The 56387-nt window shown below is 44.9% G+C and carries 60 protein-coding genes and 1 tRNA gene (2 of these 61 running past the window's edge); 17 read left to right on the top strand and 44 right to left on the bottom strand.

Annotated elements, in window-relative coordinates; all coding sequences use genetic code 11:
* The 3 genes in view from ICW03_RS04775 to ICW03_RS04765 are tightly spaced (at most 27 nt apart) and all read left to right on the top strand, a layout consistent with a single transcriptional unit that may run on beyond the window.
* Positions 1-2214: the 3' portion of a 3-hydroxyacyl-CoA dehydrogenase/enoyl-CoA hydratase family protein gene (locus ICW03_RS04775; protein WP_215349632.1), read on the top strand. 228 nt of this gene lie to the left of the window's left edge; only the last 2214 of its 2442 coding nucleotides appear in the window; the start codon falls outside the window, past its left edge; its stop codon occupies positions 2212-2214.
* 17 nt (positions 2215-2231) lie between these two features.
* Complete coding sequence (locus ICW03_RS04770; protein WP_215349629.1) at positions 2232-3428, top strand: acetyl-CoA C-acyltransferase; 1197 nt, start codon at positions 2232-2234, stop codon at positions 3426-3428.
* Between the two features lie 27 nt (positions 3429-3455).
* On the top strand, positions 3456-3908 hold the full coding sequence (locus ICW03_RS04765; RefSeq protein ID WP_215349627.1) for a DUF2147 domain-containing protein: 453 nt from the start codon (positions 3456-3458) through the stop codon (positions 3906-3908).
* Positions 3909-3915: 7 nt separating this feature from the next.
* On the opposite strand, the gene ICW03_RS04760 is transcribed toward ICW03_RS04765, so the two are convergent.
* Positions 3916-4470 (bottom strand): 5'-methylthioadenosine nucleosidase, encoded by a 555-nt coding sequence (locus ICW03_RS04760; protein WP_215349624.1) that lies wholly within the window; start codon positions 4468-4470, stop codon positions 3916-3918.
* A gap of 11 nt (positions 4471-4481) precedes the next feature.
* On the opposite strand from ICW03_RS04760, the gene ICW03_RS04755 reads away from it, so the two are divergent.
* On the top strand, positions 4482-5000 hold the full coding sequence (locus ICW03_RS04755) for an adenine phosphoribosyltransferase (protein WP_215349621.1): 519 nt from the start codon (positions 4482-4484) through the stop codon (positions 4998-5000).
* Here the strand turns inward: ICW03_RS04755 and ICW03_RS04750 are convergent.
* Genes ICW03_RS04750 through ICW03_RS04730 form a run of 5 tightly spaced genes read right to left on the bottom strand, consistent with a single transcriptional unit; the run spans position 4997 to position 6825 of the window.
* On the bottom strand, positions 4997-5278 hold the full coding sequence (locus ICW03_RS04750; protein WP_215349618.1) for a YqjK-like family protein: 282 nt from the start codon (positions 5276-5278) through the stop codon (positions 4997-4999). The genes ICW03_RS04755 and ICW03_RS04750 overlap by 4 nt on opposite strands.
* A complete protein-coding gene (locus ICW03_RS04745; RefSeq protein WP_215349615.1) occupies positions 5275-5643 on the bottom strand; it encodes a phage holin family protein in 369 nt (122 codons plus the stop codon). Before ICW03_RS04745 ends, ICW03_RS04750 begins: the two co-directional genes overlap by 4 nt.
* Before the next feature lie 6 nt (positions 5644-5649).
* On the bottom strand, positions 5650-5991 hold the full coding sequence (locus tag ICW03_RS04740; protein WP_215349612.1) for a YqjD family protein: 342 nt from the start codon (positions 5989-5991) through the stop codon (positions 5650-5652).
* Between the two features lie 60 nt (positions 5992-6051).
* A complete protein-coding gene (locus tag ICW03_RS04735) occupies positions 6052-6465 on the bottom strand; it encodes a Smr/MutS family protein (RefSeq protein ID WP_251374468.1) in 414 nt (137 codons plus the stop codon).
* Positions 6466-6525: 60 nt separating this feature from the next.
* Entirely contained in the window at positions 6526-6825 is a 300-nt protein-coding gene (locus ICW03_RS04730; protein ID WP_068320730.1) for a hypothetical protein, read from the bottom strand.
* A 377-nt stretch (positions 6826-7202) separates the two neighbouring features.
* Between ICW03_RS04730 and ICW03_RS04725 the strand changes: the two genes are divergently transcribed.
* The gene (locus ICW03_RS04725) at positions 7203-7751 is read left to right on the top strand and encodes a hypothetical protein (protein WP_215349607.1); all 549 of its coding nucleotides are present in this window, start codon (positions 7203-7205) and stop codon (positions 7749-7751) included.
* Positions 7752-7830: 79 nt separating this feature from the next.
* Here the strand turns inward: ICW03_RS04725 and ICW03_RS04720 are convergent, their stop codons facing one another.
* Positions 7831-8808, bottom strand: a complete 978-nt coding sequence (locus tag ICW03_RS04720) for a tripartite tricarboxylate transporter substrate binding protein (RefSeq protein WP_215349604.1) — start codon at positions 8806-8808, stop codon at positions 7831-7833.
* Between the two features lie 265 nt (positions 8809-9073).
* Between ICW03_RS04720 and ICW03_RS04715 the strand changes: the two genes are divergently transcribed.
* Positions 9074-10363: a site-specific integrase gene (locus tag ICW03_RS04715; RefSeq protein WP_215349602.1), complete on the top strand. Its 1290-nt coding sequence runs from the start codon at positions 9074-9076 to the stop codon at positions 10361-10363.
* A 15-nt stretch (positions 10364-10378) separates the two neighbouring features.
* Here ICW03_RS04715 and ICW03_RS04710 read toward each other — a convergent pair whose 3' ends face one another.
* The 12 genes from ICW03_RS04710 to ICW03_RS04655 form a co-directional block, all read right to left on the bottom strand.
* Complete coding sequence (locus ICW03_RS04710) at positions 10379-11008, bottom strand: hypothetical protein (RefSeq protein ID WP_215349600.1); 630 nt, start codon at positions 11006-11008, stop codon at positions 10379-10381.
* A 52-nt stretch (positions 11009-11060) separates the two neighbouring features.
* The gene (locus tag ICW03_RS04705) at positions 11061-11408 is read right to left on the bottom strand and encodes a M15 family metallopeptidase (RefSeq protein WP_215349598.1); all 348 of its coding nucleotides are present in this window, start codon (positions 11406-11408) and stop codon (positions 11061-11063) included.
* Positions 11405-11941 carry a hypothetical protein gene (locus ICW03_RS04700; protein WP_215349596.1) on the bottom strand — a complete coding sequence of 179 codons (537 nt, stop codon included), beginning with the start codon at positions 11939-11941 and terminating at the stop codon, positions 11405-11407. Before ICW03_RS04700 ends, ICW03_RS04705 begins: the two co-directional genes overlap by 4 nt.
* Before the next feature lie 148 nt (positions 11942-12089).
* Entirely contained in the window at positions 12090-12422 is a 333-nt protein-coding gene (locus ICW03_RS04695; protein ID WP_215349594.1) for a hypothetical protein, read from the bottom strand.
* A gap of 56 nt (positions 12423-12478) precedes the next feature.
* Complete coding sequence (locus ICW03_RS04690) at positions 12479-13525, bottom strand: phage major capsid protein (protein ID WP_215349593.1); 1047 nt, start codon at positions 13523-13525, stop codon at positions 12479-12481.
* A 321-nt stretch (positions 13526-13846) separates the two neighbouring features.
* Complete coding sequence (locus ICW03_RS04685) at positions 13847-15139, bottom strand: type II toxin-antitoxin system HipA family toxin (RefSeq protein WP_215349591.1); 1293 nt, start codon at positions 15137-15139, stop codon at positions 13847-13849.
* On the bottom strand, positions 15139-15390 hold the full coding sequence (locus tag ICW03_RS04680) for a type II toxin-antitoxin system Y4mF family antitoxin (protein ID WP_215349589.1): 252 nt from the start codon (positions 15388-15390) through the stop codon (positions 15139-15141). Before ICW03_RS04680 ends, ICW03_RS04685 begins: the two co-directional genes overlap by 1 nt.
* Positions 15391-15695: 305 nt before the next feature.
* Positions 15696-16919 carry a hypothetical protein gene (locus tag ICW03_RS04675; protein ID WP_215349586.1) on the bottom strand — a complete coding sequence of 408 codons (1224 nt, stop codon included), beginning with the start codon at positions 16917-16919 and terminating at the stop codon, positions 15696-15698.
* On the bottom strand, positions 16900-18840 hold the full coding sequence (locus ICW03_RS04670; RefSeq protein ID WP_215349583.1) for a hypothetical protein: 1941 nt from the start codon (positions 18838-18840) through the stop codon (positions 16900-16902). The genes ICW03_RS04675 and ICW03_RS04670 overlap by 20 nt, the downstream gene beginning before the upstream one ends.
* A gap of 89 nt (positions 18841-18929) precedes the next feature.
* Positions 18930-19892, bottom strand: coding sequence for a tripartite tricarboxylate transporter substrate binding protein (locus ICW03_RS04665; RefSeq protein WP_215349580.1), 963 nt, complete (start codon positions 19890-19892; stop codon positions 18930-18932).
* Entirely contained in the window at positions 19893-20567 is a 675-nt protein-coding gene (locus tag ICW03_RS04660; RefSeq protein ID WP_215349578.1) for a GntR family transcriptional regulator, read from the bottom strand.
* Between the two features lie 5 nt (positions 20568-20572).
* Positions 20573-21913 (bottom strand): FAD-dependent oxidoreductase, encoded by a 1341-nt coding sequence (locus ICW03_RS04655; RefSeq protein WP_215349576.1) that lies wholly within the window; start codon positions 21911-21913, stop codon positions 20573-20575.
* Between the two features lie 164 nt (positions 21914-22077).
* On the opposite strand from ICW03_RS04655, the gene ICW03_RS04650 reads away from it, so the two are divergent.
* The 3 genes from ICW03_RS04650 (at position 22078) to ICW03_RS04640 (ending at position 24815) form a co-directional block, all read left to right on the top strand.
* A complete protein-coding gene (locus ICW03_RS04650; protein ID WP_215349574.1) occupies positions 22078-23208 on the top strand; it encodes an alpha/beta hydrolase in 1131 nt (376 codons plus the stop codon).
* Positions 23209-23409: 201 nt separating this feature from the next.
* Positions 23410-24402: a tripartite tricarboxylate transporter substrate binding protein gene (locus ICW03_RS04645; protein WP_215349571.1), complete on the top strand. Its 993-nt coding sequence runs from the start codon at positions 23410-23412 to the stop codon at positions 24400-24402.
* Positions 24403-24404: 2 nt separating this feature from the next.
* Positions 24405-24815 carry a hypothetical protein gene (locus tag ICW03_RS04640; protein WP_215349568.1) on the top strand — a complete coding sequence of 137 codons (411 nt, stop codon included), beginning with the start codon at positions 24405-24407 and terminating at the stop codon, positions 24813-24815.
* Between the two features lie 21 nt (positions 24816-24836).
* On the opposite strand, the gene ICW03_RS04635 is transcribed toward ICW03_RS04640, so the two are convergent.
* Genes ICW03_RS04635 through ICW03_RS04620 form a run of 4 tightly spaced genes read right to left on the bottom strand, consistent with a single transcriptional unit; the run spans position 24837 to position 27749 of the window.
* Positions 24837-26144, bottom strand: coding sequence for a terminase family protein (locus ICW03_RS04635; protein ID WP_215349565.1), 1308 nt, complete (start codon positions 26142-26144; stop codon positions 24837-24839).
* A gap of 3 nt (positions 26145-26147) precedes the next feature.
* Positions 26148-26609, bottom strand: a complete 462-nt coding sequence (locus tag ICW03_RS04630) for a hypothetical protein (protein WP_215349563.1) — start codon at positions 26607-26609, stop codon at positions 26148-26150.
* The gene (locus ICW03_RS04625; protein WP_215349560.1) at positions 26606-26836 is read right to left on the bottom strand and encodes a hypothetical protein; all 231 of its coding nucleotides are present in this window, start codon (positions 26834-26836) and stop codon (positions 26606-26608) included. The genes ICW03_RS04630 and ICW03_RS04625 overlap by 4 nt, the downstream gene beginning before the upstream one ends.
* Positions 26826-27749, bottom strand: a complete 924-nt coding sequence (locus ICW03_RS04620) for a YdaU family protein (protein ID WP_215349557.1) — start codon at positions 27747-27749, stop codon at positions 26826-26828. Before ICW03_RS04620 ends, ICW03_RS04625 begins: the two co-directional genes overlap by 11 nt.
* A gap of 551 nt (positions 27750-28300) precedes the next feature.
* Here ICW03_RS04620 and ICW03_RS04615 point away from each other — a divergent pair.
* Positions 28301-28510, top strand: a complete 210-nt coding sequence (locus ICW03_RS04615) for an AlpA family transcriptional regulator (RefSeq protein WP_215349554.1) — start codon at positions 28301-28303, stop codon at positions 28508-28510.
* 376 nt (positions 28511-28886) lie between these two features.
* Here ICW03_RS04615 and ICW03_RS04610 read toward each other — a convergent pair whose 3' ends face one another.
* The 11 genes from ICW03_RS04610 to cysS form a co-directional block, all read right to left on the bottom strand.
* A complete protein-coding gene (locus ICW03_RS04610) occupies positions 28887-29333 on the bottom strand; it encodes a hypothetical protein (RefSeq protein WP_215349551.1) in 447 nt (148 codons plus the stop codon).
* Positions 29334-29362: 29 nt separating this feature from the next.
* The gene (locus ICW03_RS04605) at positions 29363-32230 is read right to left on the bottom strand and encodes a type I restriction endonuclease subunit R (RefSeq protein WP_215349549.1); all 2868 of its coding nucleotides are present in this window, start codon (positions 32228-32230) and stop codon (positions 29363-29365) included.
* Entirely contained in the window at positions 32214-32861 is a 648-nt protein-coding gene (locus ICW03_RS04600; RefSeq protein ID WP_215349547.1) for a hypothetical protein, read from the bottom strand. The genes ICW03_RS04605 and ICW03_RS04600 overlap by 17 nt, the downstream gene beginning before the upstream one ends.
* Complete coding sequence (locus tag ICW03_RS04595; RefSeq protein ID WP_215349544.1) at positions 32861-33940, bottom strand: restriction endonuclease subunit S; 1080 nt, start codon at positions 33938-33940, stop codon at positions 32861-32863. Before ICW03_RS04595 ends, ICW03_RS04600 begins: the two co-directional genes overlap by 1 nt.
* Complete coding sequence (locus ICW03_RS04590) at positions 33940-35523, bottom strand: type I restriction-modification system subunit M (RefSeq protein WP_215349541.1); 1584 nt, start codon at positions 35521-35523, stop codon at positions 33940-33942. The genes ICW03_RS04595 and ICW03_RS04590 overlap by 1 nt, the downstream gene beginning before the upstream one ends.
* Positions 35524-35883: 360 nt before the next feature.
* Positions 35884-35978: transfer RNA gene (locus ICW03_RS04585), tRNA-Ser, on the bottom strand.
* A gap of 73 nt (positions 35979-36051) precedes the next feature.
* The gene (locus tag ICW03_RS04580; protein ID WP_215349538.1) at positions 36052-37302 is read right to left on the bottom strand and encodes an aspartate kinase; all 1251 of its coding nucleotides are present in this window, start codon (positions 37300-37302) and stop codon (positions 36052-36054) included.
* 60 nt (positions 37303-37362) lie between these two features.
* A complete protein-coding gene (gene tilS / locus ICW03_RS04575) occupies positions 37363-38667 on the bottom strand; it encodes a tRNA lysidine(34) synthetase TilS (protein ID WP_215349535.1) in 1305 nt (434 codons plus the stop codon).
* Positions 38633-39604: an acetyl-CoA carboxylase carboxyltransferase subunit alpha gene (locus ICW03_RS04570; RefSeq protein ID WP_215349532.1), complete on the bottom strand. Its 972-nt coding sequence runs from the start codon at positions 39602-39604 to the stop codon at positions 38633-38635. Before ICW03_RS04570 ends, tilS begins: the two co-directional genes overlap by 35 nt.
* 9 nt (positions 39605-39613) lie before the next feature.
* A complete protein-coding gene (locus tag ICW03_RS04565) occupies positions 39614-40294 on the bottom strand; it encodes a DNA-3-methyladenine glycosylase (RefSeq protein ID WP_215349529.1) in 681 nt (226 codons plus the stop codon).
* Positions 40294-41715: a cysteine--tRNA ligase gene (cysS, locus tag ICW03_RS04560; protein ID WP_215349527.1), complete on the bottom strand. Its 1422-nt coding sequence runs from the start codon at positions 41713-41715 to the stop codon at positions 40294-40296. Before cysS ends, ICW03_RS04565 begins: the two co-directional genes overlap by 1 nt.
* Before the next feature lie 87 nt (positions 41716-41802).
* On the opposite strand from cysS, the gene ICW03_RS04555 reads away from it, so the two are divergent.
* The 3 genes from ICW03_RS04555 to ICW03_RS04545 are packed head-to-tail and all read left to right on the top strand — an operon-like array spanning position 41803 to position 43956.
* Positions 41803-42702, top strand: coding sequence for a M48 family metallopeptidase (locus ICW03_RS04555; protein ID WP_251374466.1), 900 nt, complete (start codon positions 41803-41805; stop codon positions 42700-42702).
* The gene (locus ICW03_RS04550) at positions 42674-43177 is read left to right on the top strand and encodes a peptidylprolyl isomerase (RefSeq protein WP_215349521.1); all 504 of its coding nucleotides are present in this window, start codon (positions 42674-42676) and stop codon (positions 43175-43177) included. Before ICW03_RS04555 ends, ICW03_RS04550 begins: the two co-directional genes overlap by 29 nt.
* Positions 43174-43956 (top strand): UDP-2,3-diacylglucosamine diphosphatase, encoded by a 783-nt coding sequence (locus ICW03_RS04545; RefSeq protein ID WP_215349518.1) that lies wholly within the window; start codon positions 43174-43176, stop codon positions 43954-43956. Before ICW03_RS04550 ends, ICW03_RS04545 begins: the two co-directional genes overlap by 4 nt.
* 30 nt (positions 43957-43986) lie before the next feature.
* Here ICW03_RS04545 and ICW03_RS04540 read toward each other — a convergent pair whose 3' ends face one another.
* Positions 43987-44775: an inositol monophosphatase family protein gene (locus tag ICW03_RS04540; protein WP_215349515.1), complete on the bottom strand. Its 789-nt coding sequence runs from the start codon at positions 44773-44775 to the stop codon at positions 43987-43989.
* Between the two features lie 142 nt (positions 44776-44917).
* Here ICW03_RS04540 and ICW03_RS04535 point away from each other — a divergent pair, with 142 nt between their 5' ends.
* Positions 44918-45670, top strand: a complete 753-nt coding sequence (locus ICW03_RS04535; RefSeq protein WP_215349513.1) for an RNA methyltransferase — start codon at positions 44918-44920, stop codon at positions 45668-45670.
* Positions 45671-45693: 23 nt separating this feature from the next.
* Complete coding sequence (gene cysE, locus ICW03_RS04530) at positions 45694-46455, top strand: serine O-acetyltransferase (RefSeq protein ID WP_215349510.1); 762 nt, start codon at positions 45694-45696, stop codon at positions 46453-46455.
* A 74-nt stretch (positions 46456-46529) separates the two neighbouring features.
* Here cysE and ICW03_RS04525 read toward each other — a convergent pair whose 3' ends face one another.
* Positions 46530-47126, bottom strand: coding sequence for a peptidylprolyl isomerase (locus tag ICW03_RS04525; RefSeq protein ID WP_215350184.1), 597 nt, complete (start codon positions 47124-47126; stop codon positions 46530-46532).
* Between the two features lie 55 nt (positions 47127-47181).
* On the opposite strand from ICW03_RS04525, the gene ICW03_RS04520 reads away from it, so the two are divergent.
* Both ICW03_RS04520 and ICW03_RS04515 read left to right on the top strand, forming a co-directional pair.
* A complete protein-coding gene (locus tag ICW03_RS04520) occupies positions 47182-48414 on the top strand; it encodes a cupin domain-containing protein (protein ID WP_215349507.1) in 1233 nt (410 codons plus the stop codon).
* A gap of 110 nt (positions 48415-48524) precedes the next feature.
* The gene (locus ICW03_RS04515) at positions 48525-48713 is read left to right on the top strand and encodes a hypothetical protein (protein ID WP_215349504.1); all 189 of its coding nucleotides are present in this window, start codon (positions 48525-48527) and stop codon (positions 48711-48713) included.
* Between the two features lie 63 nt (positions 48714-48776).
* On the opposite strand, the gene bamC is transcribed toward ICW03_RS04515, so the two are convergent.
* From bamC to odhB, 8 genes are all read right to left on the bottom strand, one after another.
* Positions 48777-49922: an outer membrane protein assembly factor BamC gene (gene bamC / locus ICW03_RS04510; RefSeq protein WP_215349501.1), complete on the bottom strand. Its 1146-nt coding sequence runs from the start codon at positions 49920-49922 to the stop codon at positions 48777-48779.
* On the bottom strand, positions 49922-50794 hold the full coding sequence (dapA, locus tag ICW03_RS04505; protein ID WP_215350182.1) for a 4-hydroxy-tetrahydrodipicolinate synthase: 873 nt from the start codon (positions 50792-50794) through the stop codon (positions 49922-49924). The genes bamC and dapA overlap by 1 nt, the downstream gene beginning before the upstream one ends.
* 77 nt (positions 50795-50871) lie before the next feature.
* Positions 50872-51435 (bottom strand): bifunctional 2-polyprenyl-6-hydroxyphenol methylase/3-demethylubiquinol 3-O-methyltransferase UbiG, encoded by a 564-nt coding sequence (locus ICW03_RS04500; protein WP_251374465.1) that lies wholly within the window; start codon positions 51433-51435, stop codon positions 50872-50874.
* A gap of 9 nt (positions 51436-51444) precedes the next feature.
* Positions 51445-52647 (bottom strand): tryptophan--tRNA ligase, encoded by a 1203-nt coding sequence (locus ICW03_RS04495; RefSeq protein ID WP_215349498.1) that lies wholly within the window; start codon positions 52645-52647, stop codon positions 51445-51447.
* 60 nt (positions 52648-52707) lie between these two features.
* Entirely contained in the window at positions 52708-53559 is an 852-nt protein-coding gene (locus ICW03_RS04490; protein WP_215349496.1) for a 3',5'-nucleoside bisphosphate phosphatase, read from the bottom strand.
* Positions 53560-53568: 9 nt separating this feature from the next.
* On the bottom strand, positions 53569-54672 hold the full coding sequence (gene zapE, locus ICW03_RS04485; RefSeq protein ID WP_215349493.1) for a cell division protein ZapE: 1104 nt from the start codon (positions 54670-54672) through the stop codon (positions 53569-53571).
* The gene (gene lpdA / locus ICW03_RS04480; RefSeq protein WP_215349491.1) at positions 54673-56109 is read right to left on the bottom strand and encodes a dihydrolipoyl dehydrogenase; all 1437 of its coding nucleotides are present in this window, start codon (positions 56107-56109) and stop codon (positions 54673-54675) included. It abuts the gene before it with no gap.
* A gap of 12 nt (positions 56110-56121) precedes the next feature.
* Positions 56122-56387 carry the end of a 2-oxoglutarate dehydrogenase complex dihydrolipoyllysine-residue succinyltransferase gene (odhB, locus tag ICW03_RS04475; RefSeq protein ID WP_215349488.1) on the bottom strand. Its footprint extends 949 nt past the window's final position, so the window shows 266 of its 1215 coding nt (coding positions 950-1215); its start codon lies off the right edge, out of view; its stop codon occupies positions 56122-56124.

Raw genomic sequence — 56387 nt, 5'->3', positions numbered from 1 at the left:
TTAATTCAGGCAGCTAACTATGAAGATGACTTGGGGTTGTTAGCTGACTGTGATCTCATTATTGAAGCGATTGCAGAACGATTGGATTGGAAGCATGCTCTTTATGAAAAAGTTGCCCCCCATATTCCAGCTCATGCCTTATTTGCTACCAATACCTCCGGCCTGCCGATTGGCGAGCTTGCCAAAGGATTCTCTGGCGACTTGAAAAGACGCTTCTGTGGCGTGCACTTCTTCAACCCACCACGCTACATGCATTTACTGGAACTCATTCCTGCCGCCGATACTGATGCAGTAGCATTAGATGCACTAGAGACATTTATGACCTCTACCATGGGTAAAGGTGTTGTTAGGGCAAAAGATACCCCAAACTTTATTGGCAATCGTGTGGGAGTTTTCTCAATCTTGGCAGTGTTTGCTGAAGCGCAAAAGTTTGGCCTTGGTTTTGATGCGGTGGATGCAATCACTGGTAGCAAACTCGGTCGCGCCAAATCAGCCACCTTCAGAACCAGCGATGTTGTTGGCCTAGACACCATGGCTCACGTTATCAAAACTATGGAAAGCTCCTTACAAGGAGACCCCTTTTCCACACTATTTAAAATTCCCGAGGTGGTAACCCAACTTATTGCTAAAGGAGCACTGGGTCAAAAAACAAAAGCAGGTTTTTATCGCAAGGATGGTAAGAATGTTCTCGTTCTTGATGCCGCTTCTGGTGAATACAAACCCTCTACGGCAACCATTGAGCCCCTGATTGAACGTATTCTGAAAAAGCCGATTGCAGAGCGCCTTGAGTTACTTCGCGATACCGATGAACCTCAAGCCCAATTTCTGTGGGCTATTTATCGCGATATCTTTCACTACTGCGCGATTCACTTGGGTGACATTGCTCAATCTGCCCGTGAAATTGATTTTGCGATGCGCTGGGGTTATGGATGGGACAAAGGGCCTTTTGAAGACTGGCAGGCAGCTGGAGTAACGCAAGTTGCTAACTGGATCAAAGAAGATATAGAGGCAGGCAAAACACTCAGTAAAGAGCCTTTACCCACATGGCTATTTAGCGGTCCCGTGGCAGAGAAACAGGCCTTTCATACGCCACAAGGATCTTGGTCCGCTTCTGAGAATACATACGTACCCCGCTCAAGCTTACCTGTATATCAAAAGCAAGTATTTAGAGCGCCACTGTTAGGTGATGGATCCCCTGACCCCAAAACTGCTGGCACCACCATCTATGAAAACCCCGATCTGCGAGCCTGGGTAGATCAAGCTCAACCTGATGTATTGATCGCTTCATTTAGATCAAAGATGAATACCATTAGCCCTGATGTACTCAATGGCATTCAGAAGGCAGTTGAAATTGCAGAAGCTAGCTACGAAGGTCTGGTGATATGGCAACCCAGCTCACTAAAGCTTGGTACCCCTGGCGGTCCATTCTCTGCTGGTGCCAATTTAGAGGCAGCACTACCAATGGTTATGAAAGGCGGCCCTGCTGGAGTTGAGCCATTTGTAAAGCTATTCCAAGATACGATGATGCGAGTGAAGTACGCGCAGGTGCCAGTCATAAGCGCGGTATCAGGCATCGCACTGGGTGGCGGTTGTGAGTTAGTGATGCAATCTGCACGAAGGGTTGCCGCAATTGAAAGTTACATTGGCTTAGTTGAAGTCGGTGTTGGCTTATTACCTGCTGGCGGTGGCCTTAAAGAAGCAGCTATTCGCGCGGCTCAAGGTGTTGCACTTGCTGGCAATACGAATTATTTAGATTTCACAAAAGCTTCTTTTGAAAATGCAGCGATGGCTAAAGTTTCATCATCCGCTCAAGATGCTATGAAGATGGCCTATCTTCAAAAAGGCGACATCATTGTTCCCAATGTGTATGAGTTGTTGTCGCTTGCGCAAAATCAAGTCAAAGCCATGCGCTATGCCGGCTACAGACCCCCTATTCCATCACTGATCCCCGTAGGTGGACGTTCAGTAGCTTCAACAGTAATGGGTCAAGTAATCAATATGCGTGATGGCGGCTTTATATCAGAGCATGATGCATTTATTGCCAAGAAGATTATTGACATCATTACAGGTGGCGATGTTGATGCCGGCACATTAGTTACTGAGGACTGGTTACTCAAACTAGAACGTCAAGCGTTTGTAGAGCTGATCGGTCACCCAAAGACCATGGAACGCATTATGGGCATTTTGCAAAACGGCAAGCCGGTTCGTAACTAATTTACTGAGATATCACTATGAAAAATATCCAAGACGCATATATCGTTGCTGCTACTCGCAGCGCTGTTGGTAGATCAGGACGAGGAGCATTAAAAAATACTCGACCAGATGATTTGCTTGGCAATGCTCTGCAACACATCTTGACGCAGGTCCCTACCTTGGACCCCAAAGCTATTGAAGATGCCATTATTGGGTGCGCAATGCCAGAAGCCCAACAGGGATTAAATGTGGCTCGTATTGGACTACTCCTAGGCGGGCTACCCAATACCGTTGGCGGCATTACCGTCAATCGCTTCTGCTCTTCAGGGCTAAATGCTATTGCCATGGCTGCAGATCGCATTCGAGTTGGTGAGGCAGATGTCATGATTGCTGGCGGCGTGGAGTCTATGAGCATGGTCCCTATGGGCGGCAACACACCGTCAATGTCGCCCGAGATCTTTATGGGTGATGAGAATATTGGCATAGCGTATGGCATGGGTTTAACTGCTGAAAAAGTGGCGCAGCAATGGAAAATCAGCCGAGAAGATCAAGACGCATTTGCATTTCAATCGCATCAAAAAGCGATGGCCGCTCAAGCTGCTGGTGAATTTAATTCTGAAATCTTCCCAGTCAAAGTCGCTCAACGCTCAATGAATCTAGAGCAAGGTAATGTTGATGTTCAGTGGCGTGAGTTTTCCAAGGATGAGGGCCCTCGTGTTGATACTTCTCTCGAAGGCTTAGCAAAACTCAAGTCACCATTTGCCGCAAGGGGTAGCGTTACAGCAGGAAATAGTTCTCAAACCTCTGATGGCGTAGGAGCGCTGATTCTGGCGAGCGAGAAAGCCATCAAAACTTTTGGCCTCACACCTCTTGCACGTTTTGTGAGTTTTGCTGTGAAAGGTGTTGCGCCAGAAATTATGGGTATTGGCCCTAAAGAGGCAATTCCTGCCGCATTAAAGCTTGCAGGTTTAAATCTACAAGATATGGACTGGATCGAATTGAATGAGGCTTTTGCAGCTCAGTCTTTAGCAGTCATTCGCGATCTTGGTTTAGATCAAAGCAAAGTCAATCCGCTAGGAAGCGCTATTGCCCTTGGCCATCCTTTAGGCGCAACTGGCGCAATTCGTGCTGCAACCGCAATCCATGCCTTGCAGCGACGCAACCTAAAGCATGCCATGGTCACAATGTGCGTAGGTACTGGTATGGGCGCTGCTGGAATATTTGAGCGTTGCTGATGACATGATTACTAATTAGGAGACATCATGAATACGAAACAATTATTGACTTTATCTGCCTGCCTCATTGCATTTTCCAGCACTGCTTATGCGCAAACAGATCCTGCTATTGGGATATGGAAAACAATTGATGACAAAACCAATCAGCCAGCCTCATTAATCAAACTTGAGCAAGTCAATGGCATTCTAGAAGGCACCATCATCAAAACGTTTCCCAAACCGAATGAAACACCTCTGGTCAACTGCAATCTCTGTAAGGACGATAGAAAAGATAAGCCAATTGTTGGCATGAAAATCATGACTGACTTGAAGCAAGATCAACCCGGAGTATGGTCTGGTGGAAAAATCTTAGACCCCAAAGAAGGCGAAGTGTATAAGGTTAAAATTGCGACTGAAGATGGTAAGAAAATGGATGTACGAGGATATATCGGCGTTCCATTACTAGGGCGCACTCAAGTTTGGTACAAGGCCGAACAATAAGCTGGTCTCATAGAATTTGAGTGAGCCTTTCCAAGAAAAGATCTTGTCCATGGTGAACTTTAGCTTGCCAATCCTCACCAGAATTCTCATTAGCATCGTCAGTAATATATTTAAATGATTGCCAAGGAATTTGATGATCATGGGCTACAGCCGCAATAGCAAACAACTCCATATCTACAACATCAACTCCTAGACTATGGAGCCAAGGGTCATGAGCAGTGACAAAGCTATCACCAGAGCCACACAAAAACTTTCCAGTAGAAAGATATTCTTGAGGTCTTGGGCAGTACGGAGTAGTTCCGCGAGGTGCTAATGGCTCAGTCTGCATATCACGCTGAATAACCTTGCCAATCTCAAGCAGGCCATGCAATTGGGGATTGATTTTTCCGGCAGTCCCAAAATTAATGATTCTTTTAGGAGAGTATTGATTAATTGCCCTGATGCTGGTTATCACCGCATTGATTTTGCCAACCCCTGAATACACAATCTCCACCCCGCTTGGCAATGCATCACGCTTGAGTTCAGACTCCAATGCGGTAATAATAAGTAGTTCTGTTTTCATAATGATTGGCAATGAATTTATTAGATTATCTACCCGGAGTGCCTGACTTTCCAAAACCTGGGGTGCTCTTTAGGGATATTTCTCCACTACTAGCCAATCCAGATGCCTTCAAAGAAGCTATTCGTCAGCTAAATGAGATTGCCCAACAGTTTGATTACACCCATATCCTGGGCATTGAGTCTCGGGGCTTTATCTTTGGTTCAGCTCTAGCCCATCACACTCATAAGGGCTTGGCTTTAGCCAGAAAACCCAACAAACTTCCCTTGGCCAGCCACCGCGAAGCTTACGGCCTGGAATACGGCAATGATTCTTTAGAAATTCAGCAATCAACCCTACCAAAAGATGCCAGAGTACTATTACTTGATGACGTACTTGCTACAGGCGGGACATTGGTTGCGGCGGATAAGTTAATTCGATCGGCTGGTTTTGAAGTCTGTGGAGCGATTACCCTTCTGGAGATTACTTTCTTAAATGGCAATCAACTGCTAGAACAGAATCGCATTCGTCATCAATCTGTTTTGAAAAGCTAGATTAACTTTTTAGCACTCTTTACTAATTTCATAGCACCCCAACCCATTGCCAAAACTTTGCTAGCAATCTTGGGTTTGTAATGTGCAAGCGCTGCAAAAGCGCTTGTCCAGAGGAAGGGATTGCTCTTTATAAAGTGAACGGCGTCCATACCCTTATCGACCCAAGATAGCGGTTTTTCCAAAGACTCAAAGTGCTCTGCAAAAGCAATGCGTTCTTTGCTAGCCTGAAGCGTTAGCTCGCGTTGACGACCCTCCAAAGCCTTTAGCTTGTCATTCATCTTGAAAGTGCTTCGCGATCTTTGGCTAATTCAGTGATAGAGGCTTCAAATAGTTTGGGCATCTTACGTAGTGATTGCGTAATGAGGAATGTCAAAATCAACCCGACTGATAGGAATGCTCCAGTCAATAAACCAAGAGCCATCATTCGGTCACTTTCCCAGCTATAAATCACAATCAGCAATGCCAGCATGACCAGACCAAAGAATAAAAAGAATAAGGCACTAATAATCATCACTAACAAGCTAATGAATTTACTTCTAGCTATTTGAACATCAAGCGATAAAAGCTCTAAACGCGTTTGAGCAATGGATGCTCCAGTAGAGGCTAAGCCCTTGATGGAGGAAAGTAAGTTTTCTTGGGACATAAAGTATTAACGACGGCCAATAAATACACCAATAAGCAAACCCAATCCCGCTGCAACACCAACCGCCTCCCATGGATTGCGATGGACAAAGTCATCCGTACTGTCAGCGGCAATTTTTGCCTTATCCAGCAACTTGCCCTCAACATCCGAAAGTGTTTCTTTGGCGCCAGCCAAAGTATCCAAGGCCTTATTACGAATGGAGCTGATAGCTGCACCTGGATGATCTTCGGTAGCTTTGATCAATGCCTCCGCATCAGCCATAAGAGATTTGAATTCACCAATCAGGCTTTCTGCGCCAATCTGTTTATCCTCATGCATAACAGCACGATCAAGTTTTTTAGCTGTCATAAAAGTTTTCCTAATAAAAAAGGCGGTAGTTAAAGATATATACCTATTCTAAGCACTTCCTTACTGAGAACCTAGCAATAAGACCGTCATTCCGGCATTACCCTCTTTGAAGCGCTTGAGATAACGCTTTAGTCCAGGGCGACGTTTAAGCAAGGCATGATAAGACTCGCTACCATATGCCACATCCTCGCCAAAGTAATACTCATCCACCCTATCGGAATATCGATTGTTATCCAGTGCGTTATGAATGGCCCATTTAATGCGTCCACCCTCTCCACTAGCTCCATAACCATGAATCAGCACAATCGCCTTGATTCCAACCTCAAGAGATTTGCGTAGATATTCCGTAAGCCTCTCTAGGGCTTCATCCACATAGGGGCCGTCTTGCTTAATATTGAGCTCGATCGTATCGGAGCTCAGGATAGGCAATGCAATAGAGCTGCAATGCGGACATTGATCAAACAATGCCCGCATATTCCCACAATCAGGACATTCTGCGTTGTGCGCCAATTTAGATCGCTTGAACTGAACCCCTTAAGAGCAGTACTTACCTTCCAAACTTCTAACATCGGATGATTTGTCGTCAACCATGAGGTTGAGTGTCTTTTGCGCAAGATCACGATTTTCAGGCGTCTTTAAGCTTGCATTAATCAATGTTGAGACATCTTTACGAATTGATGTATTGCCATAGCGCAATCCCTTCAATGTAGACACCGCTTCAGCAGATATCTTGCACTGCTGATTTACTAACTCAGAAGAATCCGACGGCTTTGTATTTGCATATGCAAACGCAGCAACGGAGATTGATACGGCTGCTAATAGAGTCTTTTTCATCTTAGTTCCTTATTTTGTGACCACATGTTGGACAACAACCCACTTCTTTAGCTCTTGTTTTTTTAAGAGCGGCATACACACTGGATTCTGAAATCTCCATCTTTCTAGCTGCTTGAGCAGCAGTTAACCCCTTCCCCACCCACTCCAAGGCTTGATGTGTTTTTGGTATCTGTCTTTTCATTTCATCTCCCACTTCCAACACTATATCACAACTTCTGAAGTTGTGAAGTTGTGAAGTATATAAATATCTAGTGAGTTTCCCTAATGCGGCATTAAATTGGACTGGAACCTGAAACCCCTATAGATAAGGGATGTGAGTAAGAAAACTGGGCTTTTACCCAGGAATAGTATGATTTGGGGAACTTAGGGAGCTTTGTATGTATCGCATCATCTATCAAGTAGTTCTATTACTAGCAATTGGCACTGTCCTGGTTGCTTGCAACCACAATGACAAAAAAATTAGCGGCTGGGAAATTAATGACGTCTATCATTCAACCATCATCACACCCAACCCACAAACAGGTGGCAAAACGTACCAGGGCCCTCCTATCAATACGATGGATGAAGCAAACACTTATGAAATGTTTAACCTCAGAGCTGAGCAGACAAATCAAGGAACAAAGACCTATGAGTTGGTTGCGCAGTTAACGTATTTTTCACAGTGGCGCTATTACGATTCAGCGGCTCAAGAAGGCACTCCAGCGACAGCGTTTAAGGTTGTTGGTAGAGAAGCTGGTGCATGTGGTGAACGAGGCTGCATCTTCAGAGAAGTACTCTCAGTACAGTTGACTGAAGCTTTCCTCAAAGACAAAATGAAGAAGGGATTCGTCATGACTGTTGCCTCAAAGTCTGGAATCAAGACTGAGCTGTATGTACCACCGCAATATATCCAAGGCTATATGCAGGCAGTAAATGGTTTTAACTAACCTTTGATACAGTATTAGCAATCAATAAAGGGGCCTCGGCCCCTTTATCTTTATTACATTCTTGTATATCAAATAGAGGCTAATCTAGAGACGCTCCAGAAGTCTTAACAATCTTGGCCCAACGAGCAATATCGTCCTGAAGCTGTTTCGCAAATTCAGTTGGGGTCATGTTTGCAAGCTCCACTCCAGAGGCTTGTAATTTTTCTCTTAACTCTGGGTTTGCGAGTGTTAGCTGCATCTCCTTTTGCAATTTATCTACCACAGGCTTAGGCGTACCTTTTGGTGCAAACAGTCCAATCCATAAGGACCCAGAGAAACCAGGAACTTTTTCTGAAATCGAAGGAACGTCCGGAAGAATGGGTGAGCGCTTTGTGGAGCTGACGCCAAGAGCAATCAGTTTTTGTGAATTGATGTATTGCAGCACAGAAGGCAAACTCGCAAATGCAATAGGAACCTGACCTCCTAAAAGGTCATTGAGAGCTGGTGCCACACCTTTATAAGGAATGTGTTGCAAGGATATGCCGTAACTCTGATTAAGCATTTCACCTAATAGGTGGTTTAAGGTGCCATTACCTGCCGAAGCATATTGATAAGTTTCAGGAGGCTTTGATTTAACTAGCTTCAAGAATTCATCTAAATTTTTGGCTGGGAAGTTAGGGTTGACAACCAAGACATTGGGGACTGAGCCAATCATTGCTAATGGGATAAAGTCATTGACTGGATCAAACCCTGGATTTTTATAGAGCGCAGGATTAATGGCCTGAGCACTACTTATAGTCATTAGAAGGGTGTAACCATCTTTGGGACCATTAGCAACATACTGAGTGCCAATATTACCGCCAGCCCCAGGCTTGTTTTCGACAATCACCGAGGCTTTCATTTGTTCACCAAGGCGCTGTGCAACAACCCGGCCAACAATGTCATTTGTTCCGCCGGGCGCCTGAGGAACAATAATGGTTATTGGTTTAGTGGGATAGGCAAGAGCTAGGCCGGCAAATAAAGAGAGGCATGTAGCAAGCACTAAATGGATGATGCTTTTCACGGGAATCCTTTGCATAGTGGTTGTAAAAATTTGAGGCCACTTGAAATAATAACCATAAACACATTAACTAGAGCCTAGAAACAAATAAAGGGGCCAAAGGCCCCTTTATCTTTAAGTACTTGGCGGAGACGAGATCTAAATTTTGACCCTCCCAACAAGTCTACCAATGTCCATCAAAGTCATATTCTATATGGCTTAGAAGGTAGACCCTACTCCCGAGTAATCCATTAAAACTTACTAAAATCTATGTTTCACCGGTAAACGAAATGGCGAGCAAATTATGGATGTGAGTATTGGCGGAGGAAGTGCAAAAAAGCTAAAACCAACAAAATTTACGGCCAGAGGGATTCTTGCTATCTACCTACCTGGATGGTATGCAGACCCTGAAACTAGAGGTCTATATCTTCGGGTTTTTGAAGGAGCAGACGGGCCATCCCACAGCTGGCTCTATAGATTTACTAGCCCAGTTAGCGGCAAAAGACGAGCAATGGGGCTAGGATCTCTTGATATTTGCTCGCTGGCCAATGCTAGACAAAAGTCTTTAGATCTTAGAAGAACTATTTTTGAAGGAATTGACCCAATTGAGCAGCGCCTAGCAAAGAAAATAGGCGCAAAAGAATTCCATCAGAATTCCATCACTTTTAAAGAGGCTGCGGATAGGTGCATCAAAACGAAGCAGGCCGAATGGTCCAATTCAAAACATAAAGATCAATGGGTAAGCACCCTTAATACTTACGCTCTACCGGTTATTGGAAAGCTCAGAGTTGATCAAATTACCACCGCTCATATAGTTAAGCTGCTTGAGCAAGAGATTAAAAAGAAGAATGGCGAAGTTGAAGGCTCATTTTGGAAAGTCAGGACCGAGACCGCAACAAGGGTTCGTCAGCGTATTGAGGTAATTCTCGACTGGTGCAAAGCTCATAAATATATTAGCGGCGACAATCCTGCGCGCTATCAAGGAGCCTTGTGTCACCTACTGCCTAAGGCCAGCAAGATTAAGAAGGTGGCTCACCACCCTGCTCTACCGTTTCAAAGAATTGGTGAATTCATAGCAGACTTGCGAACTCATAGCGGCTACTCAGCCTATGCCCTGGAGCTTCTAATTCTTACCGCTACTCGCACTAGTGAAGTGATTGAAGCGAAATGGAGTGAGTTTAATTTAGAAGCCAACGTCTGGGTCATCTCGGCTGAACGAATGAAGGCTGGCAAGGAGCATCGAGTACCGTTAAGCACAAGGGCCATGGAAATTTTGGAACACTTAAAAACAATTCGAGTGAATTCTTATCTATTTCCCAGCACTCTTCATAAGGAGCGAGCGCTGTCAAATATGGCCCTACTATCAATAATGAGGAAGATGCCAAAATACTCAGACTATGTCCCTCATGGCTTTAGATCAACCTTTAGGGATTGGGCAGCAGAGACTACAGATTATTCAAATGAGACTGTTGAGCTAGCTTTAGCGCATACGATTCAGAATAAAGCAGAAGCGGCCTATAGGCGGCAGGATCAGCTTGAAAAACGCTCAGCCTTAATGAGTGACTGGTCACTATTTATTCAATCACAAATATAAGTCTACACGACAACACTACTCTAAGCAAAACTGAATAAATTTGTTGCCGAAAGTTGTAATGGATACTGATTCATTAAGAGAGTTATCCGCATTGCCTCCCAGTGAAATAGAACTAGTGACTGCAGATAGAAAGCCATATGTTTTGAGTCTGCCTATAGACCCAACAACTGCATAAGTATCAATGCCAGGTTTTTGAATTGCTCTAACTTGCAATGCACTTGAATGCGATTTGATAAGCATCAATAACTCGCATTCCAGTAATGTGAGGTTTGCCAATGTTTCTAAAAAATACTTACGCTCATCAAAGTTTCCGGAGACAGGATGTTTAAGTGTACTTTTTAAGTAATTTTTAAAGAAACTCCTCTTCTCTTTGGTGGGTTCTGCCTCTATCTTTTCATGGAGAGATTCAATAATTGCTTCAAGCTGATCTGGATCTTGATTATCTAGCGAAGAAATACTATCTTTCATATGACTTATCTCTTGAGCAATTTCCTCATAGAAGGACTCGATTCGCTTAAATCTCTTTTCTTGCTTAGAACCAAAATATAAGGTGGCTAATGGACCTCCAACGTAGGGCACCAACTCCATACTTGCTTGTATCACTAAATCTCTCTTATCGGCGATTGTTAATTTGGGATCAGTCACTGAAAGTCCTTATTTACTGGCATATATAAATCATTTACTATAACCAAAAACCTTAAAAAGATAGCTTTCTTTCAAAATGAGGCACATCCACAAACCCTTTGAAGTTCCCGCCCCATTTATTCTTGGGGCTTAGGCTTTCCCAATATTCACCTATTGTCCGAATTAATTCCTTATCCCAAACTAGCTTTCCATTCCAGAAGAAATTGAGATCGATAGCGCAACGTCTTAGGTGGTTGCTGTTCATGGTCTTTGATCTGCCACTTTTGAAGTAGATCTCCTGTTGTTCTGGAGAGCGCCAAAGTTCTCCTCCTGTAACCACCCATCCTTCAGCCGTCGCAAACTGGATAAGACTACTGACATCAATCAAGAATGCCGCTTGCTCTTGAACCAAACCACTCATTCTTGTTGTTCCTTGTTTCTGGAACCGTTCATGCGCATCTCAAAGATCTTCTCAACAGACCTTCCACCAAAGTAGGCGAGCATGACTAACTGACCCCACTCGCCTAGGAGCTTTACATAGGCTTCATTTATGTCTATACCCATAGCCGAGAGCAAAGCGAATAATAGATAAGCTGTGAGAATGTAAACCAGGGTTCCCGGCCTGATGTTCTTTGACAGCTTGGAGTCGCTACCCATATCGGATTGCCAACGATGCGTGGCATTTTCTTGGGCAACACGATGCATCTCAGCCAGTAACTTAGATTCCTCTATCTCGAGTTCTTTTTGCTTGAGCGTGTATTGCAATAGAAGCTGCTCTTGTTCAATCTCTAGCTGCTTGAGTTTGATCAGATCTTCCTGGCTCGGGTTGTCAGGAATGCGCGCCCCAATCTTGCTTTCAATAAACTCCTTGCCTTTTGCCTGAACTGCGCCCGCAAGTAAGCCTAGGCCATTGACGGCCAAGGTTTGCACTAGAGAAGTAATGATTGGAAGCATTCTTGTATCAATTCTTTAAGTCACCGCCCCACAGCCGCCTGAGATATGTTGGCAGTGGGGCGCAATTACGCGCGCCCACACACCATCGTTACTTCAACACCCACAGCCGCACCCAAACACCTGCCGCTAGCGGTTATCTTCCCTACTGCTAGCGTTTCTTGGCTCCTTTGGGTTCTAACTGCCCTTCATTCGCCTTGCCTACTTGTAGTTCTTGAACAGTTGCCTTTTCATTCATCAGGCCTTCCACGATCTCCATAAGGCGATCACCATCATCCTCACCAAAGACCTTAGCTACGACTTCATGTCCGTACTTGGCACATAAGCGGTCATACTCTTGCTTGGGAGTAATGGTAGTTTTGGTGGCACGCTCAAACACCGTGACGTTCTCGCGGCCAAACAGGTTGCGCAATATGTTAGTCTCATATGGCGGTACATACACATGGATGGTCGTGAATGCATCCCTGCGTACCACGGCCTCCACTTCCTTAATTTGGAAGTCGCTATGTATCAGTTCTTTATGGTTCATATTGATCTTCCTTATTGAATAGCCAATACCGCATGGGCATTAGCTCTTGATATGGATAAGGCGCAGCGCAGGTTGACCATGGCGTACATAGCCAAAGTATCATGCGGGCGAATTGGGGCAACGATGTCCAAATCATCATCACGTAGCTTCATAAAGCGCGTGTTAAGGAAATAGCAGCGCTTACTCCACTCCACAGTGCGATTGGCCATAGCATCAAGCTCATCGAACTGGGGATCCCAGATGATTTCTACACCCTTGAAGGCAAGGCCAGTGTTCACGCCTGCACCCACACCAGCATCGATGTATTTGGTTTCGCCTGATGCCGAAATTTGAGTCACTGTCACCTGTTTGCGATAGGTATCAATGAACTTGCCACCCGCAATAATGAAATCAGGGCTGCCACCATGCTTAATGCATTGACGCCATGCGGTCTCCATCTCTCCGACCAAGTTACCTGGCGTAGTTGATGTGATGTCTTTGACTGCGTAGTTGCGCCAGTAACTTGCTTTGGCTCGATCAATGCCGCCTACCGTGCCAGCATCTGGGGCTAGACTCACTAGACTATCTAAGCCAACCAAGGCATCTGCGCCGTGCGAGCCGTCGCGGTGTAGTTCTAGGTCCAGCTTATTGAGGAATCCCTCTCTAAGAACTTCTAATTGCTCATCAAGCAAGTTAATGAGTTGTACTCGCTCGTTGTATTCCAACTGAAATCCTCGCGCCCCACCCTCGCGTACTTTGATGCCATTACTAAAGAGCCGGTCATAGTCGATATAGAGGCCATCTACCGCTCTGCGCCATGGGAATGATGCTTGCTCAGTCGTATTGCGTTTATTGAACTTGACTGTCTCTTCTCCAAAGGCCCAAGAGAAGTTGCTGCCATGCTCTTTACGAATGTTCTCAACGACATTCTGCTTTGCGCCTAAAAGGCTTTTACGCCCTTCCATGAGCTTTTTGAGAAAAGGCCTCTCTACAGCAATCTGATCAACTGGTAGATTGCGCAAGTACTCATCCAAAGATACTTTGGCTAACTCTTGCAAGTCTGTATTTGAAATTGGCATATGCCACCCCTATCAATATATTTATCTGTTCGTAAATTAGTTGGCTTCATTCCAATTGATAGAGCGTGAACCTATCAATTGCTACGCTGCTAGTCGCGACCCTAGCTTTAACGCGGTGGCATGAAGCACTGAGATCAATTATTGGGGCGGCAGATCTGGGTAAGGGATATTTGTGGGGTTTTTGTTGGGTAGCTTGATGTACTCGCTATTGGTCTTTATGCCCAATGTGTCATTGCGCCACCTTGGGCATAAAAGAGCGTTTCTTTGGCCGTGGCCGTCAAGGGTTCGCAAGCCTCCCCTTTGGGGTGCCCTTGACGGAATTTATTCCGCGAGAGAAAAACGATTGGCCGTTGTTGCGCAACGCTCTTCAATCAATGAAACAATTTGAGCAAGAATTGGATGACCCCAGCCCTTAGCCTCAAACTGAACTTGCAACTCTTTTGCCAAATTAGGCAGCTCACCAGCAATCTCCAGCACTCTTCTTTTTAACTGGGGTGCTCCCAACTGGGCCGCTTCAGCCATTTGCACCCAATGGCGTGCATGCAATTCATCAAAGCGGTATTTGCTGCCAATCTTCATTGCCATGCTATCGCTGAGGTCTGGATATACTGCTGTTGATAACACATCATAAAGTGGCGCCAATTGAATTCCACTTTGACTGTAAAGCAATGAAAAGTTTTTTGCGTGAGCATCATTGTTACCCACCAAGCAATTAAAAATGATGTGGTCCAATAATCGCAAAAGATTGGGGGCGCTTGGAGTAGTCACCTTGCGTACCAATGCAAATCCATCAGCAATGGTTGGCCCACCCTCATTTTGGTACTTAAGCTCAGGCGCTATGCCCAATGCCTGACAAAAATCCTCTTGATGCAATCTCGTTAATTGTCCATTGCCATCAAGAATACGGTCGTAACGCTCCACCAACAAATACGTTTTATCTTTTATTTTGCCAATCTTGGCAGTGGCGGCATCTAGCTTTAATTGCCCAGCTAGAGCAAGACAAAACGCTTCGTTATAGACACTGCCATCAACGCCTGATATCTCTGGTTTGAGAATGTATGAACTCGGGATATTGTTCTTTGGAAGACCAATTTCAAAATGGCTCAGACCATCTTTACCAAACACTTCTCTAGCAACAACTGGCAACTTCTCTTGAGCCCCGGCAAGCGATAGCCTGAGGCCGGATTCTCCAGCAAGCAATGGTCGCTTAGGTAACTTCTCCAGCACTGCAAGCAATTGATCTTCCTCTAACCACTCTATAGAGTCACTTGCATGCGCTTCTGCCGGCGGTGTTTGACCAGGCTCCAACAAAATCAATGCCCCCGCGCACTCACCCCCAATGCCATCTAACAATGCGAAATCATTTTTACTCGATACTTTTAAGATGTTCGCTACTGCAGCACGTTTATCGCCCTCAGGCAATAAGCCGGCGAAAAAGGGTTTTGCAATCTTGTCACCAAATGGCTCAGCGCGTAATGGCAAGGATTGAGAGAGTGGCTTAGCGTTTTTTGATTTCAGCCATTCAGGCAGATACTGAAAAGATAGATAGCCTTCATCTTGAGTTAGCACCCCTACGCACTCACCAAAAAACCAGACGTTTAATTCTCTAACCATTAGCGCACCTCATCTTGTTTATTACCAATGAAAGGGTCCATGCCCTCCACGCTTAGTACGCCGCCCAAGGCTTGCAAAACTCTCAGAATATTTTCTAATCTAAGAGTGGATTTACCTGCCTCTAATTCAACAATGAACCTCACCCCTACATTGGCAGCTAGCGCCAATTGAGGTTGAGTTAATTTCAGGCGCTTGCGAGTCTCACGCACTAAGCGACCTAAATCTAGAGAGTTTTGAATTTGTGTGCTCATAAATATTTCCTGATCGGGAAATTTTACTATAATTTGCCCATTTTTTCAACATAATTTCCTGATCGGGAAATTATGTTGCTTTATTGCTCATATTATAGGCATATATTCCCGATCGGGAAATATTATTTTAAGCAATTAATACAGAACTACAAGAATGCCGCCCTCTCCAGCCCTAAAGAGAATATGCATAATTGTTGACAATAACTGCAGTTATTTGCAGTTTTGTTGACATTCTGATCCTATTTAGCCTGAAATATGCATTTTTATTGACATGCCACCAATAGAAGGTGACATGTCAAAATACCCTAAATACCCATATTGCCTAAATGCTGAGCAATCCGGTCTATCGGATTTTCAGAGCTAGCTAACGGCGCCCCTAATGTTGAAGTTCGCGCCCGAATGGGTTGAGGACTATGGGTTGCTATGGGCTTGACACCTCCAAAACTAGGCTCCGGCCTTCCTATCGCCTCATAGATAGACTCAATCATAGTTTGCCACTGCTCAGGTTGATTGTTTTGTACAAAGACCTGCATGTAAAACGGATCTGACATGTATTTGTTAAAACAGATTGCCTTATCAATATGGTCAATTTCATCTGAGCGAGTATTTAAGAACTTGAGCATTTGCAGCTTTGCTTCTGAGACCAATTGGGATGGTTTTTTCTGGCTCTCGGCCATAGTCATCACATTACCTACTAGCTTGCTTTCGATCTCATACTTTCGAATAGCATCTTGCAAGCTAACAACGGTAACTTGCAAATCTTCAATCTGCTTTTCTAGATCACGCTTCTCATTGATGATTTTTTGCATGCGCTCACACCCACGCTTTGATTTGATATCACCCAGCACTTCTTTAGCAAGCTGATTGCTAGTTTCAGGGTTCAAATCCGTAGGTCCGGGGTTCAATACCCGATTAATAAAGTCTTTTGCGCTTTCAGTGTGGATGGGTGGCTGTGAGAGCGCTTCTACCGCAACCGCAGCAGGTGCAGGCAACAACTCCCCAAGATCGTAAGCCTGTTGTGCCGGGGCCTCCTCTTTTGCAGATATAGCAGCGGGCACATTGACCTCGCCCTTGATTGGCGAGAAGATTGGCTCAGCTTCAGCCTCATCCAATTCTTCGCCTTCCTCAATATCTTCGGAAATCTGAGAAAGAGAAGCGCTGGGACCGGATGCCTTGCTCAGATTATCAAGCAAGCTAGTTGCCTGACTTTTGGGCTCAGCATTTTGTAACTTTAGCTTTTCAGCCTCTTGGTCTTTAGCTAATTTAGCAGCCGCTTGCTCAGCAAATCTTCTTTCTGCTTCTTCAGTCGCTAGCTTTTGAGCTTTTGCTCTTTCAGCCAATTTAAGTTCGCGCTCTTTTAAGGCTTTTAACCTTCTTGCGTGGGCTTCAGCGGCGCGCTTATCTTCAGCCTCCTTCTCCAGGCGCTCCTTTTCCTTTTTTGCCTCCCTATCTTGTGCTCGCTGAATAGAGCCACCATTAGTCATTACCTCTGATTTAAGGCTTTTTACCTCATCTGCTACCTGCGTCATTACCTATCTCCTCTTTTAATAATTCACCCTCTTGTACTTGCCTATGCCGTCTTTCTGAAAATAGATTGATTCCCAAGTTGGGGTCGACATAACCCTCCGCTTGTTTTTCTACATTCGGTATAAATAGATTTGAATCGATGCGATCGTCATACCGCAAGAGAGTCTCCCGTAGGAGATTACGGATATGCTCGTAATCCATTCCCCTAGCTTGTAGGTTTTGGATTTGAGTGGACAGATTCGAAATCATTGGCAGGACTTTGAGCCAGCCTTCTTTTTCCTCTATGCCATCTGGTGCACCAGTTGTCCCCGCTCTAATTCTCAGATCAACCATGTCAAAGATTCGATCTTTGGTTAGTGTTGGCCAGTCATAGGTTTTTTCTTTGACCATGGTGAGCTTGCCATCAACCATTGTTGTTCTGGTGATTGGCGCGCCCATATATCGCTCTACTTGCTCTGCTGTGAGCTCTTGCAATAAAACCTGGGCACTGTATTGCGCTATCTCTTGTAGCCAATCCTCTATCTGGTCTTTGAATTCAAATACACGCCCTGATAAGGCTCTTTGTAAGATGTTGGCTTCGGTAGCTGTCTTGGGTCTTACTACAGTGGAACGTGCCGCATCTTGCAGTCCGGTGACTTGCTCCCAGTCATATCGCACTGCACTGGTGTCATAAACGATGGGGTCAATCTTGGGGTGGCCTCTAGGAATGATGACTTGGTTTAGAGGCTTGCCTTCAGTATCGACAATGGTGATCTCACCAAATCTTGAATCTGAGTGTTTCTTAATGGTCTTTTCGTTGATATCGGCTGATGCCACCCAACCAGGTATACACAGGTCTCGATGTTGATTGAATCGATCTCTCGCTTCGTTATGCTCATCCTGAAGGCGTTCGGTCAAATCAACTAGACTTGGGCCAACAAACTGACCATCAACCACTTGGTATGGCAATAAAAAGAATGGATACCAGCGCTCTCCTGCTCTAGGCGGTGAATACGGTTCACGTAGCCACTCCGTCGCGCCCTCTACCATCGTATACACACGCTGGGTGGCTCTGTCCCAGATCTCTAGTACTGCAATTTGCTGATCATCAGTCACCAAACCTGAACCTGCATTCATTTGCATTGAAGCTAGGCGCTTGGCTTTCTTATGGGATGGTTCGCCTTGGCCTGGTTGGTAGATCTTGGCATTGGCTAGATTCTTCTTGTAGAGCGCTTCTGCTTGGCCGCGTTTCATAGGAATGATTTGGCAGATCCAATCGGCATCGGTATAGTCCCAGAACTCGCAGATAGATGGATCAATGAGAAGGTTTTCCGTAAGGACTCTATCAATTACCAAGCCTTCAGTGGATTGGACTTCGGTTTGCTCTTGGAGTGACTTGATGAGCTCTTCTAGCTCTGCTCTCTTGGCATCATGATGATGAGCCTGGTTATTGTCATTAAGGTCATTCTCCAAATCATGAATCGCCAGGAGATTTTCTTGGGCATCATTAATGCGACCTTGAATATGTGAATCCTTGCTGGGGTCTCGCTGATACATCACCTTCAGAATTCCGAAGCTACAGGTCAGTGCTGCTCTTACAGTGGACTTGGCTCGATTCTTGAGCTGGGCATGTTCTAGCGCTCTATTGGTGACTTTCTCCAGTGTTTTACAGAAGAGCTTGATATCTGCAACACTGTGCGCCTGAGAAATAGAGATCTCTGGGTTGCGTGCATAGACGTTAGGTAATACCGCGGAGATAGTGCCGTGAATGAGGTTTGCCCTAAGACTGTAGAAGTCTTTACCAGTGGGGTCGGCATTCCAGTTAAAGCCAGCTACGGTATTGCGGTTATGCCTGACGCGCTTATGAAAGGTTGCCCAATGAGTGCGCGCATGTGTGATGCGGGCAGTCCATTTTTGTTGAAGGGCTTGGGAGTTTTGGGGCACATACTATTTATAGAAGAATATTGAATATGTAATGGAGATTTCAAGAATAAAAAAGGGGCATGAAGCCCCTTTTTAGCACTGATTAAAAATTAATCTAATGAGATTTTTGCGGTATTGATAACGCCAGACCACTTGTTAACTTCATTCTGCATAAATGCATCGAATTCCTCTGGGGTTGAGGCTACAACTTGGGCACCGCTTTCCTGTAGTTTATTTTTTATCTCTGGGGTTGTAAGCGCAGCAACAAACTCTTTATTAAGAAGGTTAATAATATTTTTTGGGGTGCCTTTCGGAACCAAAACTCCAAACCAAGCGACGGCTTCAATTTTTGGATATCCAGACTCCAGCATTGTTGGAATACTAGGCAACACAGGGGAGCGGGTCTTTGAGGTAACAGCAAGAGCCTTTAGCTTTCCACTCTTTATATGCGGGCCAACAGCAACGATGTTATCAAACATTAAATCTACTGAACCACCCATTAAATCAACATGCGCTGGGGGACTGCCCTTATAGGGAACATGTGTTATGTCAACATTAGCATACTGTTTAAACATTTCACCTGCTAACTGATGGCTTGTGCCAGTACCAGACGAGGCAAAGTTAACCTTACCCGGATTGTTTTTTGCATATTCAACCAACTCAGCAACTGTGTTTACCTTTAGAGCAGGTGGAACCACTAAAACTAGTGGCATCGTTGTCATCAGCGTAATGCCACTAAAGTCATTTATAGGGTCAAAATTAAGTTTTTTGTAAACAAGCTTTGAAATTGGGAGCGCTGCTGTTCCAATTGTCATCACATATCCATCAGCTGGAGATTTTGCTCCAATCTCCGTACCGAGATTACCGCCAGCTCCCGGCTTATTTTCAACTATGATTGGCTGTCCTACTGCCTGACTTACCTTATCAGCAACCATTCTGGAAATTTGATCAGAGGCTTGTCCAGGAGGATAGGGAACAATAATCTTTAATGGTTTGCTGGGGAATGTTTGTGCGTGCGATAAAGTGAAAAACATGAGCGCACTTAATAAGGCCACAAGCTTTTTTGAGTACATTTATCTCTCCTTGTTATTCTTAAAGCGTTTTACTAATGTAATTTCGGCCCCATTAATATGGTCGCCAATCAGATCTACCGCTTCTTGGATCTTTCCTTGTCTAATTTTCTGCACTAGCCTTCGGTGATCCTGATTACCTGTTTCAGCCCAAATATCGTTTTGTAAAGTTTGTAGCCGATACATCGTAATTAATTGATGCATGGCTCTATATTGATCCAGGAGACGATCATTTTTTAAAGCATCCATAAAGCATGAATGAAATTGTTCATTTGCTCTCGCTAAATCATCAATATCTTTTCTTTTAAGAGCATCATCACCATCATCGCAATATCGCTCCATCTTCCCTAGAATCGAGGAGAGTTTTTTATCGTCAAATAGTCTCCTGATAGCCTCTTTTTCGATAATGCTGCGTATGTCATACACCTCATGAATATCCTTGGGGGTTGGAGAGATGATCCTCATCTTCCTTCCTGGACTTACACCAACCAATCCATCATTAATGAGTAAACGAACAGCCTCTCGAACAGGAGTCCGACTAACTTGAAATTCATCAGCCAGCTCATTTTCAGATAGCATTGCGCCAGGCAGTAAGTACCCCTTAAGAATCCTTTCTCGAACAGGTTTATACACCTTCAACCATAAAGGCTCGAAGGTACTGAATGAGATCTCATTCATCTTCATTATTTGTAACCGTCGCCTAAGAACACTTTCTGCTTGATTAACTGCTGCTGTAATTTCTTGATATCTATATCTGCAGCATTGATGCCTGCAGAGCTAGCCATTGCCGCTGCAGTCCCCGCAGCTTCGCCCATTACCAGACATGGCGCCATATTTCTGGTTGCTCCATGAGCAACGTGAGTTGCCGAAACACACCTACCGGCCACAACCATATTATCTAGCTCATTGGGAAGCATTGAGCGATAAGGAATATCGAAGCTTCCATCGCCGCCAATTTGATGGAAGATTGCTTGGCTACTATCAGGTGCATGAATGTCCACTGGGAAGCATACTTGACCAATAGTATCTTCAAATTTATGGCCTTCAAGAACATCCTCATCAGTCAGCTGATACCTACCATGAATATTTCTTGATTCCCTAACACCAGGAATTGCCGCCGGAACCATATAACTTCCAGCAAAGCCGGGTATATGCTCTTTCATAAAATTACCTATCTTGTAGCACTGAGCAGTCAGATCTGCTGTGGCTTTTGAGAGTGCAACTGGATCTGTTCCGTCGACATCTAACACTGCAGAGGTGTTGACGTTTATTTGATCTGGCCATACTGTATTAAAAAATACATTTCTACCTTTGTTCGGAAATATTCCTTGGCTAATCACAATGTCGTCCCATTTCGCAAATGAGCCATTAAAGTAAACCGGAATAGGCTCGCCGCCCTCTGGGCGAACCGCCATGGCCGGGTCAACCTCGCCCATCTCTTTGGCAATAGCTCTTGTATCTACATTATGAAAATGCAGGATCATAGAAATAGGCTGCATTCTTTTCTTTGGACCATCACCAAACCTAAATGGAACATTCAACATTGCTGCAACATCACCATCACCTGATGCTTCAATAATATTTTTTGCCACTAGTTTATGGAGTCCGCCTTTTGCCGCAAAGGTTAATTCGGTGACTTTTTTATTTTCAGCTTTTGCGCTTACGACAGTTGCACCATATATTACTTGTACGCCAGCATCAGCGAGCATTTGAGTTGTTTTAATTCTGAAATAATTGCCATCAACCGGTGTTACGGCACTAGCAAAACCCTTATATGGAATATGTCCTACAGCACCACCCATTTTGATCAACTCATCGACTATTTCTTGCGCCAATCCAAATACAACCTGCCGACCAAATTTATTAACGAAATTGTGCAGGCATAAGCCTGTAGTTGCGTTGCCACCAACAAATGGGCGAGGTTCCAAAAGAATTACTTTTGCACCATTTCTGGCAGCAGCAATACCTGCAGCGACGCCAGTAACACCACCCCCAACCACTACTACATCACAATTAAAGTCCATTTTTAGCCTCATTTGCTGGTTAACTTGTATACAAGTATACTAATATTAGACACTAATGCAAGGGCAAAATAATTTTTTTGTATTGTCTTTTTCGCTGATATGCAATCTATAGTTTTAGATTGATGTTTTAAATAGGGCTTGAAAAAATTAACTGATATTGATTGATGAATATGATTCCACTTCCAGCAGGTATCCGGTCTAGAGTTCTTAAGGGCATCAATAATGGGGCTTTTCACATACTGGAGGCTGGAGCGCAGTCGGCAGATAGTAATAATCTTGTTTTGTTGATTCATGGATTTCCAGAGTTAGCCTACAGTTGGCGCAAGATAATGTTACCTCTAGCTGCAGAGGGATATCACGTCATAGCTCCAGATATAAGGGGCTATGGGCGCAGCTCAAATACCGACGTTCAATATTCTGATGATTTGCGGCCTTTTAGTACTCTAAATAAAATTCAAGATATGCTGGCTCTAGTAGCATCACTAGGTTACAGAACCGTTCGAGCGGTCATTGGTCATGACCAGGGTGCAACGCTAGCTGGCTGGTGCGCTCTTTCACGTCCAGATATTTTTAAATCGGTTGCCTTAATGAGCTCGCCATTTCGAGGGGCTCCTGCCGCCCTACCATTTAACACAACTAATGTTCAGGCTGCCCCCATAAAGCAAAGCCAGATTACTGAAGAGCTTGCCATGCTGAGCCCACCCAGAAAATACTATCAACACTATTTTGCGACTGAAGCCGCGAATAACGATATGTGGCAAGCAGAGCAAGGACTCAAAAAATTTCTAAGGGCGTATTACCACATGAAAAGCGCAGACTGGTCTGAAAATGCGCCTTTTAAGTTAAAAGATTTGCTTGCCAGCGAGTGGGAAAAATTACCTCGTTATTACGTAATGGATCTAGATAAAGGTATGGCAGAAACAGTTTTGCCAGCGATGCCGTCTACACAAGAAATTAAATCTTGCCAATGGTTACCAGATCATGAGCTCGATTTTTATATAAGCGAATATAGTCGCACTGGGTTTCAAGGTGGTCTGCAAGGCTACAGGAATAATCCTTATGACAAAGACCTGGCCATCTTCGCAGGTAGAAAGATTGAAGTACCTTCGACTTTCATTGGCGGCGAGAAGGATTGGGGCATCTACCAAACTCCGGGGGGGCTTGAAACTCTAGAAAATGAATTGTGCACCCATTACCAGGGGACTCATCTCATAAAAAATGCAGGTCATTGGGTTCAGCAAGAGCAACCTGAGGAAACTAGCAAACTCTTAATCGAATTTATTACCAAAAACTAGAGGGTCTATAAATCGCTTAAGCAAGGATGGCCCTTATATCTCGTAAACAAACGGTATTTGCCTACTCATTGCTCATTAAGCCAATACCAAATGTAGCATGAGAGATAAGACTTTCATGCTTTACCTAAAAGTTAGAAGCTAGTAATCTATTACTCAAAGTTCAAACATAACTATTCATAAAATAATAAATAGGGATAAAAGATGCTTCGGATTCAATTCAAAAACTGTATTAAACATTTTCTTGTAATAACCTCCCTTTGCACTGCAAGTTTATCTTTTTCTCAAACTACAGATGCCTACCCAAAGGGGGCAATTAAGATTGTTGTCCCCTACTCTGCTGGGGCGGTTACCGATGCTCTTGGTCGTATCATTGCTCAGGGGCTGAGCGAAAGTTTTGGAGTCAGCGTCATAGTTGAAAACAAAGTAGGCGCTGGCGGCACAATAGGTACTGAGCAAGTCGCCTTCTCTCAGCCCGATGGCTACACCTTACTTTTAGGGGCGACTGGTCCTGTCTCTGTTGGTAAAGCGCTGTATCCGCAGCTTCGCTATGATCCTGCAAAAGACTTAACCCCTCTAGCTGTTATCACACGAGTACCATTTGTAGTTGTAGTGCATCCTGATCAGCCCTATAAAAATCTTACAGACCTCATTAATGCTGCCAAAGCAAAACCAAATTCAATAGCCTATGGATCAGCAGGAAATGGAACTCCCCAACATATTATTGGCGAAATGTTTAAGCAATCTGCCAATGTTCAGCTAGTGCACGTGCCATATAAAGGGTCTGCCCCAGCAACCAGCGACTTACTTGGCAACCAAGTTCCGCTGATGTTTGATAATCCAGGACCCCTGATGCAACATATTCGCACTGGTAAATTACGCGCTCTAGCTCAAACAGGTGATCGCCGTTCAGCTGCTTTACCTGATACGCCTACTATGCGCGAAGCAGGGGTGGCTGGTCTAGTTGCAGCGCCCTGGTATGGAATTATGGGTCCCGGTAATATGCCTCCAGCAATTGCTGAAAAACTCAATAAAGAAATCAATTCCGTTCTACGCCGCCCTGATGTTGTAACGCGGATGCAGGAAATGGGATTAATTGCAACGCCAATGTCATTAGCAGAAGTAAAGCAGTTTTTAACTAATGAAGCCAAAGTTTGGGGTGATGCCACACGCAAGTCAAATGCCACGATTGATTAAAAATGCCTCATATCACAATTGAATCCCCATCAGCTCTTACAAAACAGATTAATTGGAATAAATTTTTCCAAAAAGTACACGTCAGGTTGTCAAATGAAGGTTATGGGCGCTTAGATGACTTTAAAAGTCGGGTTATAAACTTAGAGTGCTGGCAAGTTGCTGATAAAAACGCAGATGCACTCTTCTTGTTTGCCACACTTGAAACAATGAATCCGCGAACCCCTGAAATGATTAGAGCAATGGGAGTTGTAATAACGGAGGAGCTAGAGATCATTGCGAATAAAGTTGCTAATGGTCGCTGGCTACAGGTCTGCGTTAGAGTTCGCGGTACTCCAATTGAAGATTATTTTAAGCTTCATATTAACGCTCCAAATCTGAAGGCTGGAAACTTTAAGGTCGGGGAATCCCTTTAGTCATTTACATCTTACGCAACATTATTCGGCAGACCTGCGCGCTCTCATAACACCATACCTAGTCGCATCCCACGCGTGATCTTCTGCATCTGTGTCCACATCCTCTGGATTTAATGAATCTGGTGGTAGCTGAGGGATGGTTCTTAGCCAATGCTTGCAAGTTGAGAAGATCTTGAGCCTGTCTTCAGCTAACAGCCGGATAATTTCTTGAGCACCGTTTACTCTGCTTCTAGGGGCGTTATAGGCCTCGGTCCATTTCACCCCCTTGTCTCTGAAGATTTGCCCTATGGATCGCTCTGCGCCGATCTTGGAGAAGATAGATGGGTCTGCTAGGTTCATGCGGTATTCATAGCCAAGGCGTTGATCATGAATTTCTATCTTCTTGATCTTATCTGCCACTACTGTTGCATCTTCTCTGGTGCCAGTATTTTCTTTATCTCCATAGCCATAAAGCTCCCTCCATAGGTAATAGACTCCGTCATTAGATAAGGCAAACCAATAGATGGCATATGGCCTGGCATACCCCCAGTCCATCGAGCGCCATACCTTCCACGTTGGCGGAATAGCAAATGGCTCTACAACGTGTTTAGAAGGCTGCCATACGCCTTCCAAGAAACTTCCCACATAGATATCCCAATCTCCCTCTAACCATGCTCTGCGTCTGTTTGGATCGCTTAGAGACTCAAGACTCATCAGGTAGTTAGGGTCGTTTTTTAGGAGATGGGTGTTCTCATAGATCGTGGAATGAATTCTCACCCTAGGCAGTACGCCTTCTTGCCTAATAATTTGTCCCGCCGGTACCGACCCAATCTGAAATCGCTCCTTTACCGATGCATGTCCTATTCCGAAGGGGTTGCAGGTTGCTCGCACCATCCTTGGCATTCCGGGGTGGGATGACCTGCAAGTGGAATGCATTGCTTCGTAGAAAGACAGGTTGCGCCAGTTTGTTAGTTCTTCGAAGCCTAGCCAAGGGTATTCATGGCCGTGATAGTTCCAGTAGTCATCCTCATTGGCCCCATAGCGAAAGTACAGCATCTCTCCAGTAGGCCATTTCCAAACATAGTCTGATTCGTTGAACTTGGCTCCCGGGAAAATTTGATAGAACCAGCGCTTACTCTTGGCCACCACATCTGCTAGCTGAGGGTAAGTTAGACGAAAGAGTGTGCCGCGCCAATGATCTCCAAAGCCTCTACCTACATGCTGGGCATAACTCATGAGCAAGGTATCGGTCTTTCCTCCCCCTCGCGTACCTTCGAGCAATACTTCATATACAGGACAAGTCAGAAATAAGGTCTGGCTACCGGGCAATGGTGCCCAGACGGTTTTCATTGGCTAGTGTTTTGGCTGGGCGACTTGCTCCCACTCATCAATGCTCATAGCGCTTGGCACGACAAGAACTCCACTTTGTAGGGGTGCTCCGTCTTTACCGGTGTGCTCAATTGCCGATAAGCGAGGATGTACATAAGGCGCTGCGTGTCTGGCGATAGTGGCAGCCATGTTTAGCAGCTTGATACGATTCTCGGTGATCATGGTGTCATGACCATCATCATGTTCTTTGGGGCAATCACCATGGTCATGATGGTCACGCATGCAATTACCCGCCTCTTTGTAGAGTTCCATCATGGTATTCATCATGACCTCCAGAGGCGAGATGCCCTTAGCAGCGGCTATCTCTGCGATCTCACGGGTACGCTTAGTTAGGCTACCCTCCTTACGGCCAGCTCCAGACCTTGCCCCTCCCTTACTTTTGCTTGGCACCGATTTCTTTGATTTCTTTTGATTGTTTTCAATCATGATGTTTTGATCAACCGTAAAAGATGGGGTTGCAATGCAACTGAATCCCCAATAGGTTCATCAAACTCGATGATGATTCTTTGGAATAGGTCATGGCGGCTTTGAGCTCCACGATGCTTGACCACCGTGCCTACGCGACCACTTGGGGTCTTCACCTTTGACCCTATCGGAAAGTCTTCCATGTCTAGGCGATCAATGACGCCCGCAATGGGTTGATTACTTTGCATTGAGAGCCTCCTGGCGCTTACGTAGTTCAGCAAAGATTCGAGTTTTGAAGGTATCGTAGTTCTCTGCCCCTTGAGCCCTCATGTCAAGTTCCCTGCCCTTGGCATCTATGCCCTCATTCGTTTTCCACCAAGCGTCTTCATCCGCTTGGGCGGTTTCCAACTTTTTGCGCGTGCCCTTGAGAATGGCTAAGACATAACCGGCGTTGATTGGCGTTGGGTTTGAGACTTTCATGCGGGTTTCCTTAGCTTTGGTGATGGCATCTGCCACCTCAGCCTCCGTTACCCCCAGATTGACAATATCCCGTATGCGGTAGTCGTCTAATGCAATAGCTCTGCCCTCCTTGCTGATCATGGCTGCAAAGCATTTATATTTTTCGTTGCGCTCATGAGAATCTTTTTCCTCTTGCGCGGGTATGGGTGGTCCTTGGGAAATTTTTTCCTTTTTACCCACATTGTTTTGTTTGCCTGGTGTATGGAGATTGGTTACTGGTGACTGGTGTTTGGTGTCTGGTGAGCAATGCGTTCGCATTGCGGTCGCAATGCGAACGCATGCATTGTTGGATGGATTTTCCGTTGGGGGCTCAGCATTTGGATATGACTGCCACCTGCCTTCTGCACTCCGCCTGGCTTTGAGCTGCTTGTCTTTAAACCGCGCTATTTCATGATCGCAACGCTCCTGTCGCCAACCTTCATCAGTGAGGGTAAAAAATTCATTAAGGACCGAGACCACTGCATTTTTTTCTTCTTTTGATCGCGCATTGATTAATCTTTGCACGAGCTTCACATCCATTGGCAATGGTTTTTCTGTGGCGTAGTACTTTCGAATGAGTCGGCTATAGGTTGCGTCTTCAATAAAGGTGAGATGCGCCGTTGCTTCTGCGTAGTCTCCAATGTGATGCTCGTAGTAATTCATCTAATACGGTCTCCGTGTAGTTCTTTTTATTTCATGCAATGTGTTTTGCAAAAGATGAATCTAACAATCGGAAAGCGTATCGTCAAACGCGTTTTTTCTGTATTTTTCTTTAATTTATTTATCTAACAAATGTCTGTAATCTTTATTTGAGAAATTCACAGTGAGTAATTTATTTTTCTGAAGTGTTTATTGATCTACACATGTCCACCACCCTCTTAGACTTATCAGAAAATACTGACAAGGCTGTAGCCATTTATTTATATTGCCTCTGTCATTTCTATGACTAAATATTTTTTTGTAATCAAAAATTAATTTGTGTTTACAAAGTGGGTATTGACATTTGATTGACCATCAATATTTCATTGACTACATTGCAGTTCAGCAGCGCACAAAATGATTCATAACAAAACGCAATAGGAGATGAAAGTTAATGGTGGCATTTCGTTTGTATAGCCTGTATCGATCTTATGGATACACAAAAATGAGTTCTGCAAAGATGGCATTGCAGGTTTATCGTAAAAACTTAAAACGCGCTCGCTAAGGAGATTGCGATGAGTCACTCCAACCCTCAGATCCCGCCAATTACTTTAATGAGAATTCCGCAAATTTTGCAGGTGATGCCAGTATCAAAATCCAAGTTTTGGCTAATGGTACAAAAAGGTGAATTTCCTAAGCCAATCAAAATTGGAAGGTCGTCGTTTTGGACAATTGAACAGGTGCAAGCTTACCTTCGAGAAAGAATGGGTCAATCCACTAATTGAAACATGGGCATCTCCTGAGCTTATGCTATCTATCCTACGGAAAACTCAGGAGATGACTATGCATGCAGTGAATTTATTTAAGCCACTCAGTGTTGAGGTCTTTAACGACAACCACCCCCTAGATGAGAGCGCTTGGATTCCAATTGGGAATTATGAATATCTAGTAGATGCTATTGATGCTTGCAGGAAAGTAATAGATTGGGTCTTATGTAAACCACGATATTCATCACTCACAGGGAATGCCTTGATTCTGGAGTACTTAAATTATGGTCCGGTCCCATACATTCGAGGGGCTAATAATCTGGATGCCTTTAATCCGTATGAATACGTCGAAAGCAAAGCCAGGCTAGTCCGGCAATAGCACTACAGAAATACTCTAGATCTTGGTCTTTAAATAGCGGACAACAGTCTCCCAATCTGGGAATTCAGAGGTGGCAAAGTGAATATGCTCACCCTTGAATCGATCTACCCCATTCTTAAGGCGATCATCTACCAAGAAATCTCCATCATTCAGATTCTTATGGTGACTTAGGATTAAGCGTTTATATGCTGGCTTACCCAGATAGTCTTTTACCCATAGCAGCTTATCTGACCAAGCGCTAGGATTACCCCAGGGTGCGGTTGAAAGAATGTACGTGTCGAACATGGTAGCCAGCTCTTCATAGGCGGCAATTGCCCCAGGAATGGGGTCCATCAAATAGAAGATACCCGGGACTTCATCTAGGCGCCCCTCATACTCATCTTGAATATGCTCCGGCGTTCTTGCTATGCCCGAGGGAAAATCAACCAGGACGTTATCCATATCTATGTAGAGTGTTTTCATATGTTCACTTAATTTATATTCGCTTTAGATCAACCCATACCCTCAATAAAGGTATCAATAAACTTAGCAATGGCATCCCCAACTCTATTGAGCGTTGATTTGCGCTCCAAAATCTTTGGCTTTTGCTCCAACACTTCAATTAACTCTTCAGACCTCGGGGCTTGATTTGTAAACTCATAGCTATCAAGCAATTTTTGGAGCTTTTCACCATCAATCTTTTCAGACTGGCATAGCGCCTCAAAGGCTGCTTTCTTTTGTTTAGCCCAAAACACATCGAACTCTTCCGAAACTCCGTCCGGAGAGAGGCCACTGAGGCTTTCTTCGATAAATTGCTCAATCAGAGCTCTCTTAGAGCGCAATTGAATCTCACCCGATAGATAGTCATCAATTTGCTTCTTGATCCGCTCACCTTTTTTACCCTTACCGCCATTCTTTAGCCATTCTGTTAATAACAGAATGATGTAGGCGACGTTGATTTGATCGCGATGAATCAGAACAATTTCAAAGTCCACATCATTCAGAATGGAGTCTTTTTCCTTGGCATTCTCATGCTTTACACGCTCGTAGATATCGAGGTACTTTGACTTGTAATCCTCGAAGCCCTGCTCTGAAAGCGCCAGATCCTTCTCTTTATAGTCAGTGAACGTCGTTAGGACATTCTTAAGCTTTAAGAGCTCTCTAAATCGGGTTACGAACAATAACTGCTCATTCTCATCCTGCAAATCATCAACCGACGAAACAGTCGGAGTTAGAGCAAGTAGTGCCTCAACTGCCAAGTTGTATTTTTCAACATAATTCTCATAGGGCTCTAGAAGCACTGTTTCTCTAGCATCCTTATTGGAGAATAAGGCAATTGCTTCGTCGGTCTTTTCCTTCAGGTTTCTAAAGCAAATAATATTGCCCTGAGATTTTTTGTCGTTGAGAATTCGATTGGTTCTAGAAAATGCCTGAATGAGTCCGTGATATTTCAGGTTTTTATCAATGTAGAGCGTATTCAATCTAGGGCTGTCAAACCCAGTCAAGAACATATTAACCACCAATAGGATGTCTACCTGACCCTGACGTACTCGCTTAGCGATATCTTTGTAGTAGTTGTAATAGTCCTGGCTATCTTTAGTCGAGAACTTAGTACCAAACATCTCGTTATAGTCATTGATGTATTGGTCTAACTTATCCCTGCTATAGATGGCCTTTTCTGGAGGCACACCATCATCCTCGGGAATGACCCCGCCAGTACCATCAGCCTCTGGATTAGCCTCATTCTGCTGGTAGCTAAATATGGTTGCAATACGAAGATCAGATCCCGTTTCAGCAATCTTCTTCTTAAATAGATCGTAATAACGAATCAGAGAATCTACGCTATCCACGCAGAACATTGCAGTGAAGTCTGGATGCTTGGTCTTCTGGCGATGATGTTCAATGATGTAATCGGTAATCTTGTAGAGACGGTCATCAGCCTCCATCAATTCTTTGGTATCTATCGACTCAACATCGATATCCAGATGGCTGCCGGATTCTTTTTTCTTGTATCGCCCTACATACTCAACAGAAAAACGGAGGACATTCTCATCCCTGATTGCATCGACAATGAGGTATTTGTGCAAGCAAGTACCGAATAAGTCGGCTGTGGTTTGTTTGCGTCCACCGTGAGAAGAAGCGTTTTCCTCAAGAATAGGGGTTCCCGTAAAGCCAAACATTTGGCAGTTATTAAAGTACTGCTTAATGTTTTTATGATTGTCACCAAACTGGCTACGGTGACACTCATCAAAGATAAAAACAACCCTCTTATCCTTTAGGCCATCCATCTTGATGGAGTGCCTATCACGGGTGATTGCGTTATTGAGCTTCTGAATGGTGGTGAGAACAATCTTGGAGGTTGGATCATTCAGCTTTTTAACTAACTCCGAGGTATTTGGTGCGCTATCGACCGAACCCTCTTCGAAGTGATTGAACTCCCTCTCCGTTTGATAATCCAAGTCTTTTCTATCTACGACAAAGACCACCTTATCCACCTCAGGCAACTCAGCAATAATTTGACTGGCCTTAAAAGAGGTCAAGGTCTTTCCAGAGCCCGTTGTATGCCAGATATAGGCATTGGACTTGCTGAGCTTAGCCTTTTCAATTAAGGCCTCCACTGCGTAATACTGATAAGGGCGCATTACCAATAGCAACTTATCAACAGTCAAAACCATGTAGCGAGAAATCATCTTTGCTATATGGCAGGGCTTTAAGAATTCAGCGCTAAATTCATGTAGGTCAGAAATGCGCTTGTTATCCTTAGAAGACCAAAAGAAGGTTTGCTTGAAGGTGAATTCTTTAATGTTCTTATTATTTGAGAAATACTTGGTATTGACACCATTGCTAATGACAAAGAGCTGTACATACTGAAACAAGCCATAGCCGGCATCATAAGATTCATGCTTATAGCGAATGATTTGATCAAATGCGACCTTCAAATCCATTCCGCGCCGCTTAAGTTCAATCTGCACCAACGGCAAGCCATTGATCAGAATGGTGACGTCATAGCGGTTCTTGCGCTTACCTTCTGCAGATACCTGATTGGTGACCTGGAATTCGTTTTGACACCAGTCGACATGATTTAGGAAGGTGATCCAGATAACATCGCCGTTATCTCGCTTTAATGCAAACTTATCCCTAAGAATTTCTGCGCGGTCAAAGACGTTTCCGGTGTTTAGCCTATTGAGAATTTGCTCGTATTCTTTATCGGTAAAGCGAAGATTAGCAATATGGTGCGTGTATTCGTTATGGCGCTCAAGCTGGCGCCTCAAGTTAGCCAACATAGCTGATTCATCAAGAATCTCTACGCGGGAATACTCCATAGACTGAAGTTGTTTGATGAGCGCTTCTTCTAGCGCGGCTTCAGATTGGATTGCCATTATCCATCTCCAAAAATTCATCTAACTGCTCTTTATATTGATAAAAATCTAAGTCAAATAATGCTTTACTAAATAGCACGTCTCTATACATCAACTTAATTTGAGGGTTAGCATCATCAAGAAACTGATTAAATGCTTCATTTTCTTCGTATCTAATTTCATTTTTAATGAAGCCTCCCTGCATCACCCCCTTTAACATATGAATGCATATTACCTCTGTCATCTCAATTGCTAAGGTTGCTAAATTAGGATCCGCAGACCACTCTTTTGGGTACAGCCTTCCGTGAGAAATATCGCCTGTTTGATTCCTGATTTCACTTAATTTATGTGTAAAAGTGGCGAATACCTCTATAAGTTGATTGTCATACGAATCAATCACATCTGATAAGGCGCTGTTGGCTTCCTTTACTGTTTTGCGTGCGTCATTATTCTTATAATGGTTTTCGGGGTAACCTTTAATGTCGGTTGTTATTAACTTAGACAATGCCTCCAAAAGAGATTTGCAAGCCTCAATTGAGACATCTGGATATGTTTTTTTATTACCCTCTATATGAACAATGTAGACTAGCAAGTTCTTGTAGTGAGGGGCTACCTCGCCAAAAGTATCAATGAGCGTTTTGAAACGTTCCATCAAACAAACATCTGCTGAAGCAGACCCTTTTTGTATTGTTTCATTAAGGACAATTGATAAGTTAATTCCTCTAATTTTTTGTCAATACTAGTCAGAAAAGATGCGATTTTTTCTTGCTCATCTATAGAGGGCAGTTTAAGTGGCATCTCATTAAACATTGGCAGTCTTAAAGATTTAACTGTTGAGCCAACAGCTTTTGAGAGAAAGTAATTTCTATAATAATCAATATGAAAGTAAATATACTTACCAATGGAATTTTTAAAATCTTTTATTGCATACGCACGCTGATGAAGGTCAAACTTCCCAACAAAATATTTTGGAATAAAGGCTTGCCCCTCACCACCAACAATAATGGCCTCGCAATCAAAAAGATACTTATTACTAGTTCGAATGTCTTCTGACCTATCAAAAAATGTGAACTGCCCAATAAGGCTAGAATCCACTCTATTAGAAGATCCGGTAGTTGAATGGGCAATATCCCCAAGTTTTACATCTTTCCATTTCCGAAATTCCTTTCCATCCTTATCTTTAAATCGAATATCCTGATTAAAGATTTTCTGCATTACCCCTTTTTTATATTGAACAAGAAGCTTGTGCTTTTTGGTGAGATTTTCTATCTTTAAGTCAATAGCACACAGGAATGAGGCGATTTTTTCCTGCTCCTTAACATCCGAAGGAATTGTTACCAGCTGTTTATGTACATCATTCCTATTAAGGGTTGGGACTCCAGAGCCAGTGCCAAATCGCGATAAGTTAAAGTTTGAATAAAGATAATAAATAAATTTAGGATTATTGCCAAAAAAATTCGTCACCCACAAAGAAGTATTGTGAGGCCAAAAGTTTTCTTCAATATAGTGAACGTTTCCAATTGTTCCAGACCGTCCAGTAACAACACCTGGCCCAGCAACTTTAAATTCATTATGCTTTCTTATTGCCCCATTAGAAAATACAACAGGGTACTCCCCTTCAGCAATTTTGGATGCAACCAAATCAAACCCACGCTGCAATGGGGCCACACTCTCAATTGCTAATGTTTTGTATGCTGGGAAGCCTTTAAACCTCAACTTCGGCACACTCATCACTTGCCACCATTACTGAAAGGTGGCTCAATACCAAGCTCTTTGCAGAATCCCACAATTTCCTCGTCAATACTTGCAGATTCTTTGTCTAAATCAATAAGTTGAACCGATATTGCATTCAAATCAATTTCTTCTTCTGCCTCAAAGCTATCTACGTATCTAGGGATGTTTAGATTCCAGTCGTTTTTTTTGATCTGCTCAATAGTGGCTATGGCGCTATATTTATCCTCTGCTATACGTGCTTTATAGGTCTGAACAATCTTGGTAATGTGCTGGGAGCGCATTACATTAGTTGTTTTGACTTTTTCAAATTGCTTGCTGGCGTCAATGAAAAGAATATTGTCATTCTTCTTGCGGCATTTACGCATCACTAAGATGCAGGTTGGAATACCGGTGCCGAAGAAAATATTTGACGGGAGTCCAATAACAGCATCTAAGCAGTTCATCTTTTCGATGAGATATTGCCGAATGTGACCCTCTGCGCCCCCGCGGAATAAAACGCCATGGGGAAGAACAACTGCCATGGTGCCTTCTTCTGATAAGTGATAAACCATATGCTGCACAAAGGCTAGGTCAGCTTTGCTGCTTGGCGCTAGCTTGCCGTATGAGCTAAAGCGGTCGTCACTCATAAACATCGGATTGGCAGACCATTGAGTTGAAAATGGTGGGTTAGCCACGATCGCATCAAACTTCATTTCTCGGTGCTGAGGTTTTTCAAGCGTGTCTTCATTCTTGATGTCGAACTTACTAAAGTGCACGTCATGCAAAATCATGTTCATGCGAGCCAAGTTATAGGTTGTTGGGTTTCTTTCTTGACCGTAAATGTGGCCAACAAACTCTGCTTGTCGTTTTACGCGCAGCAGAAGTGAACCAGAACCACAGGTTGGGTCATAGACGTTTCGCAGCTTAAGATTGTTCAGAGTTACTAGCTCAGCAAGCAGCTGAGAGACTGGCTGTGGCGTATAAAACTCTCCTGCTTTTTTACCTGCTCCACTGGCAAATTCGCCAATGAGGTACTCGTAGGCATCACCCAATACGTCTGCAGTAGCATCACGCAACTGGAAGTTGATCTTGTTTAGGTGAACCAATACTTTGGTGATAAGTTCGTTTTTTTCATCCTCTGATTTACCCAGCTTGGCTGAAGTAAGGTCAATATCGTCGAATAGATGCTCAAACTCTTCAGCGCTATCAGTACCTAAGGTACTTTGTTCTATGTTCTTGAGAACCCTAGTTAAGTCGCCAAGAATAAAAGTATCTGAGCCTAGCTCCCCATTTCCTTTTTTGGCCAAATGATCAAACATTTCACTAGGCGAGAGGTAATACCCCAACTCCTCTTTACAGGCATCCTCTATTGCCTCTAGATATCTTTTGCCTTCAGCTGACTTCTCATCTAGATTTTCAAATGTCAGCCCCTCACCTTCTAGCTGGTCATTGGCAAAGTTGGCAATTTTTTCAGAGAGGTACTTATAAAAAATAAATCCTAGGATGTAATCCCGGAAGTCGTCTGCAGACATCTTGCCCCTTAATGTATTGGCAATATTCCATAGCTGTTGCTGTAACTGACGACGCTGTTCTTCTGACATCTATTTCCCTTAATTTTGGGCTTTAAACTCCGGATAAATGAATCCTCTAAACACTATTACTAGTACTAATAATGATATTTTTAAGTTTAACTGAGCCCCAGCCATTCTCAACTTGGTATTAAGCTGCGGACACAAGGAATTGATACGCTTTATTTTGAGTGTCTATAAGGCCATTAGCCTGCAACTAAGATCTCTATTTAGAATGACCCTTCTTGAGCCAGACAAAACAGCAGACTCAAGCAATGCTTGGGTGGTAAGCGCACTGGTAAGCAGAAGTTTTTTTAAGAAAAGAAAAAGCCTCCGTTAGGAGGCTAAGTCTTTGTTGTATATAGAGAAAAGTAGATGTGTCGCCAAAGTTATTGGCGGAGACGAGAGGATTCGAACCTCCGATCAGAGTTTTAGCCCCGATGCTCCCTTAGCAGGGGAGTGCCTTCGACCAGCTCGGCCACGTCTCCGTACTTCTTACTATTACAACGCCCCACAGTTTAACGGATAACCGCTTCTGAGGGGTTTATTGCGCTTTTTAACTTACTTCTGATCCAACTCAAATGCCTTGTGCAAGGCACGTACAGCCAATTCCATGTATTTCTCATCAATGACCACGGAGATCTTAATTTCGCTAGTAGAGATCATCAGGATGTTGATACCCTCTTCCGACAAAGTGCGGAACATCTTGCTGGCGATGCCAACATGAGAACGCATGCCTACACCCACCACTGAAACCTTAGAAACCTTTGGATCTCCAGAAATTTCTTTTGCTTCAATGTGTGCTTGAACTGTGTTCTTCAGAATGTCTAATGCTTTTTGATAATCAGCACGTGGCACTGTGAAAGTGAAGTCAGTCTTACCTTCTACAGATTGATTTTGAATAATGATGTCCACATCAATATTGGCATCCGCAATCGGGCCAAGGATTTGATATGCAATACCTGGGCGATCAGGAACTCCAAGAACGGTAATCTTCGCTTCATCACGCGCAAAGGCGATGCCGGAAATAACTGCGGCTTCCATAGTGCTGTCCTCTTCAAATGTAATCAAGGTGCCTGAGCTCATCTCATCAGCTAAAGGCATCAATGGGTCTGTCAAAGAAGACAGAACCCGGGTTTTAACTTTGTACTTACCTGCAAACTCAACTGAACGAATCTGCAATACCTTTGAGCCTAAGCTAGCCATTTCTAGCATCTCTTCAAAAGTAATTTTGTCTAAGCGACGTGCATCTTCGCAAACGCGTGGGTCAGTGGTGTACACACCATCAACGTCTGTATAGATTAAGCACTCATCTGCTTTTAAGGCTGCCGCCATGGCAACTGCCGATGTATCAGAGCCGCCGCGACCCAGTGTTGTGATGTTGCCGTTTGGATCTACGCCCTGGAAACCAGTGACTACAACAGCGCGACCTGCATTGAGATCTGCCAAGATTTTTTTATCATCAATGCTCTTAATGCGCGCCTTGGTGAAAGAAGAATCCGTATGAACTGTTACTTGCCAGCCAGCATAGCTAACCGCATCAATACCTTCGCGCATTAATGCCAGTGCCAATAAGCCAGAACTCACTTGCTCGCCAGTAGAGGCAATTTGATCTAATTCGCGTGGATTTGCATCTGGATTAATTTCTTTTGCAAGGCCAAGCAAGCGATTGGTTTCGCCTGACATGGCTGAAGGCACAACCACCACCTGGTGGCCAGCACGCATCCATTTAGCAACACGTTTGGCAACATTGGCAATGCGCTCAGTTGAGCCCATTGAGGTGCCACCATATTTATGAACGATAAGAGCCATAAAAACCGTTTATTTAACTATTTGTGACAGGGAAATCTTCCCTGAGGATCTAAAAAGGGCTTATTTTACAGGGTTTTGCACCCATTCTGGGAGCACGCGCCTGCCAGAGCTGGTTAGATGAGGGTAGCTAAGCCCAATACCCGCCACAGCGATCAATTCATCATTGATGTAGAGCAATGGTGCCTGACGCTCCCAAGGGGGGATATCAGCCTCTTGGTAGAGGTTTTTGAGGGTTTTACGTGGGGTATTGGCTTTTATCTGAATCTTCTCTGAGCCTAAACGCTCCTTGAGGATGATTTGATTATTAGCCTGAGCCTCTTTGACCCATTTAGCCGGGAGACCCAGTTGCTTAGAGTTGGTTGACAAGATTTTTAGAACCCAATGCCCCTCTTCTGAATTGGCAAGCTGCAACATTCCGCGCCATAGGTAGATTTTTCTTTGATCATGCAACCACTCTAGTTTGGCATCCACTTTAACTTTAGCGAGATCGCGCCACCATGCTTGTAAACGCTCTTGAGATGGCATAGTCAACTGCTGTGTCTGCAACCAATAGCGCAAGACGTTATTCGCTGCTGGCAAATCCATTTTTGCTAGCGCCAGTAGCGAATCCACCTTCAACTGACCTTTGCAAATGATGCCTTTGCCATCTTGATTTGCCAGTCGATTGAGTAAGGTTTGTGCCTCGCTCAATAATTCTGCGCTACGCGCCATATTGGCCAATGCTTCTGGCTGAATCTTTTCAAGCGCAGGAATAATTTTCTTGCGTACTGCATTGCGACGATATTTGGTGTCTTGATTACTGGGATCTTCGATCCATTTAAGCTGATGTTCTTTGGCATAAGCCTCTAGCTCTTGCCTGCTTTGATTTAAGAGTGGTCGCCAGAGAGTAATACTTGGAATGCCCGAGATCGCCCTACTTACTGGCATGCCAGACAAGCCCGCCACGCCAGAGCCTCGAAGGAGCTGTAAGAGTACGGTCTCTGCTTGATCGTTTTGATGGTGTGCTAGGAGGAGATCTTCAATGCCATACTCTTCACAAAGATCAGCAAGCGCTTCATAGCGTCCTGCTCTTGCCCTTGCTTCAACATTGCCACTATCTTGTTCTGAGTTGAGATGAAGCAATCGGAAATCAAAATGGATTTTGTATTTTTTAGCGAGCTTCTCGCAAAAGATTAACCAGTCATCTGCCGGTTTTTGTAAGCCATGATGAATGTGGAAAGCATAAATTTGATTTTTGGCTTGGTTCTTGGTTTGCGCTTTGCAAACGGTATCAAGCAATACAACCGAATCGAGGCCGCCACTCAGGGCAACCGCAATTCGTTTTCCTGACTTAGGACTTTGCTGTGATTTCCTTGAACTTGCCATAACTCATCAAACGCTCGTGACGACGCTCTAGTAGCGCATCTACTTTCATGCCATCGAAGGTTTTTAAAGATTCCGCAAGTGCTTTGCGCATATTGCTCATCATATTGTCGTAATCACGATGCGCGCCACCAATCGGTTCAGCCACAATCTTGTCAATCAGACCTAAAGCCTTCAAGCGTTGCGCTGTAAGCCCCAACTGCTCAGCCGCCTCGGGAGCCTTATCAGCAGTCTTCCAAAGAATAGAGGCACAACCCTCAGGGGAGATCACTGAGTAGGTTGAGTTTTGCAACATCAGCACCACATCACCCATAGCAATCGCAAGCGCCCCACCTGAACCACCTTCACCAATAATGGTGGCGATGATCGGAACCTCAAGCTCTGCTTGTACGTATAAATTGCGGCCAATCGCTTCTGACTGGTTACGCTCTTCTGCATCGATACCAGGGAATGCGCCTGGTGTGTCTACAAAAGTAAAAACTGGAATACCAAACTTTTCGGCAAGCCGCATGAGACGCATTGCCTTTCGATAACCCTCTGGACGACTCATGCCAAAGTTTCGCAGAGCGCGCTCTTTGGTGTCACGACCTTTTTGATGTCCGATCACCATGCATGGTTGATTATCAAAACGGGCAAGGCCGCCAATAATAGATTGATCATCAGCAAATGTACGATCGCCATGCAACTCATGAAAATCTGTAAATAAGGCGCTTACATAATCCAAGGTGTATGGACGTTGTGGATGACGCGCTACTTGAGAAACTTGCCAAGGAGTGAGATTGGCGTAAACATCTTTTGTTAGCTGCTGACTTTTTTCAGCAAGTGTTTTGATCTCATCGGAGATATCCACCGATGACTCATCTTGTACAAAACGCAGCTCTTCAATCTTTGACTCTAATTCGGCGATTTGCTGCTCAAAATCCAGGAAAGTCGTTTTCATAGCCTGATTTTAATATTCAACTGGGATTGGGTCGATACTTCTCCACATATACCAGGTGGCAACCGTACGCCACGGGGCCCAATTAGCAGCCACCTCACGGGCTTCATGGCGGCTGACAGGCTCTCCGCTGAAGTAATTGAGGGATATAGCCTTAATGAGGCCGACATCGTCCAAAGGCAGAATATCGGGTCGAATCATGTTGAAAATGAGGAACATTTCGGCAGTCCAGCGTCCAATCCCCCGAATTGAGCTCAATTCCTTAATAACACTCTCATCGTCCATATCCTTCCACTGATTAGCATGAAGGCGCCCAGAATCGAAGTGGTCTGCTAGATCGCGGATGTACTCAACCTTCCGACCTGATAATCCAGCGGCGCGCAATTCCTCTACTGAGAGCGCTAGGATATTTTTCGGGGTGACTTTCTTTTTGCTAGCAGCAACGACCCTATTCCAAACGGATTGTGCTGCCGCTACTGAAATCTGCTGTCCAACAATGGCTCTTGCCAAAGTGTTAAATGGATCGCCGCGGGTGACTAAAAAACCTGAACCATATTTTGGAATGAGTTTTTTGAGAATGCGGTCTTGCTTCATCAATTCTTTACAAGCTTGCTCCCAATACTCAGGAGCAACTTCCTCAAGAATGAGTTCAGCCTTTTCCGCTTTGGCTGATTTTTCTTTCGCCACTGTCATTAAGCCCTACGCCATTCTGTTAAGCCGCCGGGTTTATCTTCCAAAACAATTCCTTGTTCTAGTAAGGTTTTGCGAATTAGGTCTGCCTTAGCAAAGTCTTTAGCTTGTTTGGCAGCAACACGTGCTGTGATTTGCTCTTCAATTTGCGAAGGATTTAAGCCCGCTTGATCTTTAGAGCCCGCCTGTAAAAATACGGTGGGGTCACGTTGCAAGAAATTCAATGTCACACCAAGAGTTTTCAATGTGTTGGCAAGCAATTGCTTCTCTTCACCTTGTGCACGATTAACTTCACTAGCCAAGTCAAACAAGACAGCAATCGCTTCAGGCGTATTGAAATCGTCATTCATAGCGTCAGCAAAGCGCCTAGACCATAGATTATTTTGGTCTAGCTGAATTACTTTGGCTTTTGGGCCTTGCGCTAAGGCCGTATACAGGCGCGCCAATCCGGAACGAGCTTCCTCAAGCTGTGCATCACTATAGTTAATAGGGCTACGGTAGTGCGCCTTCAACATGAAGAAACGTAGAACTTCAGGATCAAAGCTTTTGAGCACATCTTTTATTAGGAAGAAGTTGCCCAGTGACTTAGACATCTTCTCCTCATTCACCCGAATGTGACCGTTGTGCATCCAATAATTCACAAAGGGAGCATCGTCCTCTTTGCGGTTCTTGCCGTACAAAGCGCCTTCACTTTGAGCAATTTCATTTTCGTGATGCGGAAACTGCAAGTCAGCACCACCACCATGGATGTCAAAGTGCTCGCCCAACAAGTCACATGACATTGCAGAGCATTCAATGTGCCAACCAGGACGACCTTCGCCCCATGGAGACTGCCAGCGGGTATCGGCTGGCTCTTCAGTTTTGGCGCTTTTCCATAAAACGAAATCCAAGGGATCACGTTTTCCGTCACCCACTGCCACGCGCTCTCCTGCATTCAATTCGTCCAGAGTTTTTCCGGACAACTGACCATAACGCGGCAATAAGCGCACAGCAAAATTCACATCGCCATCATTGGCTTGATAGGCCAATTCATTTTCAATGAGCTTGCCGATCATGCCTTGCATTTGCTGAATGTAATCTGTGGCGCGAGGCTCTTGATCAGGATGCATTAAACCCAACTCATCCGAGTCAGCATGCATGGCATCAATAAAGCGGTTAGTTAATGCAGAAATCGGCTCACCATTCTCAATGGCGCGATTAATAATCTTGTCATCAATATCGGTGATGTTGCGCACGTAAAGAACTTCGTAACCACTCGCCCTGAGCCAGCGAACTACCATATCAAAGACAATCATGACCCTGGCATGCCCAATATGACAAAAGTCATAAACCGTCATGCCGCAGACGTACATTTTCACCTTGCCTGGCACGATGGGCTTAAAGGCCTGTTTAGAACGGCTAAGGGTGTTATAGATTTGCAGCATAGAGCTATAAAGGTGGGGCAAGTAGCGCCAATTTGTTAGACTGAGCGCTGAGTATATCGAATGAGCCCGTTTCACACCCCTTCCTCTATGCCCCACAACGCCCTAGCGCCTCGCCCAGCCTTGAATAAGGTCTTTGCCCCAGTTTTTGCCGCATTGGCAACCCTGGCCCTATTGTCGGGTTGCAGCACCCCTGCCCAGCAGCGTGCTGATAATGAAATTAGGGCGCTAAATGCACAAGGGACAAGCGCATCACAAGGAGCGCCCCAGCCTTACTTAGGCGGTTACAGCCCAACCGACCCCCCAAGGCTTTCCGCCGACATGGGGTATGACCCATTAAACCCAGAGTTGTCTGAAACGGTTGCGATACCTTTTTTATCCTTCTTGATTATCGAGCCGGACCCCATTACTAAAAATGCAGTGCCTCCCGATATTGAGAAACTCATCAAGGCACGTAAGTACCAAGATGCTGTCACTCAAATTAATACCGATCTGAAAAAAACTCCGCGTAATGTGCAATTACGTTTTATAAAAGCGCGTTTACAAATTGAGATGCGCCAATTTGATCAAGCAAAAAAGACTTTGATTGAAATCACACAACAGTTTCCAGAACTTCCTGAACCTTATAACAATCTAGCAGCTATTGCTGCTAATCAAGGTCAGTGGATCGAGGCCAGAGATTATCTTGAGCTCGCACTTAAACTACGCCCAAGCTATGCCATCGCCTCAGCCAATTTAGGTGAAATCTATATCCGCCTTGGAGCACAGGCATATCAGGATGCAGCGAAGAGTGGGCAACTGAATCAACGCCAATACTCTAATCGCGCTAAAGCACTCTTGGATGTCTTGAAGCCTCCAGCAAAGCGTCCAATCAATCGCGCAGTGAACCCATCGCTAAACCCAACGGATTCATTGCCAAGCAATACCCCATCAACCAACCTTCCAGAAAGCAGATCCAATAATGGCGAAAGTTCTCCTAAAAACCAATAAGGGTGACATCACCCTCACCCTTGATGCTGCTAAAGCACCTAAAAGCGTTGCTAACTTTTTGCAATACGTTAAAAGTGGTCACTACGATGGAACCATTTTTCATCGCGTCATCAATAACTTCATGATTCAAGGTGGCGGCATGTCTGCCGGCATGAAACAAAAACCTACTGGCGCGGAAATTGAAAACGAAGCCAATAACGGCCTTAAAAATGATCGCTATACCGTAGCAATGGCCCGTACTAGCGACCCGCATTCAGCAACTGCACAGTTCTTCATTAACGTGAATGACAATGACTTCTTAAACCATACCGCTCCTAATGCTCAGGGCTGGGGTTATGCCGTATTCGGCAAAGTCACTGATGGTATGGAAGTTGTTGACACTATTCGCAAGGTAAAGACTGGTAGCTCTGGTTTTCATCAGGACGTTCCTGCAGAAGATGTTGTGATTGAGAAGGCCACTGTTCTCGAGGAATGATTCCGCATCACGCGAGCGCACTGCTCATATCAGACCTGCACCTCACGCCGTCAATGCCCTTGACGGCGCAACGCTTTTTTGACTTCTGTGAAAAAGAGGCTCCAAAAGTAGAGGCTGTATTTATTCTGGGCGACTTATTTGAATATTGGATAGGTGATGACGCTGCGGCACACTCCCCTTTTCAGCAGGAAGTACAGCGTGCGATCGCCAATCTTTCCACTAAAGTAAAAACGTATTACCTACATGGCAATCGAGATTTTTTAATTGGCCAAAGCTTTATTAAAAAGACTGGCATGACTCTCTTGCCAGACCCCACTACTGCTGAGATTGCCTCGAAGAAGTGGGTGTTGGCCCATGGAGATGCATTATGCACAGCAGATGTTGGCTATCAAATCTTTCGAGGGTGGGTAAGGAAGTCTTGGATTCAAAAAATCTTCCTAAGCCTGCCGCTCAATTTACGCAAGGGTATTGCTCAGCACCTTCGCAGCAATAGTCACGCGCAATACCAACAAACACAAGCATCAAGCGCTCATCGACTCAAGATGGATGTCACGAAACAAGCTTGTGGTGCAGTGCTAAGAGATCACTCAGGGGATTTATTGATCCATGGGCATACCCATATGCCAGCACACCATGAAGAGTCGATGGATGGCCAGCAGTGGCAGCGTTGGGTGTTATCTGATTGGGATCTTGATCACCCGGAAAGCGGTCGCCCGAGAGCGAGCGCCCTACTCATTGATGATGCCGGTACTCGCTATATCGATCTGATTAAAAACTAAACAGGTCGATTGCTCAATTCGATTTTTTAATTAAGAAGCAGAGTATTTAGAAAGTGTTTGCACCATCTGCGCAAAAATGCGCGGATTAGCCGCCATCACTTCACCGCTCTTTAAAAAGCCTTCCTCGCCCCGATAATTACCAATCAAACCACCCGCTTCAGTAATAAGCAAAGCACCGGCAGCCATGTCCCATGGCTTGAGATCACTCTCAAAGAAGCCATCGTAGCGACCTGCTGCTACATAAGCCAAATCTAATGATGCGGCACCTGGACGTCGCAGACCTGCACATTGGCGTGACATATCGGCAAAGATTTTTAAATATTTTTCTAAGTCTTGATCTTCGCGATACGGAAAGCCGGTTCCCAACAAAGAATTAGCTAAACGATCTTGTGCGGCAACACGCAAACGCCGACGATCTAAATATGCACCAGCGCCACGGGTAGCTGTAAATAACTCATCACGTGTTGGGTCATACACAACCGCTTGTTGAGTTACGCCATTAACCGCTAGCGCAATTGATACTGCGTACTGAGGAAATCCGTGAATGAAATTAGTTGTGCCATCAAGGGGATCAATGATCCATACATTTTCAGCATCCGCATTGCGCTCGCCAGTTTCCTCTGCCAAAAATCCGTGAGTTGGATAGGCTTCGCTGAGCGTTTCAATGATGGCTGCTTCTGCAGCTTTGTCCACCTCGGTTACGAAATCGTTATGTTGCTTGCGGTCAACCTGCAAGCGCTCCAAATTCAAGGAAGCACGATTAATGACTGTTCCAGCGCGACGGGCGGCCTTAATGGCCACATTTAACATGGGATGCATAGTATTGATGGACAAATTAAATAAGAACAAGCTCCTTGTAATGCCTACAACTAGGGTAAATTGCATGACAATACGAAGCTAACAGATTGATTCTAAACGATTAGCAATCATTGCACCCTATTAACCAGCTCATAGTTCCTTGATGAATATCGATACCTCCGCATTACTCCGCTGGGTTTTAGTTGAAACCAGCCACCCAGGAAACGTGGGGTCAGCTGCTCGCGCCCTAAAAACCATGGGTTTTAGCGATCTCAGGTTAATTAATCCAAAGCTCAAGGGTGTCGCCGCCAATCCCGAAGCCATAGCCCTGGCAAGCGGTGCCGCAGACGTTCTAGAAGACTCCATAGAGGGTGAATCCCTAGCTTCTTCCGTAGAGGGTTGCTCTCTGGTTTTGGGCCTCACTAGCCGTGACCGAGAATTTGGACCCCCCGCTATCGACTGGGAGTCTGCAAAATCATTGATTGGGGAAGTGGCCCATCGCGGAGGAAAGGTAGCCCTTCTCTTTGGCCCCGAAAGAACCGGGCTTGATAACGAGCATTTGGCTCTATGCACCCATAGAGTTTGGCTTGATGCCAACCCCGACTACCCCTCGCTCAATCTTGCCCAAGCGCTAATGGTATGCGCCTATACCCTTAGAGAAACGCTTACCCAGCATGACGGTAAACGCAATGGCTTAGCCAAGCGCGAAGAAATGGCTGATTTTGCCGATCCTGCAGCGGTTGCTGCGATGCTGGAACATTGGCGAGAAGGGCTTGAGGCCATCGGCTACTTAGACCCCGCCAACCCAAAGAAGCTGATGCCTCGAATACAAGCATTATTTGCCCGGAGTCGTCTGCATAAGGAAGAAATTGATCTGTTGCGGGGGATTGCAAAACAGATGCTCCTGAGAAAATAAGCACATCCCGTTAAAATCAACTTATGTCAAATCCATTCTTCGACCAAGTCGACTCCATTATTGCCAGAGACCCAGCAGCACGGAACCGTCTTGAGGTAATCACTTGTTATCAAGGTCTGCATGCAGTTTGGCTGCATCGCATCTCCCACTTTTTGTGGAACCTTGGTCTGAAATGGATCGCGCGCCTACTGTCCATGTTTTCTCGCTTCTTGACCGGCATTGAAATTCATCCAGGCGCCAAGATTGGTCGCAGAGTTTTCTTGGATCATGGTCTTGGTATTGTCATTGGCGAGACCACTGAGATTGGTGATGACTGCACGATTTATCAAGGCGTTACTTTAGGTGGTACATCGCTTTACAAAGGAATCAAACGACATCCGACACTAGGTAAAGGCGTGGTGGTGAGTGCGGGCGCAAAAGTGCTTGGTGGATTTACCGTGGGTGATGGTGCGCGCGTTGGCTCTAATGCTGTAGTACTCAAAGAAATTCCAGCAGGCGCTACTGCAGTTGGCATTCCTGCGCGCATATTGCATCCAGATTTACCACAAAGCGCCGATAGCAAAACAAAAGAATACTTTTCTGCTTATGGCATCACGCCTAATATTGATGACCCCGTATCAATGGCTTTAAAAGGTTTGATTGATGCAACGATTGAACAAGAAGCCAAGATCGCTGCGCTAGAAAAAGCCCTCGCTAAACTCAACAATACCCCCGACGGCATGGATGCCAGCTCAAGTGATACCAAACGTGATCTAGACGCTATTAAAGAATGGTTGAAGGAATAAGCTCTACTTTAGGAAGTTGCAAGGAAAAAAGGGATAGCGTGCTATCCCTTTTATTTTCTCCACAGGCATTTGAATTAATGTAGTGTGCGTGGCCCCGCGTTATTTTCACCTAAAGCGCCACCTGGAAACTCCTCATCGTCATCACCGTCGTCGTCATTAGGCATGCCGAATGAAAAACTCTCGCCACCTTCTGGATGGCGATTTTCAATTTCGTCATCAGTAGCAGCGCGAACATCTTCAACCTGAACCCAAAAACGCAAAGCCATACCGGCTAATGGATGGTTGCCATCTAACACCACTTGGTTATCGGCTACATCGGTCACGGTATAAATTAGCGGCTCATCATCTGCGTCATCTACTGCTGCATCTTCTTCTGCATCAGGAACGCCTTCGAACTGCATACCCACCTCAAGAGGCTCTGGAAAGCGTGTACGGGGCTCGATCTTCAAAAGCTCTGGATCGTACTCACCAAAAGCCTCATTAGGCTCTAACTGGATCGTGGCCTCATAGCCAATATCGTGTCCATCGAGCAAAGTTTCAATTTTCGGAAAAGTACCCTCATACCCACCGTGCAGGTATACCATCGGAGAATCTGGCTCTTCAATGACATTATTTTGTGCATCGGTAAGCTTATAACGAAGGGATACGATAGTATTTTTTTCAATCTTCATGCGGAATTTGTCGAACATTCGGTTTTAATCAGTTTCTAAAAGCATCTATATCTTTATGACCTCATTTTACTTGAGCAAACCCTATCAACCGCCCCAAGCCCCAGCAAAGCTCCCTCTAGGTAAGCCCTGGGCCTTATTTGGGGGCATTAGCCCTGATCAGTTCATGACGCAGTATTGGCATAAAAAGCCCCTGATGATCCGCGGGGCAATTCCCGCCTTCCCCCTATCTGCCCAGCAGGGAGAGCCACTTGATAGCCCTATTCCAGCAAATAAATTGCTGGAATTTGCATTAAATGAAGAGGTTGAGTCACGCTTAGTTAAAGCCAAGCCTTGGAGCTTTGACCAGGGTCCATTTTCTAAGCAATCAATACCGTCTTTAGATAAGACTAATTGGACCTTGTTGCTTCAAGGAATGGAGGCACACCACCCTGCAGCCGCAAAAATACTCTCTTGGTTTCGCTTTATACCCGATGCCCGCCTTGATGATTTGATGATTAGCATTGCTGGTATTGGTGGTGGTGTTGGTCCGCACTTTGATTCGTATGATGTATTTCTAATTCAAATGTCGGGCAGAAGGCAATGGCAGATTTCAGAACAAAAGGATTTGAGCCTGAACCCCAAATTACCACTGAAAATATTGCAGCACTTTAAGCCCGAAAAAGAGTGGATTCTAGAGCCCGGTGACATGCTGTATCTGCCTCCACATGTTGCACATGATGGCATCGCTTTAGATCCAGGCTGCCAGACATGGTCGGTTGGATTTCGCTCGCCCAGCTTTAAAGAATTACTTCAGGAGGGGCTATGGCGTTTAGCTGAGTCCCTAGAAGATAATCCAGAGTTAGAGCAAAAATTTGCAGATCCCAAACAGAAAGCAACTCACAGCGCTGAACAATTGCCTGAGGAGTTGATTCAGCAGTTGAGCTCCAAACTCAAAGCATTAAAACTCGATCAAATTAATAGTTTTTTACCTGGCATTACAAGCTACCTTTCCGAGCCTAAGCCACAAGCTATCTTTGAGCCCCCAAAAAAACCGTTAAACCCAAAGCAATTTCAGCAGAGAATTAACTCGGGCAAACTCAGTCCCCATCCGCAAACACGGATTTTGAGCCTCAACAGCCAGGTTTATTGCAATGGGGAAGACATGACTAACAAGCAAAGTTCCTCGATTACACGGGCCTGGCAGGCCCTATCTGGATCAAAATACCTTACCAAGACCAAACTCCAAGACCTTGATAAATCTAGTCTTTATGAGGCCTATTTATCAGGCTGGCTGACTTTTGAGGACTGATTACAGAGATGGATATAATAAATACTGGAAACTACTTAGGGATTATCCCTCGGTATATCCAAAGAACAATTACCGGTAATTGTTGTTAATTTTTTTAAAGGAATTTATAAATGAAGAAGTCACTCGTATTCGCTGCTATGTTAGCAATCGCCTTGGCCGCTTGCGGTAAAAAAGAAGAAGCAAAGCCTGTTGAAGCTGCTCCTGCTGCTGCTCCAGCCGCTCCTGCTGCTGAAGCTCCTGCTGCTGCTCCTGCTGCTCCAACTGCTCCTGCTGCTCCTGCTGCTGACGCTAAGAAGTAATCTTCTTCATGAAGAAAAAAAGCCGCTGAAAAGCGGCTTTTTTATTTGCTCTAAAAAAGCGAACTACCTTGAGAGCTGTTCCGTTAATAAGGTTAACAACTGAAATCCAGCAGGCGTATTTTCTGGCTTACCTTCGGCATTTTGCACAAACACACTGACAGAATTCTCACCCGCGCTCTTTAAAACAACCTGGTATTTTTTAGCCTTCAAGCTTGAATCGTCTTTGCTACTAAATAAGTTTGTAAAGAAGCCTTTGGTATCACCCAAATCTTTAGGATTGACGTAGCGTACGTAGTAAACCCCGGCAGTACGGTTTCGATCTTCCACGGTAAAGTTGGAACGATCAAGCGCCAACCCAACATCACGCCAAGAGCGGTCAAAGCTTACACCAAGCTCAATATGAGCCTGATTGGTACCATCCTGCACAAACTTTGCTTTAGGAGTCTTAGGGCCAAGCGGCACAGCAACCATTGCCTTCGCTTGTTCTTGAGTCATACCCAAACGCTCCATCAAGCGGGCCAAAAATGCAGCCTCAAGCTCAGGATCATTTGGGCGCGGAGTCCAAATAGTGGAAAGACACGCCTGCGTTAGATCACGAACACACTGCTCAACAGCGCCTCGTTGAGTAATGTAAATTTCAGTTTCACCCGGCTTACTTACCTCTAAACGTGTTTTATATTTATCCCGCTCGCCAGTGTCATATGCTGAATCCAACACTGCGCTCATTGTTGAACGAATAAAGTCTTGCGCAATTTTGGCGCGATTTTCAGCCCAGTCAGTCTCCATGATGCCAGTTGATGGTGAATCAACGACCAGTAAGAAGCCATTTTCTTGCCAAAAATCCTTTACCTGCGGATAAAGCTCAGGCGCTGGCTTTTCTACTACCAACCAACGTCGCTCACCATCTCGCGCAATCCGCATACCAGGAATACCGGTAAGGACATTACTACGCAGTTGTGAAGATTTCTTAACTGCAGCGTTGTATTCGGACATGGTGGCAGTGCCATCTTGAACGATGTAACGGCGATCTGCTTGCGCAGTAATTAAATCAGGAGGATATGACAGATTAGGGCCGCGTACGGCACCAGAGGACTTGTAGTCAACCGTGTCATTGCTAGTCACTGACTTGCATGAACTCAATACCGCAACGCCAAAAACAACTAAAGCAATAATCGATATGGATCGACGGACCGATTGAAGCAAATTCATCATAATAAGTTGGCCTGTTTTAAAGCTGCCTTTAATGGCTCACGAAGGGAATTGCTTAGGGGGGTTAATGGCAAACGTATGCCAGCAGTAATCTTGCCCATCTCATGTAAAGCCCACTTCACTGGAATTGGGTTTGCTTCTGTAAACATCGCCTTGTGAACTGCGATCAATTGATATTGAATTTCACGTGTTCGCTTCACATCATCGGACATAGCTGCAACACAGAGCTCATGCATTAATCGTGGCGCAATATTGGCTGTAACAGAAATATTGCCCTTACCACCCATCAACATCAACATTGCAGCCGTGAGATCGTCGCCTGAAAACACTGAAAAGTCTTGATGGCCAGCACGCTTTAAATCATTAATTAATAAGGTTCCGCGCTCAAGACTGCCGGTTGCCTCTTTGATTCCAATGATGCCTGGCACGCTCGCTAAGCGGACTACAGTATGACCAGCCAAATCTGCGACTGTTCTACCAGGCACGTTGTACAAAATTACCGGCAGATCTACTGACTCGGCAATCTTTTTGAAATGCGCATACATACCTTCTTGTGTAGGTTTGTTGTAATACGGCACTACTTGCAAGCTGGCATCGGCGCCAACTTGCTTAGCGTATTTAGTTAACTCAATCGCTTCAATAGTGGAATTACCACCAGTGCCTGCAATGACTGGAATACGCCCAGCAATCTGCTCCACCGTTACGCGAATCAATTCGCAGTGCTCTTCAACTGAAACTGTCGGGGATTCGCCACTGGTTCCCACAATCACAATCCCATCAGTGCCTTCTGCTACATGCCAGTCCAATAAAGAACGCAAGCTAGCGAAATCCAAGCTGCCATCCTCAAACATCGGAGTCACGATAGCCGGCATACTACCAGCGATGGGCTTTTTACTACCTTTGGAATGAGCTGTATTTGTCACCGAATATGCACCGATTTTTAGCTGTCTTAACCCTGAAATTGTAACGGAATGCGCTGTTTTGGCTCGCCTTTTACAGCACAAAGGCGCTGAACCATAGCTGGTTTGGGCTGATCGACATAAATGTCCTCATAAGCCACCACTTTGAGCACGTGGCGGGTTGCAAATGCGAGCAATTCCCCAGGATTTAAGAGGAAATTAGGGTTCGCGGGTTTGCCAAAATCCCCATTCCCCAAGGCGAAGGTTTCATAGATTAAGACACCCCCATCCACCAGCATTTGGGGTAATTGATCTAAGTGCGGGCGATACAGGTAATTCGTGACCACTATGCCGCTGAATTCAGAGTTCGAGAGAGGCCATTCAGTTTGCTCGAGATCACAACACTTTGGGGTGATGAGAGGATTATTTAAAGCTTGAACGGCTGAAATATCTTGGTCTATGGCTAACACCTGATGACCAGTATTTGCCAACCACTCGGAGTGGCGCCCTGATCCGCATGCTAAATCCAATACAACCCCACCTTTTGGTATGAGCGGAGAAAACCGCCTCACCCAAACGGATGCATTAGCAATCACATCATGCGGATTGTGCAAGGTCAATCCTCAATCGTAAGCAAGGCCCATCGACTCACGAACCTCACGCATGGTTTCTTGCGCAACTTTGCGCGCTTTATCGCAGCCATCAGCAATGATGGAGCGCAGCAAGCTCGGATCATCGAGGTATTTTTGAGCACGTTCAAACATTGGCTGTTGCTCAGCCAAAATCGCATCAATCACAGGTTGCTTGCACTCTAGACAGCCAATGCCAGCTGACTTACAGCCTTTATCAACCCACTGTTTGGTTTCCTCATTAGAGTAAACAGCATGTAATTGCCATACAGGGCAACGTGCTGGATCACCCACATCCGTTCTACGAACGCGCGCAGGGTCTGTAGGCATCGTGCGAATCTTTTTAATCACGTCTTCTGGGTTTTCTCGAATGCTAATAGTGTTACCGTAAGACTTAGACATTTTTTGTCCGTCAATACCAGGCATACGTGAGGCTGCTGTCAGCAACGCTTGCGGTTCAGGCAGAATTATTTTGCGAGCGCCTTCTAAAAAACCAAAGAGACGTTCGCGGTCAGCCATGGATAGGCTTTGCGCTTCTTGCAATAAAGCCTTAGCTTGCTCAAGCGCCTCATCATCACCGCGCTCCTGAAAAGCAACGCGTAATTCAGCATACATCTTGGCACGTTTGCTACCGAGCTTCTTGACAGCCTCTAGAGCTTTTTCTTCAAACCCTGGTTCGCGTCCATACAGATAGTTAAAGCGACGAGCCACTTCACGCGTCATCTCTACGTGAGGCACCTGGTCTTCACCCACAGGCACAAACTGCGCGCGGTAAATCAAAATATCTGCGGCCTGAAGCAATGGGTAGCCCAGGAAACCGTAGGTTTGCAGGTCTTTTTCCTTAAGCTTCTCAATCTGATCTTTATAAGTCGGAACACGCTCTAACCATCCCAATGGCGTTCCCATAGATAGCAATAAAAAGAGTTCAGCATGCTCAGGCACTTTACTTTGGATAAACAAAGTAGCTTGATTAGGATCAACGCCGGTTGCCAACCAGTCAATCACCATATCCCACACAGATTGTTCAATCACATCCGGAGTTTCATAGTGGGTAGTTAAGGCATGCCAATCAGCTACGAAAAAGAAGCAAGGGTATTCGGACTGCAAGCGCACCCAGTTCTTTAAAACGCCATGGTAGTGACCTAAGTGCAAATTACCGGTTGGGCGCATGCCAGAGAGAACGCGTTCAGCAAACATCTGTTTTCTTTTTCTAAGTAGTTAAAGGAGTAGTTAAATAAGGGATTCAGTGATCATTGCCTAATGAAAGGCGGACCACACTGGAGTGAGATGATCTGGCAAATGCGGCAAATTACCCAAATCAATATGACTTTCATTTGGATCATGAAAATCTGAACCGCGAGAAGCCAAGAAGCCATATTGCTGTGCAATCTTTGCAAAGGTTTTATATTGATCTGGGCTGTGACTACCAGTAATAACCTCAATCGCCAAGCCGCCTAGCTCTTTGAAGAGCTTATAGAGCTCATCCATTTGCATGGCGTTTAACCTACTGTAACGACCAGGATGAGCAATCACTGCTATGCCGCCTGCTGACTTAATCCAATTTACAGCATTATCTAGGCTAGCCCACTGGTGAGGTACATACCCAGGCTTGCCTTCAATCAAGTAATTTTTAAATACATGCTCGGTATTGCGACAAACGCCCTGCTCTACCAAAAAGCGCGCGAAGTGTGTTCTAGAGATGAGCTCATGATTACCGGCAAAATGCAGTGCGCCTTCATAGGCACCAGGTATTCCCACTTTGAGTAATTGCTCAGCCATTAGTTGCGCACGATTCGCACGACCATCACGAGTTTGACGCAAGCCCTCAATAATTCCAATATGCTCGGCATCAATACCAAGCCCAACAATATGAATAGTCTCACCCATCCAAGTGACAGAGATCTCCACACCAGCGAGGTAATCTATATTTAATGCGCTAGCTGCCTCACGGGCACGCTTTTGACCACCTAACTCATCATGGTCAGTCAGCGCCCACAAATGCACGCCATTCGCTTTGGCGCGTTCCGCCAATTCTTCAGGCGTCAAAGTGCCGTCAGAAATTACTGAATGGCAATGCAAGTCGGCATTTAGGGGTGAAAAGCTGCTCATGACCCTATTTTAGGTCAAGCTGGTATCAATTACCCGGCGCGGTGCATCTAGGTAGTCACGAGACTGCATCTCAATCAAACGGGACACGGTTCTTGAGAATTCAGCGGTAATTTGACCTTCTGTGTATAAATCCGGGGCCGGAACCTCAGCGGAGATGATGAGCTTGATCTTATGGTCATAGAGGACGTCAATTAACCAAATAAAGCGACGAGCCTCATTAGTCATTCTGGGTGGCATATAGGGCACCCCCGACAGAATCACCGTATGGAACTGGTTAGCAATCTCTAGGTAATCATTTTGTGAGCGTGGACCGCAGCATAGGGTTTTAAAGTCAAACCACACTACACCGTCAGCCATGTGTAATGGACGCAATTCACGGGACTCAATATTTAAGACGGGATTACGCGCTTCATTTTGATTGCCAATGAGTGTTTGGAACATTTGACCAAGCGTTGCCTGAGTTTCTGCATTCACGGGAGTTAGATAGGCTTCCACTTGCGCCATTTGCACACGACGGTAATCGTTGCCAGCATCCACATTCAATACATCAAGTTTTTCTTCCAACAACTTAATAGCTGGGATTAATCTATCGCGATGCAAACCATTGGGATAGAGTTGGTCTGGGCGATAGTTTGATGTCATCACAAATTGCACGCGGTCTGCAAAGAGTGCATCGAGCAAGCGATACAAAATCATCGCATCAGCGATGTCATTAATATGGAACTCATCAAAACAAATGAGGCGATAGCGATTTGAGATGCGCTTTGCCAACTCATCCAATGGATCGGATAAGCCAGATAACTCATGGAGTTCGCGGTGAACTTCGCGCATGAACTCATGAAAGTGGATGCGGATCTTTTTTTCTAATGGTGAGGCTGCGTAAAAACAGTCCATTAAGAAAGACTTGCCGCGGCCTACTCCACCCCACAGGTAAAGACCGCGAGGAAGCGTTGGTTTAAAGATCTTTTTCTTGAGAGTGTTACTGCGGATTTCTTTATAAGCAATCCATTGATCTTCACATTCCTGAAGTCGCTCAACAGCACGAAGCTGCGCGGGATCACTTTGATACCCGCGCGCTTTTAACTCTTGTTGGTAAAACTCAATGGTTTTCAATTACATATTTAATGCACGTGAGTCTGTCGCCAATGCTGCTTCGCGCATCACTTCAGACAAACTTGGATGTGCATGACAGATACGAGCAATATCTTCTGCTGCTGCTTTGAATTCCATTGCAACCGCTGCTTCAGCAATGAGGTCAGAAGCATTGGCGCCAATGATGTGAACGCCAAGAATCTCATCGGTCTTAGCATCTGCTAACACTTTGATGAAACCATCGGCGCGACCCATGCCTAAAGCACGGCCGTTAGCAGCAAATGGGAACTGACCTGCTTTGTATGCAATACCAGCCTCTTTAAGCGCTTGCTCTGTTTTACCAACCCATGCAATCTCAGGATCAGTGTAGATAACCCAAGGAATGCAGTTGTAATCGATATGTGGTTTTTGGCCAGCAATTACTTCAGCAACCAAGACGCCTTCATCTTCTGCTTTATGCGCCAACATCGGTCCGCGAACCACGTCACCTACAGCGTAAACACCAGGAGCTGCAGTTGCACAAGTGTGGTCATCAATAGGAATGAAGCCACGCTCATCTACTTTAAGACCAATTTTGTCTAAACCTAATTTATCGGTGTTTGGTACGCGACCAACAGAAACAATTAAGCGATCACATTCCAACTTAGCAGCTTTACCAGCGCTGTCAGTGTAATTAACAACTACACCCTTCTTGTCAGCTTTCACATCGCCAATTTTTACGCCAGTATTGATGCTCAAACCTTGCTTAGCAAACAACTTTTGCGCTTCTTTAGCGATGCTGATATCACAGGCACCCAAGAAGGATGGCATTGCTTCAAGCACGGTCACCTCAGCGCCGAGACGGCGCCATACAGAACCCAACTCCAAACCAATTACGCCAGCACCGATTACACCCAATTTCTTAGGGGCAGAATCAAACTTCAAGGCACCTTCGTTATCGCAAATCAATACGTTATCTACAGCGATGCCTGGAAGATGGCGTGCCTTAGAACCAGTTGCAATGATGACATTCTTACCGGTCACTGTAGTTTTGTCTTTGCCATCAATTTTGATTTGATAGCCATCAGCGCCCTTACCTTCAAATGAAGCGTGGCCTTTTAACAATGTGATTTTGTTCTTGCGGAACAAGTACTGAATGCCACCAGTCATCTTGGTAACGATGTCATCTTTACGAGCGATCATCTTCTTGGAGTCAATACTCACTGCACCCACTTTAATTCCGTGATCAGCGGCATGATGGTTAATCTTCTCGAATTCCTCAGAAGAAGCCAACAAGGCCTTAGAAGGAATACAGCCAACGTTCAAGCATGTACCACCCAAACGTGGCTCGCCCTTAGGATCATCATAAGAACTTGATTCTGCACAGGCAACCTTGAAGCCAAGTTGCGCTGCACGGATTGCGGCAATGTAGCCGCCAGGGCCACCACCGATTACTACTACGTCAAAAGCTTGGCTCATGATCTTCCCTTCTTACAAATCAAGGAGAAGACGTGAAGGATCTTCCAAAGCATCCTTCATGGCAACTAAACCAAGCACAGCCTCACGGCCGTCAATGATTCGGTGATCGTATGACAAAGCAAGGTAGTTGATTGGGCGAACAACTACTTGACCGTTTTCAACAACAGCACGATCTTTAGTAGCGTGGATACCCAAAATAGCGGATTGTGGTGGGTTGATGATCGGAGTGGAGAGCATAGAACCGAATACGCCACCGTTAGAAATGGAGAATGTGCCGC

It is taken from the genome of Polynucleobacter sp. MWH-Aus1W21, from assembly GCF_018687275.1.
Taxonomy (GTDB): domain Bacteria; phylum Pseudomonadota; class Gammaproteobacteria; order Burkholderiales; family Burkholderiaceae; genus Polynucleobacter.
Note: the sequence above shows the minus strand (reverse complement) of the source record. Positions and strands in the feature narration are given on the sequence as shown.

Bases quoted from the DNA above. Each gene is read 5' to 3' on its own strand.
- ICW03_RS04770 (WP_215349629.1), top strand. From the start codon at position 2,232: ATGAAAAATATCCAAGACGCATATATCGTTGCTGCTACTCGCAGCGCT.
- ICW03_RS04765 (WP_215349627.1), top strand. From the start codon at position 3,456: ATGAATACGAAACAATTATTGACTTTATCTGCCTGCCTCATTGCATTT.
- ICW03_RS04760 (WP_215349624.1), bottom strand. From the start codon at position 4,470: ATGAAAACAGAACTACTTATTATTACCGCATTGGAGTCTGAACTCAAG.
- ICW03_RS04755 (WP_215349621.1), top strand. From the start codon at position 4,482: ATGAATTTATTAGATTATCTACCCGGAGTGCCTGACTTTCCAAAACCT.
- ICW03_RS04750 (WP_215349618.1), bottom strand. From the start codon at position 5,278: ATGAATGACAAGCTAAAGGCTTTGGAGGGTCGTCAACGCGAGCTAACG.
- ICW03_RS04745 (WP_215349615.1), bottom strand. From the start codon at position 5,643: ATGTCCCAAGAAAACTTACTTTCCTCCATCAAGGGCTTAGCCTCTACT.
- ICW03_RS04740 (WP_215349612.1), bottom strand. From the start codon at position 5,991: ATGACAGCTAAAAAACTTGATCGTGCTGTTATGCATGAGGATAAACAG.
- ICW03_RS04735 (WP_251374468.1), bottom strand. From the start codon at position 6,465: ATGCGGGCATTGTTTGATCAATGTCCGCATTGCAGCTCTATTGCATTG.
- ICW03_RS04730 (WP_068320730.1), bottom strand. From the start codon at position 6,825: ATGAAAAAGACTCTATTAGCAGCCGTATCAATCTCCGTTGCTGCGTTT.
- ICW03_RS04725 (WP_215349607.1), top strand. From the start codon at position 7,203: ATGTATCGCATCATCTATCAAGTAGTTCTATTACTAGCAATTGGCACT.
- ICW03_RS04720 (WP_215349604.1), bottom strand. From the start codon at position 8,808: ATGCAAAGGATTCCCGTGAAAAGCATCATCCATTTAGTGCTTGCTACA.
- ICW03_RS04715 (WP_215349602.1), top strand. From the start codon at position 9,074: ATGGATGTGAGTATTGGCGGAGGAAGTGCAAAAAAGCTAAAACCAACA.
- ICW03_RS04705 (WP_215349598.1), bottom strand. From the start codon at position 11,408: ATGAGTGGTTTGGTTCAAGAGCAAGCGGCATTCTTGATTGATGTCAGT.
- ICW03_RS04700 (WP_215349596.1), bottom strand. From the start codon at position 11,941: ATGCTTCCAATCATTACTTCTCTAGTGCAAACCTTGGCCGTCAATGGC.
- ICW03_RS04690 (WP_215349593.1), bottom strand. From the start codon at position 13,525: ATGCCAATTTCAAATACAGACTTGCAAGAGTTAGCCAAAGTATCTTTG.
- ICW03_RS04685 (WP_215349591.1), bottom strand. From the start codon at position 15,139: ATGGTTAGAGAATTAAACGTCTGGTTTTTTGGTGAGTGCGTAGGGGTG.
- ICW03_RS04680 (WP_215349589.1), bottom strand. From the start codon at position 15,390: ATGAGCACACAAATTCAAAACTCTCTAGATTTAGGTCGCTTAGTGCGT.
- ICW03_RS04675 (WP_215349586.1), bottom strand. From the start codon at position 16,919: ATGACGCAGGTAGCAGATGAGGTAAAAAGCCTTAAATCAGAGGTAATG.
- ICW03_RS04665 (WP_215349580.1), bottom strand. From the start codon at position 19,892: ATGTACTCAAAAAAGCTTGTGGCCTTATTAAGTGCGCTCATGTTTTTC.
- ICW03_RS04660 (WP_215349578.1), bottom strand. From the start codon at position 20,567: ATGAATGAGATCTCATTCAGTACCTTCGAGCCTTTATGGTTGAAGGTG.
- ICW03_RS04655 (WP_215349576.1), bottom strand. From the start codon at position 21,913: ATGGACTTTAATTGTGATGTAGTAGTGGTTGGGGGTGGTGTTACTGGC.
- ICW03_RS04650 (WP_215349574.1), top strand. From the start codon at position 22,078: ATGAATATGATTCCACTTCCAGCAGGTATCCGGTCTAGAGTTCTTAAG.
- ICW03_RS04645 (WP_215349571.1), top strand. From the start codon at position 23,410: ATGCTTCGGATTCAATTCAAAAACTGTATTAAACATTTTCTTGTAATA.
- ICW03_RS04640 (WP_215349568.1), top strand. From the start codon at position 24,405: ATGCCTCATATCACAATTGAATCCCCATCAGCTCTTACAAAACAGATT.
- ICW03_RS04635 (WP_215349565.1), bottom strand. From the start codon at position 26,144: ATGAAAACCGTCTGGGCACCATTGCCCGGTAGCCAGACCTTATTTCTG.
- ICW03_RS04630 (WP_215349563.1), bottom strand. From the start codon at position 26,609: ATGATTGAAAACAATCAAAAGAAATCAAAGAAATCGGTGCCAAGCAAA.
- ICW03_RS04625 (WP_215349560.1), bottom strand. From the start codon at position 26,836: ATGCAAAGTAATCAACCCATTGCGGGCGTCATTGATCGCCTAGACATG.
- ICW03_RS04620 (WP_215349557.1), bottom strand. From the start codon at position 27,749: ATGAATTACTACGAGCATCACATTGGAGACTACGCAGAAGCAACGGCG.
- ICW03_RS04615 (WP_215349554.1), top strand. From the start codon at position 28,301: ATGAGTCACTCCAACCCTCAGATCCCGCCAATTACTTTAATGAGAATT.
- ICW03_RS04610 (WP_215349551.1), bottom strand. From the start codon at position 29,333: ATGAAAACACTCTACATAGATATGGATAACGTCCTGGTTGATTTTCCC.
- ICW03_RS04605 (WP_215349549.1), bottom strand. From the start codon at position 32,230: ATGGCAATCCAATCTGAAGCCGCGCTAGAAGAAGCGCTCATCAAACAA.
- ICW03_RS04600 (WP_215349547.1), bottom strand. From the start codon at position 32,861: ATGGAACGTTTCAAAACGCTCATTGATACTTTTGGCGAGGTAGCCCCT.
- ICW03_RS04595 (WP_215349544.1), bottom strand. From the start codon at position 33,940: ATGAGTGTGCCGAAGTTGAGGTTTAAAGGCTTCCCAGCATACAAAACA.
- ICW03_RS04590 (WP_215349541.1), bottom strand. From the start codon at position 35,523: ATGTCAGAAGAACAGCGTCGTCAGTTACAGCAACAGCTATGGAATATT.
- ICW03_RS04580 (WP_215349538.1), bottom strand. From the start codon at position 37,302: ATGGCTCTTATCGTTCATAAATATGGTGGCACCTCAATGGGCTCAACT.
- tilS (WP_215349535.1), bottom strand. From the start codon at position 38,667: ATGGCAAGTTCAAGGAAATCACAGCAAAGTCCTAAGTCAGGAAAACGA.
- ICW03_RS04570 (WP_215349532.1), bottom strand. From the start codon at position 39,604: ATGAAAACGACTTTCCTGGATTTTGAGCAGCAAATCGCCGAATTAGAG.
- ICW03_RS04565 (WP_215349529.1), bottom strand. From the start codon at position 40,294: ATGACAGTGGCGAAAGAAAAATCAGCCAAAGCGGAAAAGGCTGAACTC.
- cysS (WP_215349527.1), bottom strand. From the start codon at position 41,715: ATGCTGCAAATCTATAACACCCTTAGCCGTTCTAAACAGGCCTTTAAG.
- ICW03_RS04555 (WP_251374466.1), top strand. From the start codon at position 41,803: ATGCCCCACAACGCCCTAGCGCCTCGCCCAGCCTTGAATAAGGTCTTT.
- ICW03_RS04550 (WP_215349521.1), top strand. From the start codon at position 42,674: ATGGCGAAAGTTCTCCTAAAAACCAATAAGGGTGACATCACCCTCACC.
- ICW03_RS04545 (WP_215349518.1), top strand. From the start codon at position 43,174: ATGATTCCGCATCACGCGAGCGCACTGCTCATATCAGACCTGCACCTC.
- ICW03_RS04540 (WP_215349515.1), bottom strand. From the start codon at position 44,775: ATGCATCCCATGTTAAATGTGGCCATTAAGGCCGCCCGTCGCGCTGGA.
- ICW03_RS04535 (WP_215349513.1), top strand. From the start codon at position 44,918: ATGAATATCGATACCTCCGCATTACTCCGCTGGGTTTTAGTTGAAACC.
- cysE (WP_215349510.1), top strand. From the start codon at position 45,694: ATGTCAAATCCATTCTTCGACCAAGTCGACTCCATTATTGCCAGAGAC.
- ICW03_RS04525 (WP_215350184.1), bottom strand. From the start codon at position 47,126: ATGAAGATTGAAAAAAATACTATCGTATCCCTTCGTTATAAGCTTACC.
- ICW03_RS04520 (WP_215349507.1), top strand. From the start codon at position 47,182: ATGACCTCATTTTACTTGAGCAAACCCTATCAACCGCCCCAAGCCCCA.
- ICW03_RS04515 (WP_215349504.1), top strand. From the start codon at position 48,525: ATGAAGAAGTCACTCGTATTCGCTGCTATGTTAGCAATCGCCTTGGCC.
- bamC (WP_215349501.1), bottom strand. From the start codon at position 49,922: ATGAATTTGCTTCAATCGGTCCGTCGATCCATATCGATTATTGCTTTA.
- dapA (WP_215350182.1), bottom strand. From the start codon at position 50,794: ATGCCGGCTATCGTGACTCCGATGTTTGAGGATGGCAGCTTGGATTTC.
- ICW03_RS04495 (WP_215349498.1), bottom strand. From the start codon at position 52,647: ATGTTTGCTGAACGCGTTCTCTCTGGCATGCGCCCAACCGGTAATTTG.
- ICW03_RS04490 (WP_215349496.1), bottom strand. From the start codon at position 53,559: ATGAGCAGCTTTTCACCCCTAAATGCCGACTTGCATTGCCATTCAGTA.
- lpdA (WP_215349491.1), bottom strand. From the start codon at position 56,109: ATGAGCCAAGCTTTTGACGTAGTAGTAATCGGTGGTGGCCCTGGCGGC.